The sequence below is a fragment of the Devosia sp. FKR38 genome, from assembly GCF_005222805.1.
In the GTDB taxonomy this organism is placed as follows: domain Bacteria; phylum Pseudomonadota; class Alphaproteobacteria; order Rhizobiales; family Devosiaceae; genus Devosia.
In genome coordinates this window covers 225,670-281,154 of sequence record NZ_STGC01000005.1, presented here as the reverse complement: position 1 = coordinate 281,154, position 55,485 = coordinate 225,670, and the positions used below count along the sequence as shown (strand labels likewise).

General features: G+C 65.5%; 56 protein-coding genes and 1 riboswitch (2 of these 57 cut by a window edge). Of the genes, 22 read left to right on the top strand and 34 right to left on the bottom strand.

The annotated features are described in order from the left end of the window. Positions 1-330, top strand: partial view of a C4-dicarboxylate ABC transporter gene (locus E8M79_RS06450; RefSeq protein ID WP_205747885.1) — the 3' portion only. It extends 687 nt beyond the left edge of the window; 330 of the gene's 1,017 nt are visible here — the last part of the coding sequence; the start codon falls outside the window, past its left edge; the stop codon is at positions 328-330. Between the two features lie 51 nt (positions 331-381). On the opposite strand, the gene E8M79_RS06445 is transcribed toward E8M79_RS06450, so the two are convergent. Then, positions 382-1,059: a GNAT family N-acetyltransferase gene (locus E8M79_RS06445; RefSeq protein WP_137151121.1), complete on the bottom strand. Its 678-nt coding sequence runs from the start codon at positions 1,057-1,059 to the stop codon at positions 382-384. After that, positions 1,043-1,549: a MarR family transcriptional regulator gene (locus E8M79_RS06440; protein ID WP_137151120.1), complete on the bottom strand. Its 507-nt coding sequence runs from the start codon at positions 1,547-1,549 to the stop codon at positions 1,043-1,045. Before E8M79_RS06440 ends, E8M79_RS06445 begins: the two co-directional genes overlap by 17 nt. Positions 1,550-1,657: 108 nt before the next feature. Between E8M79_RS06440 and mutL the strand changes: the two genes are divergently transcribed. The 3 genes from mutL (at position 1,658) to E8M79_RS06425 (ending at position 4,958) form a co-directional block, all read left to right on the top strand. Next, on the top strand, positions 1,658-3,496 hold the full coding sequence (gene mutL / locus E8M79_RS06435; protein ID WP_137151119.1) for a DNA mismatch repair endonuclease MutL: 1,839 nt from the start codon (positions 1,658-1,660) through the stop codon (positions 3,494-3,496). Positions 3,497-3,560: 64 nt separating this feature from the next. Further along, complete coding sequence (locus E8M79_RS06430) at positions 3,561-4,370, top strand: GGDEF domain-containing protein (protein WP_171015759.1); 810 nt, start codon at positions 3,561-3,563, stop codon at positions 4,368-4,370. 180 nt (positions 4,371-4,550) lie between these two features. Further along, a complete protein-coding gene (locus E8M79_RS06425; protein ID WP_137151117.1) occupies positions 4,551-4,958 on the top strand; it encodes a hypothetical protein in 408 nt (135 codons plus the stop codon). Positions 4,959-4,974: 16 nt separating this feature from the next. On the opposite strand, the gene edd is transcribed toward E8M79_RS06425, so the two are convergent. The 4 genes from edd to E8M79_RS06405 all read right to left on the bottom strand — a co-directional run bounded on the left by edd (position 4,975) and on the right by E8M79_RS06405 (position 10,166). After that, positions 4,975-6,789 (bottom strand): phosphogluconate dehydratase, encoded by a 1,815-nt coding sequence (gene edd / locus E8M79_RS06420; RefSeq protein ID WP_137151116.1) that lies wholly within the window; start codon positions 6,787-6,789, stop codon positions 4,975-4,977. 69 nt (positions 6,790-6,858) lie between these two features. Beyond that, on the bottom strand, positions 6,859-7,554 hold the full coding sequence (gene pgl / locus E8M79_RS06415) for a 6-phosphogluconolactonase (RefSeq protein WP_137151115.1): 696 nt from the start codon (positions 7,552-7,554) through the stop codon (positions 6,859-6,861). A gap of 164 nt (positions 7,555-7,718) precedes the next feature. Then, on the bottom strand, positions 7,719-9,200 hold the full coding sequence (gene zwf / locus E8M79_RS06410) for a glucose-6-phosphate dehydrogenase (protein ID WP_137151114.1): 1,482 nt from the start codon (positions 9,198-9,200) through the stop codon (positions 7,719-7,721). Between the two features lie 27 nt (positions 9,201-9,227). Continuing rightward, entirely contained in the window at positions 9,228-10,166 is a 939-nt protein-coding gene (locus tag E8M79_RS06405) for a BadF/BadG/BcrA/BcrD ATPase family protein (RefSeq protein WP_171015758.1), read from the bottom strand. Positions 10,167-10,374: 208 nt separating this feature from the next. Here E8M79_RS06405 and cobU point away from each other — a divergent pair, with 208 nt between their 5' ends. Then, the gene (gene cobU, locus E8M79_RS06400; RefSeq protein ID WP_137151112.1) at positions 10,375-10,911 is read left to right on the top strand and encodes a bifunctional adenosylcobinamide kinase/adenosylcobinamide-phosphate guanylyltransferase; all 537 of its coding nucleotides are present in this window, start codon (positions 10,375-10,377) and stop codon (positions 10,909-10,911) included. Between the two features lie 24 nt (positions 10,912-10,935). Here the strand turns inward: cobU and cbiB are convergent, their stop codons facing one another. Genes cbiB through cobA form a run of 4 tightly spaced genes read right to left on the bottom strand, consistent with a single transcriptional unit; the run spans position 10,936 to position 15,493 of the window. Next, on the bottom strand, positions 10,936-11,904 hold the full coding sequence (gene cbiB / locus E8M79_RS06395) for an adenosylcobinamide-phosphate synthase CbiB (RefSeq protein ID WP_171015757.1): 969 nt from the start codon (positions 11,902-11,904) through the stop codon (positions 10,936-10,938). Further along, positions 11,901-13,367, bottom strand: a complete 1,467-nt coding sequence (locus E8M79_RS06390; RefSeq protein WP_137151111.1) for a cobyric acid synthase — start codon at positions 13,365-13,367, stop codon at positions 11,901-11,903. The genes cbiB and E8M79_RS06390 overlap by 4 nt, the downstream gene beginning before the upstream one ends. Positions 13,368-13,374: 7 nt before the next feature. After that, a complete protein-coding gene (locus E8M79_RS06385; RefSeq protein ID WP_248304921.1) occupies positions 13,375-14,664 on the bottom strand; it encodes a cobyrinate a,c-diamide synthase in 1,290 nt (429 codons plus the stop codon). Next, positions 14,657-15,493 (bottom strand): uroporphyrinogen-III C-methyltransferase, encoded by an 837-nt coding sequence (gene cobA / locus E8M79_RS06380; protein WP_137151109.1) that lies wholly within the window; start codon positions 15,491-15,493, stop codon positions 14,657-14,659. The genes E8M79_RS06385 and cobA overlap by 8 nt, the downstream gene beginning before the upstream one ends. Positions 15,494-15,600: 107 nt before the next feature. Here cobA and E8M79_RS06375 point away from each other — a divergent pair, with 107 nt between their 5' ends. Next, positions 15,601-16,329 (top strand): cobalt-precorrin-6A reductase, encoded by a 729-nt coding sequence (locus E8M79_RS06375; RefSeq protein ID WP_137151108.1) that lies wholly within the window; start codon positions 15,601-15,603, stop codon positions 16,327-16,329. Here E8M79_RS06375 and E8M79_RS06370 read toward each other — a convergent pair. Further along, positions 16,263-16,709, bottom strand: a complete 447-nt coding sequence (locus E8M79_RS06370; protein ID WP_171015756.1) for a cobalamin biosynthesis protein — start codon at positions 16,707-16,709, stop codon at positions 16,263-16,265. The genes E8M79_RS06375 and E8M79_RS06370 overlap by 67 nt on opposite strands. 279 nt (positions 16,710-16,988) lie before the next feature. On the opposite strand from E8M79_RS06370, the gene E8M79_RS06365 reads away from it, so the two are divergent. Then, positions 16,989-17,888, top strand: coding sequence for a cation diffusion facilitator family transporter (locus E8M79_RS06365; protein WP_137151106.1), 900 nt, complete (start codon positions 16,989-16,991; stop codon positions 17,886-17,888). A gap of 42 nt (positions 17,889-17,930) precedes the next feature. After that, the gene (locus tag E8M79_RS06360) at positions 17,931-18,404 is read left to right on the top strand and encodes a hypothetical protein (protein WP_137151105.1); all 474 of its coding nucleotides are present in this window, start codon (positions 17,931-17,933) and stop codon (positions 18,402-18,404) included. On the opposite strand, the gene cobO is transcribed toward E8M79_RS06360, so the two are convergent. The 6 genes from cobO to E8M79_RS06330 all read right to left on the bottom strand — a co-directional run bounded on the left by cobO (position 18,401) and on the right by E8M79_RS06330 (position 26,399). Continuing rightward, positions 18,401-19,009: a cob(I)yrinic acid a,c-diamide adenosyltransferase gene (gene cobO / locus E8M79_RS06355; RefSeq protein WP_137153282.1), complete on the bottom strand. Its 609-nt coding sequence runs from the start codon at positions 19,007-19,009 to the stop codon at positions 18,401-18,403. The genes E8M79_RS06360 and cobO overlap by 4 nt on opposite strands. A 38-nt stretch (positions 19,010-19,047) precedes the next feature. Beyond that, the gene (gene cobN, locus E8M79_RS06350; RefSeq protein WP_137151104.1) at positions 19,048-23,451 is read right to left on the bottom strand and encodes a cobaltochelatase subunit CobN; all 4,404 of its coding nucleotides are present in this window, start codon (positions 23,449-23,451) and stop codon (positions 19,048-19,050) included. A gap of 20 nt (positions 23,452-23,471) precedes the next feature. Continuing rightward, positions 23,472-24,530: a cobalamin biosynthesis protein CobW gene (cobW, locus tag E8M79_RS06345; protein ID WP_137151103.1), complete on the bottom strand. Its 1,059-nt coding sequence runs from the start codon at positions 24,528-24,530 to the stop codon at positions 23,472-23,474. Further along, positions 24,527-25,273: a CbtA family protein gene (locus tag E8M79_RS06340; protein WP_171015755.1), complete on the bottom strand. Its 747-nt coding sequence runs from the start codon at positions 25,271-25,273 to the stop codon at positions 24,527-24,529. The genes cobW and E8M79_RS06340 overlap by 4 nt, the downstream gene beginning before the upstream one ends. A gap of 22 nt (positions 25,274-25,295) precedes the next feature. Next, positions 25,296-25,484, bottom strand: coding sequence for a CbtB domain-containing protein (locus E8M79_RS06335; protein ID WP_137151101.1), 189 nt, complete (start codon positions 25,482-25,484; stop codon positions 25,296-25,298). Positions 25,485-25,521: 37 nt separating this feature from the next. Further along, positions 25,522-25,734, bottom strand: a riboswitch (cobalamin riboswitch). Positions 25,735-25,781: 47 nt separating this feature from the next. Then, entirely contained in the window at positions 25,782-26,399 is a 618-nt protein-coding gene (locus E8M79_RS06330; RefSeq protein WP_137151100.1) for a hypothetical protein, read from the bottom strand. Between the two features lie 188 nt (positions 26,400-26,587). Between E8M79_RS06330 and E8M79_RS06325 the strand changes: the two genes are divergently transcribed. Then, positions 26,588-26,842: a DUF2164 domain-containing protein gene (locus E8M79_RS06325; RefSeq protein ID WP_137151099.1), complete on the top strand. Its 255-nt coding sequence runs from the start codon at positions 26,588-26,590 to the stop codon at positions 26,840-26,842. A gap of 103 nt (positions 26,843-26,945) precedes the next feature. Further along, on the top strand, positions 26,946-27,302 hold the full coding sequence (locus tag E8M79_RS06320) for a DMT family protein (protein WP_282568100.1): 357 nt from the start codon (positions 26,946-26,948) through the stop codon (positions 27,300-27,302). Between the two features lies 1 nt (position 27,303). Here the strand turns inward: E8M79_RS06320 and E8M79_RS06315 are convergent, their stop codons facing one another. Further along, entirely contained in the window at positions 27,304-28,500 is a 1,197-nt protein-coding gene (locus E8M79_RS06315; protein WP_137151098.1) for a GTP-binding protein, read from the bottom strand. Positions 28,501-28,662: 162 nt separating this feature from the next. On the opposite strand from E8M79_RS06315, the gene E8M79_RS18360 reads away from it, so the two are divergent. From E8M79_RS18360 to E8M79_RS06295, 5 genes are read left to right on the top strand one after another with little or no spacing between them, the layout of a single operon-like run. After that, a complete protein-coding gene (locus E8M79_RS18360; protein ID WP_171015754.1) occupies positions 28,663-28,815 on the top strand; it encodes a hypothetical protein in 153 nt (50 codons plus the stop codon). Beyond that, on the top strand, positions 28,812-29,672 hold the full coding sequence (gene aztA, locus E8M79_RS06310) for a zinc ABC transporter ATP-binding protein AztA (RefSeq protein ID WP_137151097.1): 861 nt from the start codon (positions 28,812-28,814) through the stop codon (positions 29,670-29,672). Before E8M79_RS18360 ends, aztA begins: the two co-directional genes overlap by 4 nt. Then, positions 29,672-30,544, top strand: coding sequence for a zinc ABC transporter permease AztB (gene aztB, locus E8M79_RS06305; protein WP_137151096.1), 873 nt, complete (start codon positions 29,672-29,674; stop codon positions 30,542-30,544). The genes aztA and aztB overlap by 1 nt, the downstream gene beginning before the upstream one ends. Before the next feature lie 49 nt (positions 30,545-30,593). After that, positions 30,594-31,586, top strand: coding sequence for a metal ABC transporter substrate-binding protein (locus E8M79_RS06300; RefSeq protein ID WP_137151095.1), 993 nt, complete (start codon positions 30,594-30,596; stop codon positions 31,584-31,586). Between the two features lie 13 nt (positions 31,587-31,599). After that, a complete protein-coding gene (locus tag E8M79_RS06295) occupies positions 31,600-32,034 on the top strand; it encodes a Fur family transcriptional regulator (protein ID WP_137151094.1) in 435 nt (144 codons plus the stop codon). A gap of 201 nt (positions 32,035-32,235) precedes the next feature. On the opposite strand, the gene rsmD is transcribed toward E8M79_RS06295, so the two are convergent. From rsmD to ileS, 5 genes are all read right to left on the bottom strand, one after another. After that, on the bottom strand, positions 32,236-32,802 hold the full coding sequence (rsmD, locus tag E8M79_RS06290; protein ID WP_137151093.1) for a 16S rRNA (guanine(966)-N(2))-methyltransferase RsmD: 567 nt from the start codon (positions 32,800-32,802) through the stop codon (positions 32,236-32,238). Positions 32,803-32,873: 71 nt separating this feature from the next. Further along, positions 32,874-34,880 carry a pseudouridine synthase gene (locus E8M79_RS06285; protein ID WP_137151092.1) on the bottom strand — a complete coding sequence of 669 codons (2,007 nt, stop codon included), beginning with the start codon at positions 34,878-34,880 and terminating at the stop codon, positions 32,874-32,876. Between the two features lie 102 nt (positions 34,881-34,982). Next, entirely contained in the window at positions 34,983-35,690 is a 708-nt protein-coding gene (locus E8M79_RS06280; RefSeq protein WP_137151091.1) for a hypothetical protein, read from the bottom strand. Positions 35,691-35,774: 84 nt separating this feature from the next. Next, positions 35,775-36,344, bottom strand: coding sequence for a signal peptidase II (gene lspA, locus E8M79_RS06275; RefSeq protein ID WP_248304920.1), 570 nt, complete (start codon positions 36,342-36,344; stop codon positions 35,775-35,777). Positions 36,345-36,465: 121 nt separating this feature from the next. Next, the gene (ileS, locus tag E8M79_RS06270) at positions 36,466-39,441 is read right to left on the bottom strand and encodes an isoleucine--tRNA ligase (protein ID WP_137151089.1); all 2,976 of its coding nucleotides are present in this window, start codon (positions 39,439-39,441) and stop codon (positions 36,466-36,468) included. Between the two features lie 204 nt (positions 39,442-39,645). On the opposite strand from ileS, the gene E8M79_RS06265 reads away from it, so the two are divergent. After that, the gene (locus tag E8M79_RS06265; protein ID WP_137151088.1) at positions 39,646-40,728 is read left to right on the top strand and encodes a helix-turn-helix transcriptional regulator; all 1,083 of its coding nucleotides are present in this window, start codon (positions 39,646-39,648) and stop codon (positions 40,726-40,728) included. Positions 40,729-40,800: 72 nt separating this feature from the next. On the opposite strand, the gene E8M79_RS06260 is transcribed toward E8M79_RS06265, so the two are convergent. The 5 genes from E8M79_RS06260 to E8M79_RS06240 form a co-directional block, all read right to left on the bottom strand. Continuing rightward, entirely contained in the window at positions 40,801-41,778 is a 978-nt protein-coding gene (locus E8M79_RS06260; RefSeq protein WP_137151087.1) for a bifunctional riboflavin kinase/FAD synthetase, read from the bottom strand. A 7-nt stretch (positions 41,779-41,785) separates the two neighbouring features. Then, positions 41,786-42,652 carry a TIGR01459 family HAD-type hydrolase gene (locus tag E8M79_RS06255; RefSeq protein ID WP_137151086.1) on the bottom strand — a complete coding sequence of 289 codons (867 nt, stop codon included), beginning with the start codon at positions 42,650-42,652 and terminating at the stop codon, positions 41,786-41,788. 83 nt (positions 42,653-42,735) lie between these two features. After that, the gene (locus E8M79_RS06250) at positions 42,736-43,224 is read right to left on the bottom strand and encodes a shikimate kinase (RefSeq protein WP_137151085.1); all 489 of its coding nucleotides are present in this window, start codon (positions 43,222-43,224) and stop codon (positions 42,736-42,738) included. Between the two features lie 6 nt (positions 43,225-43,230). After that, on the bottom strand, positions 43,231-44,484 hold the full coding sequence (locus E8M79_RS06245) for an EAL domain-containing protein (RefSeq protein WP_171015753.1): 1,254 nt from the start codon (positions 44,482-44,484) through the stop codon (positions 43,231-43,233). 110 nt (positions 44,485-44,594) lie between these two features. Next, complete coding sequence (locus tag E8M79_RS06240) at positions 44,595-45,773, bottom strand: ROK family transcriptional regulator (RefSeq protein ID WP_171015752.1); 1,179 nt, start codon at positions 45,771-45,773, stop codon at positions 44,595-44,597. Between the two features lie 213 nt (positions 45,774-45,986). Here E8M79_RS06240 and E8M79_RS06235 point away from each other — a divergent pair, with 213 nt between their 5' ends. Beyond that, on the top strand, positions 45,987-47,411 hold the full coding sequence (locus E8M79_RS06235; protein WP_248304919.1) for a sigma-54 dependent transcriptional regulator: 1,425 nt from the start codon (positions 45,987-45,989) through the stop codon (positions 47,409-47,411). 63 nt (positions 47,412-47,474) lie between these two features. Continuing rightward, a complete protein-coding gene (locus E8M79_RS06230) occupies positions 47,475-48,011 on the top strand; it encodes a dihydrofolate reductase family protein (RefSeq protein WP_137151082.1) in 537 nt (178 codons plus the stop codon). Here the strand turns inward: E8M79_RS06230 and E8M79_RS06225 are convergent. The 3 genes from E8M79_RS06225 to E8M79_RS06215 all read right to left on the bottom strand — a co-directional run bounded on the left by E8M79_RS06225 (position 48,008) and on the right by E8M79_RS06215 (position 49,726). Then, complete coding sequence (locus tag E8M79_RS06225; protein WP_282568099.1) at positions 48,008-48,973, bottom strand: DMT family transporter; 966 nt, start codon at positions 48,971-48,973, stop codon at positions 48,008-48,010. The two genes, E8M79_RS06230 and E8M79_RS06225, sit on opposite strands and share 4 nt — an antisense overlap. 60 nt (positions 48,974-49,033) lie before the next feature. Beyond that, positions 49,034-49,228, bottom strand: coding sequence for a hypothetical protein (locus E8M79_RS06220; protein WP_137151081.1), 195 nt, complete (start codon positions 49,226-49,228; stop codon positions 49,034-49,036). 135 nt (positions 49,229-49,363) lie between these two features. Then, positions 49,364-49,726 carry a DUF427 domain-containing protein gene (locus E8M79_RS06215; protein ID WP_137151080.1) on the bottom strand — a complete coding sequence of 121 codons (363 nt, stop codon included), beginning with the start codon at positions 49,724-49,726 and terminating at the stop codon, positions 49,364-49,366. A gap of 185 nt (positions 49,727-49,911) precedes the next feature. Here E8M79_RS06215 and E8M79_RS06210 point away from each other — a divergent pair, with 185 nt between their 5' ends. The 4 genes from E8M79_RS06210 (at position 49,912) to E8M79_RS06195 (ending at position 53,281) form a co-directional block, all read left to right on the top strand. Continuing rightward, a complete protein-coding gene (locus E8M79_RS06210; RefSeq protein WP_137151079.1) occupies positions 49,912-50,202 on the top strand; it encodes a co-chaperone GroES in 291 nt (96 codons plus the stop codon). 54 nt (positions 50,203-50,256) lie between these two features. Then, positions 50,257-51,900 (top strand): chaperonin GroEL, encoded by a 1,644-nt coding sequence (gene groL / locus E8M79_RS06205; RefSeq protein WP_137151078.1) that lies wholly within the window; start codon positions 50,257-50,259, stop codon positions 51,898-51,900. Positions 51,901-52,213: 313 nt separating this feature from the next. Next, complete coding sequence (locus tag E8M79_RS06200) at positions 52,214-52,927, top strand: EF-hand domain-containing protein (protein WP_137151077.1); 714 nt, start codon at positions 52,214-52,216, stop codon at positions 52,925-52,927. A 114-nt stretch (positions 52,928-53,041) separates the two neighbouring features. Beyond that, entirely contained in the window at positions 53,042-53,281 is a 240-nt protein-coding gene (locus E8M79_RS06195) for a BrnA antitoxin family protein (RefSeq protein ID WP_137151076.1), read from the top strand. Positions 53,282-53,293: 12 nt separating this feature from the next. Here E8M79_RS06195 and E8M79_RS06190 read toward each other — a convergent pair whose 3' ends face one another. The 3 genes from E8M79_RS06190 to hisG all read right to left on the bottom strand — a co-directional run. Next, positions 53,294-54,043, bottom strand: coding sequence for a TSUP family transporter (locus tag E8M79_RS06190; RefSeq protein WP_137151075.1), 750 nt, complete (start codon positions 54,041-54,043; stop codon positions 53,294-53,296). A gap of 6 nt (positions 54,044-54,049) precedes the next feature. Continuing rightward, the gene (locus E8M79_RS06185; RefSeq protein ID WP_137151074.1) at positions 54,050-55,273 is read right to left on the bottom strand and encodes a glycosyltransferase family 2 protein; all 1,224 of its coding nucleotides are present in this window, start codon (positions 55,271-55,273) and stop codon (positions 54,050-54,052) included. 66 nt (positions 55,274-55,339) lie between these two features. Beyond that, on the bottom strand, positions 55,340-55,485 hold the 3' portion of the coding sequence (gene hisG, locus E8M79_RS06180; protein ID WP_137151073.1) for an ATP phosphoribosyltransferase. The gene runs 568 nt beyond the window's last position; only the last 146 of its 714 coding nucleotides appear in the window; the start codon falls outside the window, past its right edge; its stop codon occupies positions 55,340-55,342.

The following is a 55,485-nucleotide window of genomic DNA, read 5'->3' as shown; positions in this document are numbered from 1 at the left end:
CTGTGGTGGGTGGGGCTGGCGGGCCTGATCAGCGCCCGCTATTTCACCGCGCCCGTGCCGTTCAACCTGGGCTGGTGGGCCTATGTGTTTCCGCTGGGCGTGTTCACCCTGGCCACTTGGGCGCTGGCCGATATCTGGGACAGTGGGCTCCTGTGGGGGCTGGGCGTCGTGCTGGGGATAGTGGTGGTGCTCACCTGGATGATCGTGGCGCTGCGCAGCATCGGCAGCGTCTGGCGCAGCAGCCCGGCAGGTAATGATGCGGATGCGCCCGCGGATCCCGGGTTCGATGATCACAGCAGCGTTCCGGCAAGCGCTGTGCCCTCGCAATAATCGACTGGCGCGCGCCGGTCGCAGTGGCCAGAGCGCAGGCGCCACAGGCGATCAAGTGCGGCGCGCAACCGTCACGTTCATCATGGCCCGTGTTGCAAAGCCAAGCGAGCCGTAGACCCGAATCGCGGCGGTATTGGTCTCAAAGACATGGAGATAGGGGCGCTTCGCCTTGGCGCGAATGCGCTCCGCCACAAAGCCCGACAACAGCCGGCCCAGCCCCTGGCCCCGCGCATCGGGATGGACGCAGACGCCGCTGAGTTCCACCCACTCCCCCTGGCGCAGCCGTTCGCCTGCCATGCCGACCAGTCGGTCTTTCTGCCTTATGCCCCAGAACTCGCCCAGCCGCATGGACCGCAGTGCAAACGGACCGGGGCGCGTCAGCATGGCCAAAGCATACATTTCAGCCTCGTCGGCGGTCCCCAGGCGGATCAGCCGATCCTGCTCCGGCATCGGCCAGGCGTTGGGCGCCACCATTTGCACGGCGCGGGCTGTCGAGACAGCGGTCAGGCCAGGCGGCAGCACAATGGGCTCACTCTGCACCAGGATGATCTGTTCATCGGGCTCGACCAAGCCTTGCAGGGCTGCCAGGCTGGCTGCACTCTGGTCGGCGGGCGCCGCGAAGGGACTGATATCACGCTCGAAGCGCAAGGCTGCCGGTGTGCCCCGCGCCCAGGCAGCCTGCTCGCCGGTCAGGGCCGACCAGATGGGCCGATCAAGCGGGTGCGTCATGGCTCTTGCCCCTGTCCTTGAGTCCAGTCTCCGCCAGCCGATCCTCGATCGCGGTCAACTGCTCCAGGAGCGGCCCGTCCAGATCGGCACAGAGTTCGGCAACGGCGGCAGCCACCTCGGCCCAGACGCCTGCCTTTGAGCGCATCACAAGATCGCACCCGGCCTCCGTCAGGGAGACCACGCGCTGCCGTCCATCGGCCGTGGAGGTCTCGATCGCCACCATGCCGAGCGCGCGCAATTGCAACAGGCTGCGGGTGATGCCGGGCTGGCTTACGCCCAGGGCCTGGGCCATCTCGCCAACCGTCAGGGCCCCCAGCCGGTCGATGGCCGCCAAGATGGGGAATTGCGCCGCCGGGACCTCCGTATCGAGGCGCGCCAGGATCTGCTGGGTCCCGGCCTGCAGCCGCTCGCCAATGCGCTTGAAACGGCTGCCCAGGCACAGATAGCCCAGCGCCCGAACCACATCCTCAATGTCGCGCTGCTTTTCCATAACTTGTTATGTAACATGCCGTGATCGGCTCGTCCAGACTGTGCAGCGCCGGAATGAGCATCGGAAACCGTTCGTGCATCGCCTATATTGGCGTCAGGAGAATCGCCCTTGCCCATCCGCCAACTGCCCGAAGACCTCATCAACCGCATCGCTGCCGGCGAGGTGGTGGAGCGCCCTGCCAGCGTGGTCAAGGAACTGGTGGAAAATGCCATCGATGCCGGCGCCTCGCGCATCGTCGTCACCACGGCGGGCGGCGGCAAGACGCTGCTGCGCATCGAAGATGACGGCCATGGCATGGACGAAGCCGATCTCGTCTTGTCTGTGGAGCGCCATGCCACGTCCAAGCTCGCCACCGACGATCTCGATGATATCCGCAGCCTGGGCTTCCGTGGCGAGGCGCTGGCCTCCATCGGCTCGGTGGCCGAGCTGACCATTTCCTCGCGGACAGAAGACGCTGACTCCGGCCTGCGTATCGTGGTGGACAATGGCCGCCGCATCGGTCCGCTGCCGCAGGCGATGAACCGCGGCACTATTGTCGAGGTCAAGAACCTCTTTGCCCGCATCCCCGCCCGGCTCAAATTCCTCAAGTCGGACCGCTCTGAGGCCGGTGCCATCACCGATGTGCTCAAGCGCCTCGCCATGGCCAATCCGGGCGTGCATTTCGTGCTCAATGGCAGCGACCGCTCGGCGTCGAACTGGCCAGCGGTCAGTGGTGCGGCCGCCCTGCAGTCGCGCCTGGCGCAGGTGATCGGCGATGATTTCGCGCAGAATGCGGTGACGCTGGCCACCGCCCGGCATGGCGTGGTGGTGGCGGGGCTGGCGGGCCTGCCGACCTATACGCGGGCCAATTCGCTATCGCAGTTCTATTTCGTCAACGGCCGCTCGGTGCGCGACAAGGTGCTGGTGGGCGCCGTGCGCGCCGCCTATGCCGACTATACCTTCCGCGACCGCTTTCCGGTGGTGGCGCTCTATATCGCCATCGATCCGGCCGAGGTGGACGTCAATGTGCATCCGGCCAAGGCCGAGCTGCGTTTCCGCGACGCCGGCGCGGTGCGCGGCGCTGTTATCCGCGCCATTGGCGAGGCTCTGACCGCCGCCGGTTTCAAGGCGTCGAGCAGCGTTGCTGACGATGTGCTAGGCGCCTTCAGCGCCCCGGCCTATCCTGCGCCCGCCGATGCGCCGGGCCATGCCCTGCCTTATCGCGTCCCCGCCCCCGGCCCGTTCTCCGGCTATGAGCGCAGCCTGCCCGTCGGCAGCGGCAATCCCTTTGCGCCGAGCTTCCGCCAGGGCGCCCTTGATGGCCTCAGCGAGCCCAGCGCCCGCGTCGAGCCGCATCTCGAGGCCAGTGCCGCCGAGCTGGCCGAATATCCGCTCGGCACCGCCCGGGCGCAGATGTTTGACAATTTCATCATCGCCCAGAATGGCGAGGGTCTGCTGCTGGTCGATCAGCATGCCGCCCATGAGCGGCTGGTCTATGAGCGCTTCAAGGCGCAACTGGCTTCAGGCCCCGTTGCCAGCCAGGCCCAGCTTATTCCGCTGGTCATCGAGCTGCCCGAGGAAGATTGCGCCCGCCTCGAAGACGCCGCGGCGGAGCTCGAACGTTTCGGGCTCTATCTCGAGCGGTTCGGCCCCCGCGCCGTGGCGGTACGCGAGACGCCGGCCCTCCTGGGCAATTCCGATATCGACGGGCTGGTGCGCGATGTCGCCGATGGCCTGGCCGAATGGGACTCCATTGCCGCCGTCAGCGACCGCATGGAAGCCATCATCGCCCGCATGGCCTGCCATGGCTCGGTGCGCTCTGGCCGCCGCTTGCGGGTGGATGAAATGAACGCCCTGCTGCGCGATATGGAAGCCACGCCCCACTCGGGGCAATGCATCCACGGCCGCCCCACCTATGTCGCGCTCAAGCAGAAGGACATCGAGCGGTTGTTCGGGCGCAGCCGGTAACGAAGCGCTAAGGCAAGTTAGCTATCTCACTGGTATGAAAACAGAACTTTCTGAGACGCCGCTGATGTACGTCGATGATGTCTTGCTTGTCGTCGGTATTGGCCTGCTCGCGGCTGCTCTGCTAACCGTTCGGTCCATCCTCGGCCTGCTGACCCAGTCCAGCGCGCTGCGCCGCTATTGGTTCTGGCTGGGCGGCGTGATTGCGACCTTTATGGTCGGCTATGGCGCCCTGATCGTGCTTTGGGGCGAGCAGTCGCTGGTGGCCAATGAACTGGTGGCGTTGATGCTGCTGCTGGGCGGCGTCTTCGCCCTTGCGGTGACCAAGCTGTCCCTGATGACCACGACCGATATTGTCCGCATTGCCAAGCTCGAGCGGGATGCCATCGAAGACCCGCTGACCGGCTCGTACAATCGGCGCTATCTCGAGAGCAAGCTGGACGAGGAAGTCCGACGTGCGACCCGCCTAAAGACGCCGCTTTCGACGGTGATGATCGACCTTGATCACTTCAAGCATGTCAACGACACCTATGGGCACGATGTTGGCGACAAGGTGCTGCGGCATGTCTGTGCCATGATCATGGCCTCGGTCCGGTCCAGCGACACGGTCATCCGCTATGGCGGTGAGGAGTTCGTGGTAATTGCGCCCGGCTGCGACGACGCCGATGCCGCCAGCCTGGCCGAAGCGATGCGTGCAAAAATCGCCGGATCGGCCCTGAACCTGCCAAACGGTGACAATCTGGTGGTGACGGCCAGCCTGGGCGTGTCTTCGCTGCGCGCAGGTTCCGCTGAAGCCATGCTCAGGGCCGCCGATGAGGCCCTCTATGCCGCCAAGCGCGACGGGCGCAACCAGATCTGCGTGGCGGCCGCCGCCTGAGCTCTTCCGCGCGCCAGCAGGACACTCCCGCCGACAACAACTTGGCATCGCACCCGCGTCTGGCCCAGTCGAATGGCGCACGAATCGGTCTCGACTCACAGTATTCGTTCATGCAATGTTCCTCTGAACAAATGAGGAACAAACATGCGCATCTGCCTGCTTGTTATCAGCTGTAGTCTATTGATCATTGATTGTGCAGCCGCGCAGTCGGGCCGTCTAGCTGCCCCGGATACTCTGGGGCCGCTGCCGGCAGGCGGCATCAGGGAGCCGCTCGGTAGCGCTGCGAGCCTCAAGGCGCTGGAGCGCTCGGCTCTGGCGGGAGACCGCCGCGCCTCGGCGCTGCTGGCGGTGCTCTTGCAGGAGATGGGCGAGACCGACGGCAACCTGCTCAAGGCCGCGCTGCATCTGCAGGTGGCCATCGCGGCGGGGTGCTCTGACCTCGATGCGATCGCCGACCATGTGGTCGCCCGGCTGACGCCGGCGGACAGGGCGGTTTATGGCCGGGCCCTGCCGCGCTGGGTAGCTGCCGACAGCGCGCCGGTTGCGCTGGCCGCCAAGGGGCGATGCCTGGCTGGGCCTATGCCCTGACCAGGCCTGTCGTGCCCTACTGAAACACGCTCGCGCCGCGGTCCGCCACGCCCACCAGGCTCCGGAAGCCAGCGAAGAGCTCGCGGCCCATGCCGAAATGCTGGCTGCGCAGGTCCTCGGTGGCCGGGGTGCGGGAGAAGAATTCTTTCTCGTCGCCCAAAAAGGTCAGCGTGCCCAGGTTGGCATCGAGACGGATCATGTCTCCATCGCGGATCTTGCTGATCGGGCCGCCGTCGACGGCCTCGGGGGTCATGTGGATGGCGGCAGGCACCTTGCCCGAGGCGCCCGACATGCGGCCGTCGGTGAGCAGCGCCACCTTGAAGCCGCGATCCTGCAGCACGCCCAGCGCCGGGGTCAGCTTGTGCAGCTCGGGCATGCCCAGGGCGCGCGGGCCCGAGAAGCGCACCACGGCGATCATGTCGCCGGTCAATTCGCCCGCCTTGAAGGCCGCCTGCAGGCCTTCCTGGCCATGGAACACCTTGGCCGGGGCTTCGATGACGCGGTGCTCGGGCTTGACGGCCGAGACCTTGATCACCGAGCGGCCGAGATTGCCGCTCAGCAGCTTGAGGCCGCCGGTTTCCTGGAAGGGCGTTGCCACCTTGGTCAGCACCTTGGGCAGGGCCGATTCCTTGGGCGAGGCCTCATAGGCCAGCTTCTCGTCGATCAGCTTGGCCTCGACGGTGTAGTTGGACAGGCCATCGCCCCAGACGGTCTTGACGTCTTCGTGCAGATGGCCGCTCTCAAGCAGTTCCTGGATGAGGAAGCCCATGCCGCCAGCGGCGTGGAAATGGTTCACATCGGCCACGCCATTGGGATAGACGCGGGCCAGCAGCGGGGTCGCATCGCTGAGATCGCTCATATCGTCCCAGGTCACCTGCAGCCCGGCTGCGGCGGCGATGGCAATCAGGTGCATGGTGTGGTTGGTCGAGCCGCCCGTGGCATGCAGGCCGACGAGGCCATTGACGATCGACTTTTCGTCGATGACATGGCCGACCGGCGTGTAGTTGTTGCCCAGCGCGGTCAGCGACAGCGCGCGCACCGTGGCCTCGCGCGTCAGCGCATCGCGCAGCGGCGTGCCGGGATTGACGAAGCTGGCGCCCGGCAGATGCAGGCCCATGATTTCCATGAGCATCTGGTTGGAATTGGCGGTGCCGTAGAAGGTGCAGGTGCCGGCCGAGTGATAGGATTTGGATTCGGCTTCGAGCAGTTCCGCGCGGCCGACCTTGCCCTCCATATAGAGCTGGCGGACCTTGGACTTTTCGTCATTGGGGATGCCCGAAGGCATGGGCCCTGCGGGCACGAACACGGCCGGCAGATGGCCAAAGGTCAGCGCGCCGATCAGCAGGCCTGGCACGATCTTGTCGCAGATGCCCAGATAGACCGCGGCATCGAACATGTTGTGGCTGAGCGAAATGGCTGTCGCCATGGCGATCACGTCGCGGCTGAACAGGCTGAGATCCATGCCCGGCTGGCCCTGGGTGACGCCGTCGCACATCGCTGGCACGCCGCCGGCGACCTGGGCGGTGGCGCCGATCTCGCGGGCCGCCTGCTTGATGATGTCGGGATAGAATTGATAGGGCTGATGGGCGCTCAGCATGTCGTTGTAGCTGGTGATAATGCCCAGGTTCAGCGTCTTGTTGCCGGCCAGGGCGGCCTTTTCGGCGGGCGAGCAGGCGGCAAAGGCATGGGCGAGATTGCCGCATGACAGCACGGCCCGGTTCACGCCGGCTTCGCGCGCACCGTCCAGACGGTTGAGATAGTCACGACGGCTGTCGCGGCTACGGGCCGCAATGCGGTCGGTGACATCCTGAATGGCCTGACGAACAGACATAGGCGAGCTCCTTGTTCAGCCTGGAGCCCTTCGTGGCCAGGGCGGTCAATTGGGGACCGCCGAGGGGACTTAGGGGCACCAGTAGACGTTCACGGCGTGGCCGGACCGCAGGACGGCACGAATGGGCATGTCCTCGGTGGGACCCTCACCCAGTGCGGTGTCGAGCACGGCGGCCTTTTCCTCCCCTTCGATGTGAAGGTATAGCCCATCCGCCTGGAGGAGGCGCGGAAGGGTAAAAGTGATGCGCGGTTCGCCTGCGCCCGGCGCGCGGATGGCCAGCGTCGGCCCCTCGGCCGTCAGGGCCTGGGCCAGCGTGTCGCCACCGGGAAAGAACGAAGCGGTATGGCCATCGCTGCCCATGCCCAGCACGACGGCGGCAAAGGGGCGCGGCAGCTCGGCAAGCGCGGCATTGGTGCGCGCGACGCCGGCAGCATCGGGCTCATCGCCGCCCGAATAGAGCGGGAAGAAGCGGGCAATGGCCGCCGGACCCTGCAGCATCTTTTCATTGACCAGCATGGCGTTGGAGCGGTCGCTGGTCTCGTCGACCCAGCGCTCGTCCACCAGCGTCACGATGACCTTGGACCAGTCGATATCCTTGGTCTTGCCCAGGGACTGGAAAAAACGCGCCGGCGTCGAGCCACCGCTGACGGCAATGGCGGCTTCGCCCCGGGTCTCGATCGCATGGCGGATGCGGTCGGCAACGGCCTCGGCCAGTTCCTTGGCCAGGGTTGGCTTGTCGGCAAAGCTGCGGCGCTCGATGGTCATGCTTCAGTCCTCTTGCCGCCTGGGCGGTTCTTTCTCTTCCCTCCCCCTTGCGGGGCGGGACCGAGTGAGGGGCGCTCCGTGTGTCACGGGATGCCCCTCCCCAACTTTGCCAGGGCCTTTGGGCCCAGCGTCGCTACCTTCCCCTCAAGGGGGAGGGCAAGGCCCTAGTTGTCGTCCTCATACCAGGTGCGGCCGTCGCGTTCGATCAGGGCGATCGAGCCGCTGGGGCCCCAGGTGCCGGCGGTATAGCCCTGCGGCGGTTCGCTCGAGCGGTCCCAGGCCTGGCGGATGGGGTCGACCCACATCCAGGCTGCTTCCAGCTCGTCGCGGCGCATGAACAGCGTCTGGCTGCCACGGATCACGTCCATCAGCAGGCGCTCATAGGCTTCCGGCGTGCGCTCGGAGAAGGCCTGGGCAAAGCTGAGGTTGAGCGGCACTTCGCGCAGGCGCATGCCGCCCGGACCGGGGTCCTTGATCATCATCAGCAGCTTGACGCCTTCGTCGGGCTGCAGGCGGATCACCAGCTTGTTGGCCTTGGGCGCGCCTTCGGCATGGTCAAAGATCGAGTGCGGAATGGGCTTGAACTGGATGCAGATTTCCGAGACGCGGCTGGCCATGCGCTTGCCGGTGCGGAAGTAGAACGGCACGCCGGCCCAGCGCCAGTTCTCGACCTCGGCCTTGAGGGCCACGAAGGTCTCAGTGCGGCTGCCCTTTTTGTCCTCGGGCAGCTCGTCCTGATAGCTGGCCACCGACGTGGTTTCCGAGCTGACGCCCTTGTACTGGCCGCGCACGGTGTTCTTGGACACATCGCCATTGCTGATCGGCTTGAGGGAGCGCAGCACCTTGAGCTTTTCGTCGCGCAGGGCATTGGCGTCGTCGCTGGCCGGGGGCTCCATGGCCACCAGGCACAGCAGCTGCAGCATGTGGTTCTGGATCATGTCGCGCAGCGCACCGGATTCGTCGTAATAGCCGCGCGTGCCGGCGCCGACGCTCTCGGCCACGGTCAGCTGCACATGGTCGATATGGGCGCTGTTCCAGATTGGCTCGAACAGCGTATTGGCAAAGCGCAGGGCCAAGAGGTTCTGCACCGTCTCTTTGCCCAGGTAATGGTCGATGCGATAGACCTGATCTTCCTTGAAGATCTTGGCCACCCCATCGTTGATTTCCATCGACGACGCCAGGTCATGGCCGAGCGGCTTTTCGATCACCACGCGGGCATCGCGACGGTAGAGCTTCTTTTTGTGCAGATATTCGGCGATGGGCTCGAACAGGTCGGGCGCCACGGCCAGGTAGAAGGCGCGCACGATCTTGGGATCGTCGCGCAGCGCCTTGCCCAGATCGCCCGAGCCTTCGGGGTTGCTGGCATCGACCGGCACATAGCTGAAGATCTTGACAAAGCGCTCGATCACCGCCTCGTCCTGATACTGCTTTTCGACAAAGGCCGTGATGGCGTCGCGCGCCGTCTTCTGGAAGTCGGCCGAGGTCAGCTTGGAGCGCGAGGCGCCGATGATGCGGCTGTTCTCGTCGAACTGGCCGTCCTTGAAGCGGTGATACAGAGCCGGGATCAGCTTGCGCTTGGTCAGGTCGCCAGTGGCGCCGAACACCACATAGTCAAAGGGCTGGACGGGAATGATACGGCTGGACACGGGGCAAGTCCCTGTTTGAAGCGGGGTTCAGGCGGAGAAGTTCTGCTTGGCGAGGATCACCGCGCCATGCAGGGGTTCGAATTTGGGCAAAGCAACAAAGTCACCGTAGTGCTGCTGCAGAATGGGGAACAGGCGTTCGCCAAAGCCGCCGACAACGGCCATGACCTTGGCGCCATGCGCCTTGAACCAGCGGGCATAGGTATCGACATAGCCCAGTTCGATGGCCAGCATCTTGTCGGCGACCGGGTCGCCCTTTTCGAGATATTCGATGAACAGCGGCATCAGCTTGCCGAACTCGGCCGGGGCGCGGCCGATCAGGGCATCATCGCAGCCCTCGCTGCCATCGTCGCTGAGGATGGTCAGGTTGAGGCCCGTGGCAAAGGCCCAGGCCATCACGGCCTGGTTGTTGCCGCCCAGCTTGGCGATCACGGCCTTGGTCAGCGGCGAGGCTTCGACCAGCCCGTCTTCGGCCTCGACCGAATAACGCATCAGTTCACGGCCGAGGATCGCGCCGCTCATCTGGTCGCCGGTGGGAAAGCCCCAGCCGCCGGCCTGGTGGCGCTTGCCATCGACGATGGACATGGCGGCCGAGCCGGTGCCAACGATGATGACGCCGCCCTCTCCGCCGCCCAGCGCGCCGGCATGGGCAATATCGATGTCGTCATAGACCTTGACCCCGGCAAAGGGCCAGTCGCGCGCGGCAAAGGCGTCGCGGGCGGTATCCATGCGGCCGCCGGCCATGCCGAAGCAGGCATAGGTATTGGCGGTTTCAGCGAAATCGAGCCCGGCTTCCTTGAACACATCGCGCGTGCCGTCCGAGATCGCCTTGTAGGCGGGCTCACCGGCATCGATCTGCAGATTGGAGCGGCCGTTGCGAACTTCAGCGAGCGTTTTGAGATTTTCATCGGCCAGACGAACGCGGCAATTGGTGCCACCGCCATCAACGCCAAGGTAGTATCTGGTCACGCTCGGATTCTCCGGATCGGAAACAAGGATTCTAGGAGCTGGTTTTGCGGCGGACCATAGTGCGAAAGCCGATAAGACGAAAGTAGGATAAGCCACAAAATGTCCATGCCAAGGGGCAGGTTTGCATGGCTTGCCTGCTTGCTGCACAACAGGCACATCACAGGGACGGCGGGCCCTGTCCTGCGGCCAATCGAAGAGGGATCAGATCATGGTGCGACACGTGCTGGTGCTGGGCGGTGCCCGGTCGGGAAAGACGGCTTTTGCCGAGAATCTGGCGCTGCGCAGCGGCGAGAGGCCAGCCTATCTGGCCACCGCCGAGGCGCTCGACGCCGAGATGCGCGACCGTGTCGCCAGCCACAAGGCCGGCCGCGCCGGGCGCTTTGCCACCATCGAGGAGCCGCTCGAACTCTCGCGTGCCCTCATCAAGGCCGCCCCACACCATGATGTGATCCTGGTCGATTGCCTGACGCTGTGGATCACCAATCTGCTCATCGGCAATCATGATGTGGCCGACCATGTCGAGGTGTTGGGCGCCACGCTGGGCGAGATCAGGGATTGCCGCATCATCCTGGTCAGCAATGAGGTGGGCCTGGGCATCGTGCCCGACAATGCCATGGCCCGCACCTTCCGGGACCTGGCCGGCAGCGCGCATCAGCGCCTCGCCGAGCTGTGCGACGATGTCTATTTCGTCGTCGCGGGCCTGCCCATGACGCTCAAGGGCGAACGGCGTCTGCACCAGGCCTGATCTGGGTGACCATCACCCCGCCCCTCACGAACCGGCGCGCCACAGCAGGAGCGCCAGCAGCACGCTGACGCCGAGCAGCACATTGAGCGTTGCCCGATACAGCACCAGCGCGCGCAGGATGTCGCTGCCGGCCAGTACCGACTTGCCGTCGCCAAAGCTGGGGAGATCGATCATCTCGCCGGCATAGCTGCGCGGTCCACCCAGACGAAAGCCCAGTGCCCCGGCAAAGCTGGCTTCCGGCCAGCCGGAATTGGGCGAGGCATGCTTGCGCGCGTCGCGGCGCGCCATGGCCCAGGCGCCCGACGGGCTGGCATGGGGCGTGATGAAACAGGCCGCCGTGATCAAAACGGCACTGAGCCGCGCCGGGATCCAGTTGGCGAGGTCATCGAGCTTTGCCGCCGCCCAGCCATAGTCGATATAGCGCTCGTTGCGATGGCCAATCATGGAATCGGCGGTGTTGATGGCCTTGTAGAGCGCGATGCCCGGAAGGCCGAAGATCACCAGCCAGAACCAGGGCGCGACCACGCCGTCGCAGGTGCTCTCGGCCAGCGTCTCGATGGCGGCGCGGGAAACGCCGGCTTCGTCCAGCGCCTGCGTATCGCGCCCCACGATATGGCTCACCGCCTCGCGCCCCGCGTCCAGCGAGGTCCGCAGGGCCAGCGCCACTGCCTGCACGGCCCGGCCCAATTCTTTCTGCGCGAGGAAGGGCGTCGCCAGCAGGATTTCAAAGACAATCCCGCCCGGAAAGGCCCGCACCGCCTGCTGCACGATCACGCTCACCACCAGCACCAGCGCCAGCAGCAGGCCATGGGCGACAATGCCGGCCTGGCGCCGCTGCTGCGGTGTGCGCGTCGGTGTATTGAGACGGGTCTCGAGATAGTCGATCACCTTGCCGAACCACATCACCGGATGACCAATGGCCGCGACCAGCCGCGGCGAATAGCCCAGCAGACGTTCGAGCAGCAGGGCGAAGGGCGCAATCAGCGCAGTCATGGGTGCAGCCTCACCGGTTCGGCGAGCCCCAGCAGGGCATCGATATCAAGATGGGTCTCGAGATGGGCGGCCAGCGCGTCGAGCACCGCCTCGATGCCAGCCTCATAAGCCAGATCGGGGCTGGCGACATTGCCCAAGAGGGCGCGGCGGAAGCCATCGGCGGCGAACAGCCCGTGCAAATACGTGCCCGCTACGCGTCCATCGGCGCTGATCGCGCCCTCGGGCAGCTCTGACACATGGGCAAAGGGCCGCTGGCGATCGGGTCCCTCGGTCACGCCCATATGCATGTGATAGCCGCTGATCGCCGTGCCCGTCGCGGCGTGCGTCGCCGCTTCGACGCGCAATTGCTTGACCGGCGTCAGCACCGTCGCAACATCGAGCAGGCCCAGGCCCTTCGACACGCCGGGCGCGCCTTCGATTCCCTCGGGGTCGGCGATGGACTTGCCCAGCATCTGGTAGCCGCCGCAGATCCCCAGCACCTGGCCACCGGCGCGGTGATGAGCGGCGATATCGATGTCCCAGCCATTGGCGCGCAGCGCGGCTAGGTCACCGCGCGTCGCCTTGGAGCCGGGCAGGATGATGAGATCGGCCTGGCGCGGCAGGGCCTCGCCGGGCTGAACCAGCATCACCGTGACGCCCGGTTCGGCGCGCAGCGGATCGAGATCGTCGAAATTGGCGATGCGCGGCAGTTGCGGCACGGCAATGACATAGCCGCCGTCCCTGGGGCCGATACTGCCCTTGAGCCCCAGCACATCCTCGGCCGGCAGGCGCGCCGCATCGGCAAACCACGGCACCGGCCCCAGGCACGGCACGCCGGTGCGCTGCGCCAGAAAGGCAATACCATCGGCAAACAGGGTCGGATCACCCTGGAATTTGTTGATGAGACTCGCCCGGATCAGCGCGGCATCGGCTGGGTCGATCACAGCGAACGTTCCGGCAATAGACGCAATCACCCCGCCGCGCTCAATATCGCCCACCAGCACCACCGGCACGCCCGCGGCCTGGGCAAAGCCGAAATTGGCAATATCATTGCGGCGCAGATTGACCTCGGAGGCGCTGCCGGCGCCCTCGACCAGCACCACGTCGACCTCTTCTGCCAGCTCGCGGAACGCGGCCAAGACTTCGGGCATGAGCTGGCCACGTTCGGCCCAATAGCTGCGCGCACTCATCGAGGCGCGGCGCTGGCCGCGCACCACCACCTGCGAGCCGGTTTCCAGCTCGGGCTTGAGCAGCACGGGGTTCATCGCCGTCACCGGCGCACGCCGCGCCGCCCGCGCCTGCAGCGCCTGGGCCCGCCCGATCTCGCCGCCATCGGCCGTCACGGCGGCGTTGTTGCTCATGTTCTGCGGCTTAAAGGGCGCCACGCGCAGCCCGCGATTGGCCAGCGCCCGGCACAGCCCCGCCACCAGCAGGGATTTGCCCACGTCCGATCCGGTGCCCATGAACATCAATGCGCGCGTCATGGCCTGCTTATGCCGCATCGATCACATGGGCGTAAGACCCCATGACCCGCCCGATCACCGCGCCCATGTCCGGCAGCGCCTCGCCCCGCGCATCGGTGGCGGCAAACAGCGGTTCGAGCCGGCTCTGCCGCGCCGAGGAATAATGGAACTCATGGCCATTGAGCCGCGCCGGCCAGGGCAGATCGCCCGCCTGCAGCAGCCGGCGGTAGCCGAGTACGCGCTTGGGCCGGTCGATGCGGGTAGTCAGCGGCAACAGCCCGGTCATGGGGTGGCTCTCCCCGGCCTTGTCGACCAGCGCCTCGCCCAGCACCATGAAGCCCCCGCATTCGCCATAGATCAGCGCGCCACGCTCCCGCGCCGCCAGCAGCCCGGTCTTGAACGCATTGGCATTGGCCAGCGTTGCGCCATGCAGTTCCGGATAGCCGCCGGGCAGGAACACGGCATCGGCGCTGGCGTCCGGCGCCTCGTCGCGCAGCGGCGAGAACGGCGTCACCTGCGCGCCCATGGCCCGCCAGCCGTCGAGCAGATGCGGATAGGCAAAGGCAAAAGCGTCGTCGCGGGCGATGGCGATATGCTGGCCCAGCGGCGCCAGTGGCGCTGGGCCAGCGGCGCTGTCGCCCAGCGGCATGGCGAGGGCCAAGAGCGCCTCAAGATCGATGAAATCGCCCATGGCGCCCGCCGCCTGTTCGAGAAAAGCCTCGAAGGCCCCCACTTCGCCGGGCAGCACCAGGCCCAGATGCCGCTCGGGCACCACAAGGCCAGCATTGCGCGGAATGGCGCCCAGGCAGGCAATGCCGGTGGCCGCCAGCGCATCGACCAGCATGCGCTCATGCTTGGCCGAGGCCACGCGATTGAGAATGACGCCGGCCACGCGCACCCCGGCGCGCCAATGGGCAAAGCCGGCCACCAGCGGCGCGATGGATTGGCTCTGCCGATCGGCATCGACCACCAGCACCACCGGCAGGCCCAGCAGTTCAGCGAGATCGGCGGTCGAGCCCTGCCCGTCCGCTGCGCCGTCAAACAGGCCCATCACGCCCTCGATCAGCAGCAGGTCGGCGCCCGTTGCCTGGGTCGCCGCCAGTTGGTGCAGGCGGGCGGGCGCCATCGACCAGGGGTCAAGATTGACCGCCTCGCGCAATGCGGCACGGCCGAGAAACGCCGGGTCGATATAGTCCGGCCCGGTCTTGGCCGGCGCCACAACCACGCCACGACGGCGCAGGGCTGCGAGCAGGCCCAGGGTAATGACCGTCTTGCCCGAGCCCGAGCGTGGTGCACCGATAACCAGACCCTTAGCCAAACACATGCTCCCGGGCCTGCCCGACATACCAGTCGAGGCTCTCGCGATAGGCGCTGACCGGCCCCAGCACCACAATGGCCGGGGTTGGCACATCGGTCAGCGCTTCGGCTTCGCCCAGCGTCGTCTCGATGACGTTCTGCTGCGGGCTGGCGGCATGGGAGACGATCGCGAGGCGTTCATTCGGGTCCCGCCCTGCGGCCAGCAACCGGCCGGCAATGGCGCCCAGATGCTTGACGGCCATGAACATCACCAGCACCGGCGCGGCCTGGGCCACCGCCGGCCAGTCGACGCCCTGCGGCACGGCGCCGGATTCATCATGCCCGGTGAGGAACATCACGGCGTGGTTGGTGTCGCGATGGGTGATGGGAATGCCGGCATAGGCGAGCCCGCCCAGCCCGGAGGAAATGCCCGGCACGATGCGGAATTTTATCCCGGCGCGGTGCAGCGCACCGGCCTCTTCGCCGCCGCGGCCGAACATATAGGGGTCGCCGCCCTTGAGGCGCAGCACGCGCTTGCCAGCCTTGGCCAGGGCGATCAGTTGCAGGGAGATATCGGCCTGCTTGGGCGAGGGCTTGCCGCCGCGCTTGCCGGCAAAGATACGCTCGACATGGGGCGGCGCCATGGCCAGCAAATCGGACGAGACCAGCGCGTCATGCACGATCACATCGGCCTGGCCGATGCCGGAAAAGGCCAGCAGCGAGACAAGGCCCGGGCCCCCCGGCCCAGCCCCCACCAGCCAGACGGTGCCGGGCTCGAGCCGCGGAAAATCGGCATGGTCGAGCGCGGCGAAATGGCCCTTTTGGCGCGGCTTGCGGATCCAGCCAAACATCAGCGCATCCCCGAGAGGCTAGCGGCGCGCCGGAGACCGCGACCATTGCGCGCTTGTGAGCCCCGGCCCGAACGGGCACAGTTCGCGCGGGGAGGCCCGTTGCGACGATGAACATCCTGATCCTGGGCGGCACGGCGGAAGCCCGCGACCTCGCTGAACGTCTGGTGGCCCTCGGCCACGCCGTCACCACATCCCTGGCCGGGCGCACCCAGGCGCCGCTGCTGCCGCCGGGCGCCGTGCGCATCGGTGGCTTCGGCGGCGTGGCCGGGCTCGCCGCAGCCCTGCGGGCCGGTGCGGTCGATTGGCTGGTCGATGCCACCCATCCCTATGCCGGGCAGATTTCGCTCAATGCCGTGGCGGCGTCGCGCGAAACCGGCGTGCCGCTGCTGCGCATCCTGCGGCCCGCCTGGACGCCGGCGGACGGCGCCAATTGGACCCATGTGGAAACAACCAGCGAGGCGGCCGCCTGCCTGCCGCCGGGCGCCCGGGTGCTGCTCACCACCGGCCATGCCGGGCTCGAGCAATTCCTCGAGCGTAGGGATTGCCAGTTCGTGGTGCGGCTGATCGAAACGCCGGCCATGGCCATTCCGGCGCATGCGCGCCTGCTGCAGAGCCGCCCGCCCTATGGGCTGGCCGACGAGATCGCGCTGATGGATGGCGAGAGAATCACTCATCTGGTCACCAAGAATTCCGGTGGCGGGCAGACGGCGGCAAAGCTGGACGCGGCCATGCGGCTGGGGGTCAAGGTCATCATGATTGCGCGCCCTGTCTATGGCCCGGCGATCGAAGTCGATAGCGTCGACGCCGCCGTGACGCGGCTGAGCGAAGCGGGCTGACCGAAACCGCTCACCACAAAGTCCGGCGCGCAGATTGCCAGGGCGCAGGTGGCCAGGGCCGATTTGCGCTTGGGCAGCAGAACGGCACCCGCCTCGGCGGCCACGGCTTCCGCGACGCCAGGCACATTGCCCGACAGATCGTCATCGGTCAGCAGACGCAGCGGCACGTCAAAATGCGTGGCCAGCGCCGCCAGTTGGGACGCGCCCTGCTTGCGGACATGGGTGGCAATGGCAATCAGTTGCTCGGGTGCGATACCGGCTTCGACAAGGCACGCCGTGACCAGCGCCACCAGCTCGTCGCTGCGGACAGCCGAAGCAAAGCCGATTCCGGCCACGATCCTGTCCGTGTGGTGCGGCATTGCCGCGAAAAAAGCCGTCATCATCGCCTCTTCGACAAAGAGGCAGGTTCGCTCAAGACCGTTGCAGCTCCGGAGTTGGTCCCCGATTTGGGTCGACCGCACCGAATTCTGTTTCAGTTCCTTCGTGGGAACTCTGCGCATAACCGGTTCTAGGGGGACAGAAGCCCTTGGTCAATCAATGGGTTGGCCCGCACGCGCTGCAGATAAGAATGCTTCTGAAAATGATTTGCAAATTCAAGGACTTGTCGCACGCCGCCTCGGCGGCTATGGGCTTGGTTTACACCAAGGCAGGACCTGCGCATGACCACCACCGCAAAACGGACGCTGACTGTTGCCGCAGTCAGTCTGGTTGTGGGCCTGGTTGTGCTGGGCCTCAAGGTGCTGGCCTGGCGCATCACCGGCTCGGTGGCGCTCTATTCGGACGCGCTGGAATCGATCGTCAATGTGGTGACGGCCCTGGTGGCGCTGGTGGCGGTCTGGCTGGCGCAGAAGCCGGCCGATGCCGCCCTGCCCTATGGCTATCACAAGGCGGAGTATTTTTCGGCCGTCATCGTGGGCGTCATGATCATCGTGGCGGCCATCCTGATCGTGCGCGAGGCGGTGCTGGGCTTTATAGCGCCCGAGCTGCCCGATGCGCCCATCCAGGGCATGGCTATCAGCGTGGTGGCCACGGCCATCAATGTGGTCTGGGCGCTGGTGCTGATCCGCTATGGCCGGCGCGTGCGCTCGGTGTCGCTGGAGGCCGATGGCAAGCATCTGATGACCGATGTGGTCTCGACCGCTGGCGTGCTGGTCGGCCTGGCGCTGGTCTATCTCACCGGCTGGGCGCCGCTCGATTCGATCCTGGCGGGCCTGGTCGCGCTCAATATCCTGTGGTCGGGCTGGAGCGTCATCCGCGACAGCGTTGGCGGGCTGATGGATGTCGCCGTGCCCAAGGATATTCAGGCGACCATTCGCGAGGTGATCGCGACCAATGCCGAGGGCGCCATCGAGGCGCATGACATCCGCACCCGCCAGGCGGGCCGCATGACCTTCATCGATTTCCATCTGGTGGTGCCCGGCTCGATGACGGTGGATGCCGCCCATGCCATCTGCGACGACATCGAGGCCAAGCTGCGCGAAGCGGTGCGCGAGGTGCAGATCACCATCCATGTCGAGCCCGAGGAAAAGGCCAAACACGCCGGTATCGTGGTGGTCTGAGGCGCCTTGCCTCAGACGGTCGGCGCTGGCAGACTTGCCGGCATGCGCACAATCGTCCTCATCCTCTTTGCCCTGTTCACCGCCCCGGCCTTCGCCCAGGGCTGGCTGCATTATGACAATGCCCGCTTCGGCTTTGGCATCGATATTCCGCCCGGCTTTGCCGGACAGGGCGAGAGCGAAAACGGCGACGGCCAGGCCTTCACCACTGAAGGCAAGCCCATCGACCTGCTGGTCTGGGGCGGCAATCTGATGGAGCCGGACTTTGAAAGCGAAGTCGCCGCGGCCATCGGCTATACCGAAGAGGCCGGCTGGAACCTGACCTATCAGGCCAGCACGCCGCGCTGGGCCAGTTTCTCAGGCACCCAAAGCGGTCGCATCCTCTATCAGCGGCTGATCCTGCTCTGCGACGGCACCAGCTACGCGTCGTTCCGCGTGGAATACTCCCAGCGCGACCGGGCAGAGATGGACCCCGCCGTCGAACAGATGGTCGCCTCGCTCAAGGCCGGCGCCTGCTAAAATTCGATGCCGCTCTGCGCCTTCACGCCGGCGCGGAAGTGGTGCTTGATCTCGGTCATTTCGGTGACCAGATCGGCGATCTCGATCAGCTCGTCCTTGGCATTGCGCCCGGTGACGATGACATGGGTATCGGCGGGCTTGTTCTTGAGGAACTCAACCACCTCATCGATCGGCAGATAGTCATAGCGCAGGCAGATATTGAGCTCGTCGAGCAGCACCATCTTGTAGCTGGGGTCCATGATCAGGCTCTTGGCCTGGTCCCAGGCCCGCCGCGCCGCCGCCAGGTCGCGCTGGCGGTCGGCGACGTCCCAGGTGAAGCCCTCGCCCATGGCATTGATGGTCACCAGCTCGGGAAATTTGAGCAGCACATCGCGCTCGCCGGTGTCCCACACGCCCTTGACGAACTGCACCACGCCCACCTTGAAGCCATGGCCCAGCGCGCGGAACACCATGCCAAAGGCCGCCGTCGACTTGCCCTTGCCCTTGCCGGTGTGGACGATCAGCAGGCCCTTTTCCTGCGTCTTGGTGGCGAGAATCCGGTTCCGCGCCTCGCGCTTCTTCTTCATCTTTTCGGCATGGTAGGCGTCGCGCTCCGCCTCGCTCATCAGATCGGTCTTCTTGAGGGGCTTTTCGGGCAGATCGGTCATGGTGTCTCCTCGAGATAGGCATAGGCGGAATTGGACCTGGGGGTCCACAGCCCGCGCTCGCGCGCGTCGTTGAACTTGGCGATCAGCTCGTCATAGCCATGGGCGTTGCTGGTCTGGATGAAGCCGCGCGTCGCCTCGTCCTCGATGAAGGCCTCGAAGGCCAGGTCGAAGTGATGCGTCTTGACCGCGCCGGTGGTGGCGGCAAAGGCAAACATGAAGTCCACGGTGGCGATGATCTCGAAGGCGCCGCGATAGCCGTGGCGCTTGACGCCATCGAGCCATTTCGGATTGACCACGCGCGACCGCATGACGTGGCTGATCTCCTCCTCCAGCGTCTTGATCAGCGGCCGTTCCGGGCGCGAATGGTCATTGTGATAGGCCGCCGGCTGACGCCCGGTCAGCGTCTCGGCTGCCACCGACAGCCCGCCGGCGAATTGGTAGTAATTGTCACTGTCGAGCAGGTCATGCTCGCGATTGTCCTGGTTGTGGATCACCGCATCGATGTCCGACAGCCGGGCAGCAAAGCGGGCGCGTTCGGGCGTGCCATTGGCCCTGGCGCCATAGGCATATTGGCCCCAATCCAACGTCTGGGTGGCCAGATCGACCTTGGATGACCAGGCGCCGCTGTCGATCAGCGCATTGAGCCCGGTGCCATAGCTGCCCGGCTTGGACCCGAAAATGCGATGCCCAGCCGCCAGCCCCGCTGCGTCCTTGTCCTGCCCCTCGGCCATCAGCCCCAGCGCATCGCTGCGCATGCGGGCGGCGATGGGATTGTCGTCCACCGGCTCGTCCAGCGCGCCGATGGCGCGGATCGCCCGGTCGAACAGCGCCATCTGCGCCGGAAAGGCGTCGCGGAAAAAACCCGAGATGCGCAGCGTCACGTCGACACGCGGCCGGCCCAGTTTTGCCAGCGGGATGATCTCATAGCCCGAGACGCGCAGCGAGCCCGGGTCCCAGGTCGGCCGCGCGCCGATCAGCGCCAGCGCCTGGGCAATGTCATCGCCGCCGGTGCGCATATTGGCCGTGCCCCACACCGAGAGCGCCACCGCGCGCAGATGCTGGCCATGGTCCTGCAGATGGCGCAGCACGAGGCTCTCCGCCGATTTCTGCCCCAACTGCCAGGCGGTGGGCGTGGGCACAGCGCGATTGTCGACCGAATAGAAATTGCGCCCCGTCGGCAGCACGTCGAGCCGCCCGCGCGAGGGGGCGCCCGACGGCCCCGGCGCAATGAACTTGCCGTCCAGCCCATCAAGCAGCGCCGCCACCTCGGCCGGGCCCGAAGCGGCCAGACGCGGGCGGATGATCGTCTCCACCGTTTCCATCACAGCGCGTGTGGCCGTCCAGTCCGGCGGAACCGGCGCGCCATCGACCAGCTCGGCTGCCCTGGCCTCGAGATATTCCACCACATCGCCCAGCGTGCGGGTCACCGCCGCGCCCAGCGCGGGCCCCGTCCAGGGCTCACCGAGCTTGGCCGTCAGCGGGTCGAAACCCAGCTTGAGATCATCAGCCAGCGCGCGGATCAGCGAGGCCTCGCCAGCCCCCTCGCCGCGCGGCACGCGGGCCAGCGCCACGATGAGATCGCGCTGCAGATCGCCCTGCGGCGATTGCCCGAAGATATGCAGCCCGTCGCGGATCTGGGCTTCCTTGAGGTCGCAGAGGAAATTGTCGATCTTGATCAGCGCCTGCGTCTCGTCCTCGGGCAGGCCGATGTCGCGGTCGAGCCGGCTGTCCCGGGTGAAATCGAGGATGCGGCGCTTGAGGTCGGCCAGCCGGCGCCGGTCCATGCCTGAGGCGGCGTAGTATTCGTCGAGCAGCGCTTCGAGGTCTTTCAGCGGCCCATAGGTCTCCGCCCGCGTCAGCGGCGGCACCAGATGATCAATGATCACGGCGCCGCTGCGCCGCTTGGCCTGCGTGCCCTCGCCGGGGTCGTTGACGATGAAGGGATAAAGATGCGGCAGCTGGCCCCAGAGCGCATCCGAATAGCTGGCGACGTCGAGCGCCGTCGCCTTGCCCGGCAGCCATTCCAGCGTGCCATGCTTGCCATTGTGGATCAGCGCATGCGCGCCGAAGTCGTGGCGCAGCCACAGATACGCAGCGAGATAGGCGTGCGGCGGCACCAGCGCCGGATCGTGATAGCTGGCCGTTTCGTCGAGCTGATAGCCGCGCGCCGGCTGCAGCAGCACGGTGACATTGCCAAAGCGCAGCGCCGGCAGATGGAAGCCATCGCCGCGCATAAAGGGGTCGCTGGCGGGGTCACCCCAACGCGCCGTCACCTCGGCTTGGATCTTGTCCGGCAGCGCCGCGAACAGGTCCCGATAGCGCGCCAACGGCAGCAGCGCCGGTGAGACGCCCCGTCCCGGCACGGCATTGGTCGGCCCCGCCTGCAGCCGATCAATCAGTTCCGCCGCCGTCAAACCCAAAGGCTCTTCCTCCCCTCCCCCTTGAGGGGAGGGGTCGGGGGTGGGGGTCGTGCTGTTATCCACTGAAGGACCCCCTCCCTCTATCCCTCCCCACAAGGGGGAAGGAGGCGAGAAAGCCGACGGCGCATCGAGGGCGGCAGCAATGGTATCCCAGATACCATCCTGGTTTGTGGCCACGTCACCATTGGTGAAGCGGAGCACCTGATAGCCGACGCTGTTGAGGAAGGCGGTCCGCTTTGCGTCGTGGCGTTCGGCCTGTTCAGTGCCATGCGTATCGCCGTCCAGCTCTATGACAAGACGCGGCTGATGGCTGGCGAAGTCGGCAATATAGGGCCCGATGGGAACCTGACGCCGAAACTTGACTTGCCTATCTCGGAAACTTCTGAGGAGAGGCCACAACACCCGTTCAGGAACGGTCTGGTCGGCGCGTAGCCTGCGCGCCCGACTTATGCTCTTGGCCTGAACCGTACGAGCGTTCCCAAAAGCCAGTGGCCTTTCCTCCCCTCCCCCTTGAGGGGAGGGGTTGGGGGTGGGGGTCGTGCTGTTGTCCACTGATGGACCCCCTCCCTCTGTCCCTCCCCTCAAGGGGGAGGGATGCGAAAGAACCGGCGGGGCGTCGAAGGTGGAGGCATTGCTCTCCCCTCCCCCTTGAGGGGAGGGGCCGGGGGTGGGGGTCGAGTGGTCAGTCCCCGCACCAAAATCCGCCCCGAGATCATACCCCGCCTGCCCCAGCGCCTGCAGCATGCGCACCGTGGATTCCGGCGCATCATAGCCCACGCCATTGGCGAGGCGCCCGTCGCGAATGGGGTAATTGGCCAGCACCAGCGCAATGCGCCGCTCGGCGCGCGGGGTGGCGCGCAGGCGGGCCCAGTTGGCGGCCAGTGCCGCCGCCCGCGCAATGCCCGAAGCATCGGGCGCATAGGCCGTCAGCGGCACCTGGCAGCGCTCGTGCCAAACGGCGTCGGCGCGGTGGCCAACGATGAGGCCACCGAGGCGGCCGTCCACTTCCGGCATCACCAGGAACATCGCCATGTCCTTGGACGACAGGCCCTGGCTGTCGGCCTGCCACTGCGCCGCGGACCGGCCGGACTGGATCAGCTGGATCACCGGCGCGTCCGTGCCCGCAAAGGGATTGGCCTTGGCGTCGAGCCCGTCGATCCCCAGCGCAAAGCCGGTGAGATTGAGGATGGCTGCCGGCGCCACTGCCGCCAGCACCTGCTGCACGAAGCGCACACAGGCCCCCTCCTTGAGCGAGGAGACGAGGACAGGAACCGGCGCCAGGCCCTGATCCAGCAGACCCGAGATCAGCGCTTCAATTGTCGCGGTCCCCGCGCCTTCCAGTGCCGCGCGGTAGAAGAGAATGGGCACATGCGCGGGCGTCTGCCCATGGGGGAGGCAGAGCGCAGCCCTGATGCTCTCGGCATCGGTCACGCCCAGGCCGGGATACCAGAGCCCGAAGCGTGCGAAGGCCTGCGGCTGCAGGTCCTCTAGCCCCTGCCCATCGGCCAGGCGCGCGAAGGCTTTGAGAATGGTGTCGGCATTGTCCGGCCCGCCGGCGATGAACAGCGCATGCAACCGGCTCCAGTCGGCCGGGCTGACGCTGGAGCGCGCCATCAGGATCGGGTCGGGATTGGCGTCGCCGGGCAGCAGCACCAGCGGAATGCGGCGATTGGCGCAGAGCGCCGTCAGCTCATCGACGCCATATTGGAAATAGGCCGCGCCGCCAATCAGCCGCAGCACCACCAGCTTGGCCTGCGCAACAGTCTTTTCCAGCCAGAGATCGACCGAGAGATTGTTGGACAGGCGCAGCGTATTGGCGAGGCGCAGCTCGGTCTCGCCCGCCCGGTCGGCGGCGCCGGCCAGCATGGACAGTTCGCTATCGGCAGAGCTGGCAAACACCAGCGCCCCGGGGCGCTGGTTGAGATCGATCGCCTCGCCCTCCTGCTGGATGGCGCCGGCCTGGGCGGACAGCAGGTGCATGGCGTTTCCTTTGACCGCCGCTAGGCGGCCTTGGCCTCGGCCTGTTGCAGGCTGGCGGTGATCGCCACGCGGTCGAGCGGGCTTTCCCCGATCACCACCAGCGCGGTTTCACGGACCTCGCCGGCCTGCCATGGCCGGTCGAAATAGGCGGTGACCCGCGGACCCACGGCCTGGATGGCGAGGCGCGCTGCGGCGCCCGGCACCGCGGCAAAACCCTTGAGCCGCAGCACATCGTGCTCGCGGATGGTCCGCTCGATGGTGGCCAGCAGCTCATCCTTGCCTGTGATGGTCGGCAGGCGCAGCGAGAAGCTGTCGAAGTCGTCGTGCTCGTGGGTTTCCCCGCCATGCTCCAGCTCATGGTGGCTGGGGCGGTTGGCGATATCGTCCTCGCTGCCCATGCCCAGGCCGAGCAGCGCGGCGATGTCGACATGGCCATTGGCGGCGCGAACAATGCCGACGCCGGGGCGGAGTTCGGCACGGATGTTCTTCTCGACAATGTCGAGCATGGCGGCATCGACCAGATCGGTCTTGTTGATGATCACCATGTCGGCGGCCGACAGCTGATCCTCGAACAGTTCGCCGAGCGGCGTCTCGTGGTCGAGCATTTCGTCCTTGCGGCGCTGCGCATCGACGGCGGCTTCGTCGCTGGCGAAGCGGCCTTCGGCCAAGGCGGCGGCATCGGCAACCGTCACAACGCCATCAATGGTCACCTGTGCCTTGATCTCGGGCCAGTTGAAGGCGCGGATCAGCGGCTGCGGCAGCGCCAGACCCGACGTCTCGATGACGATGTGGTCAAACTTGTCCGGCCGGGCCAGCAGCGCCTGCATGGTGGGGATGAATTCATCGGCCACCGTGCAGCAGATGCAGCCGTTGGACAGCTCGACCATATCCTCTTCGCGGCAGGTCTCGTCGCCGCAACCGGCCAGAATGTCCTTGTCGACGCCCAGGTCGCCGAACTCGTTGATGATCAGGGCGATGCGCTTGCCCTTGGGGGCATGGGCCAGCATGTGGCGCACCAGCGTGGTCTTGCCGGCACCCAGAAAGCCAGTGATGACGGTCGTGGGGATCTTGGTGGTCATGCGGTGGCTCCGGCGGGCTGGGCGAGACTGCGGTGGGCAAGGACGTCATTGACCTTGCCGAAGATGGTTCCGAGCAGCAGCCAGAACACCATGGAGCTGCCCAGGGTGACGGCGGCGAATTCGGTGGCCAGATGGGCCGGCACGGCGCTGGCCTCCTCGGGCGCCGGCGGCGCGCCCACGATATGGGGCACCAGCACCAGCGCGGCGGCGACAGCGAAGGCCCAGCCGGCGCGGGTCTTGGCCAGCAGCAGGCAGGCGCCGGCGGTCGAGAGCGCGGTCGCCCCCCACCAGAGCTGGCGCGCGGCGAGATCGCCTGCCGGCATGCCGGGCAGTTCGGGCGGCAGGCCAAAGGCCGGCGCCAGGGCGAAGGCGAGATAGCCTGCCAGGCCCCAGACAAAGCCATTGGCAAAGGTGATCGGGATATTGGCAAACATTGAGACGGCGCCGATCACCAGCGCAAAGCCGGCGGCGGCCAGCACGGTCGCCAGCGTGGTGTAGGCCGTGCGCTCCAAGCCGTCGGCGGGGGCCCATTGCGCGGCGTCGCCATGGTCATGGGCAGCCGGGGTTGCCTCGGCATGGGCATGGTCAGCCGTTGCGGCGTCGTCGTGGCTGTGCCCGGCCTCGCCCTCGAAGGTCTCGGCATGCAGGATCAGCGGGACGACGCGGAACTGCTGGATGGTGGCGGCCACCAGGCCAGCACAAAAGGCTGCGACCAGCGCAGCAAAGAACAGATTGCGGATCATTTTTTGTCTCTCGTCACCCGCCTTAGTGGCAGGGGAAGCCCATGGCGTGGCGCGTGTCGTGGGCGCCATTGTGCAGGCGGAAATCGCCGGCAAAGCCGGTGCCCACCAGAAGCGTCAGGCCCAGCATCAGGGCCAGCGATCCAGCGATCAGACGCTGCGAGAGAGAAAGGGAAAGACCGGAATTGGTAACGGTCGTCGTTGCGGTATTCATGCTGCACCCTCCGTGCGCGGAATAGACAATGGGCTCTGCGCCCGGCTCATGCAACGGCAGGTCTCCTGGCTCGCGGTGATGACCACCTCGCCCGCCTTCCCGGCTTTCGCCAGTGGCTCATGGGCAATGTGCACCGCTTACAGTTGCGGGGGCAGCCACGGTCTTGGCCCCTGATGGGTAATCCGCACCGTGTTCCCTTTTGATCCCCTAGCCGCTGTGGGCGCGGGGAACCGTTACAGCTTTGACATCTACGCGCTGGGCGGGTTGGGGTCAATCCATCGGCCGGTGTTGCCCGGCTCAGTCGTCGCCTTCAGGGCCGGGATAGCTGACGCTGACCATGGTGACGCGGGTGTCGAGCTTGGCCAGCAGAGGGTCAGTGGAGGGGATGATCACCTCGCCCGAGACTGGGGCCAGATCAATGTCGCCAAAATCCTTGTCGGCCGGGCTGAAGCGCAGCGAGAGGTAGCAATCGCTGTCGCTGGAGGCCAGAACGCCCGTCTCGAACATGGCATAGCCGCCATAGTCCCACCAGAAGCCGCCGATGGTATAGGGCTTGGTGTTGATGGCGGCGATCTCGTCCACCGTCATGCCGATCTCAACGCCATGCGGGCCGGCCATGCCGGGCGGCAGGTCGACATAGCTCAGGCCCTCGCGCTTGCCCTCGTCCCACCAGCCGAACTGCAGGGTCTTGGCGGGATCGTTGGGAAACACCGTCGTGGCCAGCATGGTGGTGCCTTCGGGTCCGGGCACATCGCCCGTCACCACATTGTTGGCGCCAAAAGTGGTCTTGAGCAGCGCTTCGGAGCTGTCGGGGCCAAAGGGGCCGCTGCAGGCAAAGCCGCCAGTTTCCGCGGCCAGGGCCGGACCGGCCAACAGGGCGGCGCTGAGGGCAATCAGGGATGCACGGGCGAGCATGTTTTGTGTCCTTGAGGGCGGCGGATGGCGCGAAATCTGGCACCAATCGCCCCACCCGGCAAGCGGGCTCGCGCGGCCCCGCAGAGCCTTCCCCGGCACATTGGCGTGAGCCTCGCACTGCTATTGCAGGCGGCAAGGGCGCGCGACTCGGCTAGGGGTAGCGACAGACCAATCAGAGGAGCCCGCCCATGAAACCGATCAAATTCAGCCGCGAGGAAACGAAGGCCATCGTCGGGGAAATCCAGGACTATTTCCGTGACGAGCTCGACCAGCAGATCGGCTCGATTCCGGCCGAAATGCTCATGCTGTTCTTCGCCGACAAGATGGGCGCCTATTACTACAACCGCGGCGTCTATGACGCGCAGGGCGTGATCCGCGAGCGCATCGAGAACCTGACCGACGAATTGTTCGCGCTCGAGCAGCCGACCAAGCATCTGCGCTGACGCGGTTTTGTGAAGCAGACATGCCCGATTGGGGCTTCCAGCGCTGCAATGGCCTGGCTAGAAGGCGCGACCGGCGCCGTGCCGGTTTGTGCAGGAGGGGGCCTTGGGTCTCAATTTCGCCAGTCTGGCCCCCATCGGGCTGCTACTCGCATCCAATATCTTCATGACCTTTGCCTGGTATGGGCACCTCAAATGGCCGACCTCGGCGCTGTGGACTGCCGTGCTGATCAGCTGGGGCATTGCCTTTTTCGAGTATTGGCTGGCGGTGCCCGCCAACCGCATCGGGGAAGCGGTCTACTCGCCGTCCGAACTCAAGACCATTCAGGAGGTCATATCCCTGTCGGTCTTTGCGGTGTTCACGGTGTTCTATTTCGACGAGAAGCTGACGCTGAACCATGGCGTCGGCTTCGGGCTGATCGCGCTGGGCGCCTTTTTCATCTTCAAGGGCCCGATCAAATAGCTCACCAGGCCGGAAACGGGTCCGGCAGGCTGGTCCAGGCCTCGGGCGTGAAGCCCTTGGCGGGCACCAGGCACGCATCAAGCGCGCGATAGATCGCGGTCTCGTCCATGGGGCCGGTGCCGATAAAGACGATCTCCTGCCGCCGGTCGCCCCAGGTGCGGTCGAGATAGGGTTCCATGCTGGCCTGCCACTCATCATTGTCCGGCCAGCGCTGACGCGGCACGGAGGCCCACCAGATGCCGCGCCGCTGCGTGCGCACCAGCGCCCCGGCGAGGCTGAATTCCCCCACATGATGCGGCCGCGTCGCCAGCCAGAAAAAGCCCTTGGCGCGGATGACGCCGGGCAGTGACGTCTCGATGAAGCGCTGCAGCAGCAGCGGGTTGAACGGCCGGCGCGCGCGATAGACAAAGCTGCGCACGCCATATTCGAGCGTCTCGGGCACATGGTCCTTGAAACCATTGAGCTCCTTGAACCACAGCGGATTGGCCTCGGCGGCCTCGAGGTTGAACAGGCCCGTATCGAGCACATCGCCGAGATCGACCTGGCTGAAATCGGTCTCGATGATCTTGGCCACCGGATTGAGCGCCTTGAGAATGGTGCGCGCGGCCCGCAGATCATCCGGGCTAGCGGTCGAGACCTTGTTGAGCACGATGACGTCGGCGAATTCGATCTGGTCGACCAGAAGGTCCACCAGCGCCCGCTCGTCCCCCTCCCCGGCCACCTGGCCGCGGTCGGCCAGGAAATCGGTCGAGGCATAGTCCTTGAGCAGATTGGCGCAGTCGACCACGGTCACCATGGTGTCGAGCCGGGTGATGTCGGACAGCGACACGCCGCGCTCGTCGCGGAAGTCAAAGGTCGTGGCCACCGGCAGCGGCTCGGAAATGCCGCTCGATTCAATCAGCAGATAGTCAAAGCGCCCCTCCCCGGCGAGCCGGGTCACCTCGGCCAGCAGATCGTCGCGCAGCGTGCAGCAGATGCAGCCATTGCTCATTTCCACCAGAGTTTCCTCGGTGCGACTGAGATTGGCGCCACCGTCGCGCACCAGCGCGGCATCGATATTGACCTCGCTCATGTCGTTGACGATCACGGCGACCTTGCGGCCCTCGCGATTGTTCAGAATGTGGTTGAGCAGCGTGGTCTTGCCGGCGCCCAGAAAGCCGGAGAGCACGGTGACGGGGAGCTTGGTGATTTCAGGCATATCAGTTCCGCAACAGGCAGGTGGACATTGCCGAATGTGTTATGTTATTACATTTCACATTGCAAGACGCTGCCCCGCCGCGGCGCGCGTTGACAGCAAAAACGTTATTACGTTACATCCGCCCTCCAACCCCGGCAGACTCCAGCACAACCGCAGATTTTCATGCTTGAACCGCGCACGCCGCATCGCCCGCCCCAAACCTTCCGCGTCAGCCGCAGCGATCTGGCGCAGGCCAGCGCCTGGTCGCGCCTGCTGCTGATTGCGCCGGTGCTGGCGCTGGTGTGGATCGTGCTGAGCCTGTTGGTGACGGCATGAGCGCCATTCGCATCGAGGATCTGACGCTGGGCTATGATGGCCATCCCGCCGTTCACCATCTCGACGGCAGCTTTGCCCGCGGCTCGCTGACCGCCGTCATGGGCCCCAATGGGTCGGGCAAGTCCACGCTGCTCAAGGGCGTCATGGGCGCCCTCAAGCCGCTGGGTGGCCGCGTGGTGCTCGATGGCTTTGGCCGTCGTGACATTGCCTATCTGCCGCAACTGGCCGAGATCGACCGCAGCTTCCCCGCCGTGGTCGCCGATCTCTTGGCCCTGGGCTTCTGGAAGCGCCGCGGCGCCTTTTCGGCCATTCGCGGCGCTGACCACAAGGAGATGGAAGCCGCGCTCGCCCGCGTCGGCCTTTCCGGCTTTGAGCGCCGCACCATCGATACGCTCTCGGGTGGTCAGTTGCAGCGGGCGCTGTTTGCCCGCGTGCTGGTGCAGGATGCGCCGGTGATCCTGCTCGACGAGCCCTTTGCCGCCATTGACGAGCGCACTGTCGCCGATCTCACCGATCTCATCACCCATTGGCATGGCGAAGGCCGCACGGTCATCGCCGTGCTGCATGACGCCGAATTGGTGCATGCCAGTTTTCCGCAGACGCTGCTGCTGGCGCGCGAACCCATCGCCTGGGGCGCCACTGCCACCGCGCTGACCGCCGACAATCTGCGCCGCGCCCGCCAGATGGTCGAGGCCTGGGACGAACAGGCGCCGTGGCATGAGCACGACCATGATCACGATCATGATCACCGTCATGATCACGATCATGACCACCGTCATGATCATGGTCACGGCCCTGCTGGCCAGGACCACGACCACCACCACGACCATCCGGCCAGCTCGCGGGGGACGCATTGATGAGCCTCTATGATCTGCTGCTCGCCCCCTTCATGCAGTTCGGCTTCATGGCCCGGGCCCTGGCCGGTGCGGTGATCCTGTCGCTCAGCGCCGGGCCGGTCGGCGTCTTCCTGATGCTGCGCCGCATGAGCCTGACCGGCGATGCCATGGCGCATGCCATTCTGCCCGGCGCGGCCGCCGGCTTCCTGGTCTCGGGCCTCGCCATCCTCCCCATGACGCTGGGTGGCTTTGCCGCCGGGCTGATCGTGGCCGTGCTCTCGGGCCTCGTCTCCCGCTTCACCATCCAGCGCGAGGACAATTCGCTGGCGGCTTTCTATCTCATCTCCCTGGCGCTGGGCGTCATGCTGGTCAGTCTGAAAGGCTCCAATGTCGATCTCATGCATGTGCTGTTCGGCACCGTGCTCGCGCTCAACAATGACGCGCTGCTGATGATCGGCGCCATTGTCACCGTCTCTCTGGTGGCCCTGGCCCTTTTGTGGCGGCCGCTGGTCGCCGAATGCCTTGATCCCACCTTCCTGCGCAGCGTCAGCGGCGCCGGCCAGCCCGTGCATCTGCTGTTCCTTGCCCTGGTGGTCATCAACCTCGTCGGTGGCTTCCAGGCCCTGGGCACGCTGCTGGCCGTGGGTCTGATGATGCTGCCGGCCGCCGCCGCGCGCTTCTGGGTGCGCAGCCTTGAGGCCATGTGCGCCCTGGCCATCGCCATCTCGGTGGTGTCGAGCTATCTGGGGCTCCTGGTCTCCTATCATCTCAGCGTCGCCTCCGGCCCGGCCATCATCCTGGTCGCTGGCGCGATCTATGTGCTCTCCATGCTGTTCGGCAGCCGCGGGCTGGTCTCCAGCCATCTGCGGCCACGCCGGCACCGCATCGCCTGAAGTTCTGCCCGGGCGTCTCCCCGCCCAACTCTGTTGAAAGGCTTCTGACATGACCCGTACCAAGCTTCTGATTGCGGCCCTGATGGGCACCGTGCTGGCGCTGCCGGCCAGTGCCGCCGAGATCAAGGCGGTCGCCAGCTTCTCCATCCTGGGCGACATCGTCTCCCACGTCGGTGGCGACCGGGTCGAGGTGACCACCATCGTCGGTCCCAATGCCGATACCCATGTCTATGAGCCCAAGCCGGCCGATGCGCAGGCGCTCAGCCAGTCGCAGGTGTTCTTCGTCAATGGCCTGGGCTTTGAAGGCTGGCTTGACCGCCTGGTGGAAGCCACCGGCTTCACCGGCCCCGTCGTGGTGGCCAGCACGGGCGTCGCCACGCACACCATGGCCGACGACGCGCATGGCCATGGCGAAGCTGAGGGAGAGGACCATGCCCATGACGCTACCGCCCCCGCTGAAGCCGGGCATGACGACCACGCCCATGCCGAAGAGAGCGGCGAGATCACCGATCCGCACGCCTGGCAGAGCCTGAAGAACGGTCTGATCTATGTGCAGAACATCACTGACGGCCTCTGCACGGCCGATCCTGATGGCTGCGCAACCTACCAGGCCAATGCCAAGGCCTATTCGGCCGAGATCAGCGCGCTGGACGCCCAGGTCGTGGCCGCCGTCGACAGCGTGCCGCAGGCGCAGCGCAAGGTGATCACCACCCATGATGCTTTCGGCTATTTCGGCGAGGCCTATGGCGTGCAGTTCCTGGCACCCGAGGGTATCTCCACTGACAGCGAGGCCTCGGCCGCCGATGTCGGCAAGCTCATCGAGCAGATCCGCGCCGACGGGGTCAAGGCGCTGTTCATCGAGAACATGAGCGATGGTCGCCTGGTCGAGCAGATCGCGCGCGAGACCGGCGTCACCATCGGTGGCGAGCTTTATGCCGATGCCCTGTCGGAACCCAGCGAAGGGGCCTCGACCTATCTGGACATGTTCCGGCACAATGTGGATCTGCTGGTCCCGGCCATGGCCGGCACCCCGGCGCAATAGGGAGACCGAACAGATGGCGCATTCGCATGACGACCACGCTGGCCATGATCACGTCTGGGCCGCGGATCTGACGCGCAACCAGGCGCTGGTGCTGGGCGTGCTGGCGCATGCGGATACGCCGCTATCGGCCTATCAATTGCTCGACCAGCTGCGCGCCGATGGCCTCCGGGCCCCGCTGCAGGTTTATCGCGCGCTGGAAAAACTGGTCGAGCGCGGCCTCGCCCATCGCCTGGAATCGCTCAATGCCTTCGTCGCCTGCGCCGACGAGCATTGTCACCGCACTGGCCTGATCGCCTTTGCCATCTGCAGCAGCTGCGGCAAGGTCGATGAATTCGCCGACAGCCAGATCGAAGACCGCCTCGGCGTCTGGTCGCAAGCCCAGGGCTTTACCGTCGAACGCACCACCATGGAAATCCGCGGCACCTGCGGCAGCTGCGCCGCCAGCTAGATCGTTCCAAGTTCAGATTGACGCGGTTCTATCGCCCCCTCCCCCTTGAGGGGAGGGTCGGGGTGGGGGTGGTTCTTTGGGCCACCGACGGCCCCCTCCCTCGTTCCCTCCCCTAAAGAGCGTGCACTCGGGCGCGCCGAGACGCGACCCGGGTGGGAAGGGAGGCAAAGGAGCCGCAAATCCAATCGAGGTTGAAACGATCTAGGCCTGCGCCTCGGCCAGGCTCAGGAAATGCAAGGCCGCTGAGCCGTAGACGCGGCGGTCATCAAGGACGAAGCCTTCGGGAATGGCCACTTCGGCGTCGACGCTTTCTTCAAAGACGATGACGACATCGGGCGCCAGCCAGCCGTGGGCCAATAGGCCCATCAGCGCCTTTTCACCCAGACCCTGGCCATAGGGCGGGTCAAGGAACACCAGGTCGAACTTGCCAAAGGTGCCGGGCACGCCCAGATCGGTGGCGTCGCGGCGCAGCAGCTTGGTGATGCCGCCCACGCCAAAGGCCTCGATATGATCGCGGACCAGGCCCCGCGCTTCGGCGCCGATATCGACAAAGGTGGCGTGCGCCGCGCCGCGCGACAGGGCTTCAAAGCCCAGGGCGCCGGTGCCGGCGAAGAGATCGAGCACCCGCAGACCGTCAAACACCGGCCCCAGCCGCGAGGCCAGGATGTTGAACATGGATTCGCGGACGCGGTCGGCTGTCGGGCGGATGGAATCGTCCGACGGGGAGATCAGCTGCTTGCCGCGGAACTTGCCGGCCACGATGCGCATGGGAGGCTCCTGCATTCACGGGAATTCACCCCCGGCGCCTGAGAGCCGGGGGCAGTGTGCGGCTGGGCGCGTCAGGCCTTGGGACGACGCGGACCAGCGCTGGGGCGGCCAGCGCCACCGGAGGGACGACCACCACCCGCGGGGCGACCAGCACCACCGGGACGGCCTGCGCCGCCGCTCGGACGGCCACCGGCGGCCGGGCGGCCACCGGGCTTGCCATAGCCACCCGGCTTGGGGCCGCGCTGCGGTGCGGCGCCATCGCGCTTGGGCATGGGCTTGCCATCGGCGCGGGTGCGCGGCTTGCCATAGGTCTTGGCTTCCGACCCCAGATGGTCACGACCGGGGCGATCGGCGCGGTCCGGACGGGCCGGGCGATCCGAATAGGCCGGGCGGTCGCCGGCCGGACGCGACGTACGCGGCCGTTCGTCGAAATTGCGGCCGGGACGCTTGGCTTCGCCCTTGAAGGCTGCACCGGCGCCGCGTTCGCTCTCAGGACGCGTGCGTGGCTCAAAGCTGCGGGCGGGACGCTCGGCGTCCTCGCGGCGCGGACCGCGTGGCGTGCCAGTGAATTCGCGGTCACGCGGCGGACGGGCGCCGCCCTCGGGACGCGTACGCGGCTCAAAGCTGCGCGCCGGGCGCTCGCTACGCTCGGCAAAGGGACGGGCACCAGCCGGGCGGCCGGCACCGGGACGCTCGGCAAAGCTGCGGGTGGGACGATCACCATCCTCGCGGCGCGGGCCGCGCGGCTTGTCGCCAAAGGCCGGACGATCGCCATAGGGCTTCTTGTCCCCATAGGGCTTCTTGTCGCCGAAGGGCTTCTTGTCGCCGAAGGACTTCTTGTCGCCAAACGGCTTCTTCTCGCCGAATGCCTTCTTTTCTCCGAAGGGCTTCTTTTCTCCGAAGGGCTTTTTGGCCCCGGCGGCGGGGCGCGGTGCCTTCTTGCCATAGGTGCTGGCCGGCTGGTCATCCGGGTCGCGCCAGGCCGAGCCCTTGCCCAGGTTCTTCTTGACGAATTCCTCGGGGGCGCGGCCGTCCTCGTCGAAATGGATGTGGCGCGGCGGCGGTGCATCCTCGTCGTCGCGCGGGTCTTCACGCCGGCTCACCGGCTTGCGGCTATCGAAACGGCCGGGACGATCCTGGCGCGGCCGCTCGGCGCGGCGCTCTTCCTCGCTCTGCTCGGCGCCATCGGTGAAGCGGAAGCGCTGGCGGGCAATCTCGACCGTATTGGTGCCACGGCCGGTCAGGCGGTCGCGGGTCGGCTTGCCTTCGAGCGCATTGGCCTCGGGCATTTCACTGTCGAAATCGACATCGGCGGCGTCGGCCAGCTTCTTGCCGAGCTGGTCGCGCAGCATCTTGGCCTTGATGGTCTCGATGCCGCCCACCGGGATATCGCCGAGCTGGAACGGGCCATAGCTGATGCGGATCAGGCGGTTGACCTCGAGGCCCAAGGCGCCCAGCACGTTCTTGACTTCGCGGTTCTTGCCTTCGCGCAGCGCCAGCACCAGCCAGACATTGGAGCCCTGCTCGCGTTCGAGCGTGGCTTCGATGGAGCCATATTTGATGCCGTCGATCTCGATGCCGTCCTTGAGCTTGTCGAGCGCCGCCTGGGTCACCGTGCCATGGGCGCGCACGCGATAGCGGCGCAGCCAGCCGGTGGCGGGCAGTTCGAGCACGCGCTTGAGGCCGCCGTCATTGGTCAGCAGCAGCAGGCCTTCGGTATTGATGTCGAGCCGGCCCACCGTCACCACGCGCGGCAGGCCATGGGTTTCGAGATGCTCGAAAATGGTCGGGCGCCCCTCGGGGTCCTTCTCGGTGACCACCAGGCCTGCGGGCTTGTGGTAGAGCCAGACGCGGGTGCCCTGGCGGGCGGCCAGCGGCACGCCATCGACCATGATCTTGTCGCGTTCGGTGACGTTGAAGGCCGGGGTCAGCACCTTCTTGCCATTGACCGCGACGCGGCCGGCAGTGATCCAGACCTCGGCGTCGCGCCGGGAGCAGAGCCCGGAGCGGGCGATGACCTTGGCGAGACGGTCGCCGGTATCGGGCTTGGCGGGGGAGGCGTCGTTCAGTTCGCGCATTTGGCGTGCCTTGATGTCATGCGGGACCCATTTGGGCGGCGCAGAAAGGAGAAAGCGGCCGGATCATCCGGCCGCTTGAGGATGTAAAGAGCAGATGGTCGATTATTGACCGATCTTGGTTTCGGACTTGGTCAGGGACATACCATTGTTGATCGCCGCACCGGTCACGGCAGTGCTCTGGCGGGCCAGCGCCTTGCGCACGTCCTCGGGGCACTGGGGGTCGCGGATGGACACCAGATTGCCATTGGGCGCAGCACAGACGAGATCTGCATCGCCGACGCGGGTGAAATATTCGTCCGGCGGCAGATAAAGCGGGCGATCGCCGGTCTTGACCGTCACGTCGGCATTGGCATTGCGCAGGCGCGCCATCAACACCTTGGTCTCGGACTCGGTGAGCGGGCGGCCCGAGATCGAGCGCAGATCCACCACCTTGGCATTGCGCAGGCGGGCAAGGTCGGCTTCGGTCAAATTGCTGGTATCGATCTGGACGTTGTCGCTGTCCTTGGGCAGTTGCGCTGCAGCGACCTCGGTGCTCGGCGCCGGCAGGGCCTGGCCGGCCTTGGGCAGGGCCAGCGGCGCGCGGGCCTGGGTCAGCTCGGGCTTGGGCGCTTCGCCCGGAATCAGGCCCACGCCACGGGCGGTGGTGTTCATCACCTCGCGCTCGAATGTGGCCGGGTCGGTCAGGGCATTGGTGCCCTCAACCGTGGTGCAGGCGGCCAAGGTCAGGGCCAGCAGCAGACCAAGCGAGGCCAAACCGGCCCGGGAGGCCGCCCGTAGAGCAGCATTCTGCCCGGTCAATCGATTACGCATGCAAGGTCCTTCAACATCTCGGAGGCGCTTATAACCCATTGTGCTCGGTAAGACCAGATTCTGGCTGCACCGTGTCAACCGCCCTCAATTGGTCGCTTTTGCGCGCCGGCCCAGCCCGATCATGTCGGCAATCAGCAGGATCACACCGATGGTGATGGCCACATCGGCGATATTGAAGATGTAGAACGACCATGTGCCCCAGTGCAGATGGAAGAAATCGGCCACCGCGCCATAGATCAGCCGGTCCAGCGCATTGGACAGCGCGCCGCCGATGCACAGCGCCAGGCCCATGCGGATCAGCGCCGAGTCAGCGCGCACCCACCAGATGGCCAGCGCCACGATGGCCACCAGCATGATCACGCCCAGGCCCCACACCGGCAGGCCATCGAGCAGGCCATAGGAAATGCCGGTGTTCCACACCAGCACATAGTCAAAAAAATCGGTGACCTTGACCACTTCGCCGCCGCGCCAGCCGGTCATGGCGAAGGGCACATAGCTGGTGAAAACCTCAACGCAGGGCGCGGCGCCGATGGCCACGCACTCGCCGGCGACCTGGAAGCCCTTCTGCGCCCGGTCCAGCCCAAAGGCCAGCACCGCGGCAGTGAGGGAATAATAGACCGATGGGTTGAACAGGGAATTGGTCTTGTCTGTCACCGAAAGCTCCATTGGCGCCCCCTCCCCCTTGAGGGGAGGGTTGGGGAGGGGGTCCCTCAGTTCATCACAAGACGACCCCCTCCCCTCAGAGGGGAGGGTGGGAAAGAGCCGAAGCCCGGTCCTACAGCCCCGCTGCCGCGCGTTCGCGCAGCGCCTGGGCGTCGCGCAGCGTGACATCGGGATAGTCCGGGTCGCTGCCCACTTCGGGCAGCACTTTCCAGGAGCGGGCGCAGCGCTTGCCCTGGGCGAGGCTCGGGCTAACGCTGACGCCGGGGACGTCGTCGAGGCGGAAGGCCTCGGCCGGGCCTTCCCCGCTCAGGATCGTCACCGCCGAGGTGATGGCGATCTCGGCCAGGTCCTGCCCGTCGAGCGCCGCCGCCAGGCGAGCATCGGCAATATGAACCACGGGCGCGGCTTCCAGCGACGAACCGATGGTCTTGTCACGCCGCTCGATTTCCAGCGCCCCGGTCACCACGCGGCGCACCGCGCGGATCAGCTGCCACTTGGCGGCCAGCTCGTCATTGAGCCAGCTCTGCGGCACTTCGGGGAACAGACGCAGATGCACCGAGGAATTGGCCTCCGGATGCCGCTCCAGCCAAACCTCTTCCATGGTGAACACCAGGATGGGGGCCAGCCAGGCCGTCAGGCAATCGAACAGATGGTTGAGCACCGTCAGCGCCGATTTGCGCCGGATGGCGCTGATCGGATCGCAATAGAGCGCATCCTTGCGGATGTCGAAATAGAAGGCGCTCAGTTCGATGTTCATGAAGTTGGTGAGCAGCGTCACCACCTTGCGATAGTCGTAGTCCTTATAGGCGCCGCGCACCTGGGCATCGAGCTGGGCCAGGCGATGCAGGATCACCTGTTCGAGCTCAGGCATGTCCTTGGCGTCCACCGCGTCGGTGGATTTATAGTGCGCCAGATTGCCCAGCAGCCAGCGCAGCGTGTTGCGCAGCTTGCGATAGCTGTCGACCGTGGTCTGGATGATTTCCTTGCCCAGGCGCAGGTCTTCCGAATAGTCGGACGACGCCACCCACAGGCGCAGGATATCGGCGCCGAACTGCTTGATGATGTCCTGCGGGGCAACCGTATTGCCCAGCGACTTGCTCATCTTGCGGCCTTCGCCATCCATGGTGAAGCCATGCGTCAGCACGCCTTCATAGGGCGCATGGCCATTGGTGGCGCAGCTTTCCAGAAGGCTCGAATGGAACCAGCCGCGATGCTGGTCGGAGCCTTCCAGATAGAGCGAGGCGGGGAACTTGAGGTGCGGCCACTTCTGCTTGTTGCGCAGCACGAAGCTGTGCGTCGAGCCGGAGTCGAACCACACGTCGAGCACGTCGGTGACCATCTCATAGTCATCGGCCTTGTAGGCGGCGCCGAGATAGCGCTGCGCAGCGCCGGGCTTGTACCAGGCGTCCGCGCCCTCTTCCTCAAAGCTCTGGGCGATGCGGTGATTGACCGTCTCGTCCTTGAGGATCTCGTTGGTGGCCTTGTTGACGAACACCGTGATCGGCACGCCCCAGGCGCGCTGGCGGCTCAGCACCCAGTCGGGGCGGTCCGCGATCATGGCGCGCAGGCGGTTCTGCCCGGCAGCGGGGTAGAACTTGGTGGCGTCGATGGCCTTGAGCGCGCGGTGGCGTAGCGTGTCGCCGGCAGCGCCCTCGATGTCGCGGTCCATATAGACGAACCACTGCGGCGTGTTGCGGAAGATCACCGGCTTCTTGGAGCGCCAGGAATGGGGATATTGGTGCTTGACGCGGCCGCGGGCGACCATGGCATGGCGCTCGGCCAAAGCCGCGATGACGCGGTTATTGGCATCGCCCTTTTTGCCATTGTCGTCGATGACGCGCGCACCTTCGAGGCCCGGCGCGTCCTTTGTGTAGAAGCCGTCGTCGCCCACCACATAGGGGATCTCCGACGAGATGCCCTTGTCGGCCAACAGGCGCGACGAGTTCATCCAGATTTCAAAGTCATCCAGGCCATGGCCGGGCGCGGTGTGCACGAAGCCGGTGCCGGTGTCGTCGGTGACATGGTCGCCGTCGAGCAGGGGGACGTCGAAGGTGTAGCCATCGGCCAGCCCGCGCAGCGGGTGCGCGGTGATCATGGCCGAGAGCTCGGCGCTGCTGACGTCCGCGCGCTTCTCGAAAGCCTCAACCTTGGCCTTGGCGAACACTTCGCCAGCCAGCTTGTCGGCAATGATGTATTTTTCGCCGACCTTGGCCCAGTTGTCCGCCGGTGCTGCGGTAACCTCGTAGAGGCCATAGCTGATCTTGGACGAGAAGCTGATCGCCCGGTTGGCCGGGATGGTCCAGGGCGTGGTGGTCCAGATGATGACCGACGACGACTGCAACGACTGTGTTGCCGACACAGTGTCGTGCCCTGAACCAAGCCAGCCAGCACTAGCCGCATGCAACACCGGGAACTTCACCCAGATGGTGTCGCTCTCATAATCGGCATATTCGATTTCGGCTTCGGCCAGCGCCGTGCGCTCGACCACGCTCCACATCACGGGCTTACTGCCGCGATAGAGCTGGCCGGTCATCGAGACCTTCATCAGCTCGCGGGCGATCTGCGCCTCGGCATCAAAGCTCATGGTGAGGTACGGGTTGTCCCACTCACCCAGCACGCCCAGGCGCTTGAACTCTTCGCGCTGCACATCGACCCACTGTTCGGCAAAGCTGCGGCATTCCTGGCGGAATTCCACCACCGGAACCTCGTTCTTGTCCTTGCCCTTGGCGCGGTACTGCTCTTCGATCTTCCACTCGATGGGCAGGCCATGGCAGTCCCAGCCCGGCACATAGGCCGAGTTGAAGCCCAGCATCTGCATGGAGCGGCTGACCATGTCCTTGAGCGTCTTGTTCAGCGCATGGCCGATATGGATATTGCCATTGGCATAGGGCGGGCCGTCATGGATGGTGAACAGCGGCCGGTCCGCGGCCTGCTCGCGCTGCAGCTTGTAGATGTCCATGTCTTCCCAGCGCTTGAGCCAGCCCGGCTCGCGGTCGGGGAGCCCCGCGCGCATCGGGAAATTGGTCTCGGGCAGGAACAGGGTTGCCGAATAGTCGGTTTCGGCGGCGCCAGCGGCGGTATCGGTCATGGGATCGGCAATCTTGTGGGAGTTTGGGCCGCCTTTTAGCAAGGCCCAGCCCTGGGGGCAAAGTGTTTTAGCCCGTGGCGGCGTCGCCGCGCCCGATGTGCTGCGACGTGGATCATCTGGAGACGGAAAAGTGCTGGTTAAAGATAGACTTGCATAGCGTCGCATTTGCGTGTGGACTGCTGTTGACCAACCAGTGAGATCATCGTGGACGCGATACTCGGCTTGATCGAAGACATCTATGAAGCGGGCGCACGGCCCGAATATTGGCAGACTGCACTGACCGCTTTGGCCGACCTGACGGGCAGTATTGATGCCACCATGGGCGGGCAGACGGCGGCGCTGGTGCCCATGCTGGTCAGTGCCCGCACCGATCCGGACTATGTCCGCTCCTATGCCGAGCACTACCACAGCGGCAATGCCATGCAGTTGGCGCTGCACCGCACGCCGGTGGGCCGCGCAGTCACCGACGCCATGATGGTGGATTCCAACCGTTTCCGCGCCAGCGAGTTCTACAATGAGTGGTGCCTGCCGCAGGGCTATCTGCATGGCATGGCGTTGAACCTGGCCACCTCACAGGGCTGGCGCGCAACCATCATGGTGTCGGGCAAGAAGGACTATGACGGCGAGGGGCTCAAGCTCTTCTCCGCCATCACGCCGCATCTGGTGCGCGCCTTCCAGCTCAACCAGCTGCTGCACGAGACCCAGTCGCTGGGCATGGGCGCCTTTGCGGCGCTCGAATATCTCGATCGCGGGGCGCTGCTGGTCGGGGCCAATGGCGATATCCGCACTGCCAATGGCCTGGCCGAGCAGATGCTGTCCGATGGCGACGGGTTGACGCTGCGCCAGGGCCAGCTGCGCTGCAACACCGTTGAGGAGACGGCGGCGCTCAACCGCCTGGTGGCCCAGAGCGTACGCGGCTTGGCCGTGCGGGACGAAGGCGCCCTGCAAATCTCCCGCAGTGCCGGGCGCAGCCCCTTGACCGTGCAATGCCTGCCCTTTCCCACCCGCAATTGGTGGCCCGGCTTCACCCAGCAACTGGCCATCATCTTTGTCACCGACCCCGACCTGCGCATGGTGCAGGCCACCGAGCGCATGCGCCTGCGCTATGGGCTGACGCCCGCCGAAGCGCGCCTGGCCTGGGAGATCGTGCGCGGTGGCGGCCGCAAATCTGCGGCCTCCAACCGGGGCATCTCGGTGGCGACCGTGCGCAGCCAGCTCACCAGCATTTTCGACAAGACGGGCGTCCGCCGGCAATCCGAGCTCGTGCGCCTGCTGATGGACGAGTGATCGCCCTGTCCAAACCGCCCGCTCAAAGGTGAGGGACCCGTTTCGTCGCTGCGGAGCCTCGGCGGCGGGGCCCTAACCCGCCACAAACCCCAGCCGCGCGTCGAGCGGGCTCAAGGGACGTGCGGCGGCGAGGGCATCGCGGGCCTTGCGGCTGTCGCGGTCCATGGCGGCGATCAGCTCATCGAGGCCGGAAAACACTTCCTGGCCGCGGATATGGGCGATCAGCGCCACCGTGATGGTCTGGCCATAAATGTCTTCGTCAAAATCAAACAGATGCGTCTCAAAGGGCGGGCGCTGGTTGTTGAACATCGGCTTGCCAAAGGCTGCCACGCCATCAAGTAAGCGGCTGCCCAGGCGGGCGCGCACGGCATAAACGCCCTGGGCCAGCTGGAAATTGGCATGGGTCATGGTGTTGGCCGTCGGATAGCCCAGTTCACGGCCGCGCTGGTCGCCCTTGACCACGCAACCGTCGAAGAACCAGTGATAGCCCAAGAGGCGATTGGCGGCGCTCACCGCGCCTTCTGACAGCGCCGCGCGGATACGGGAGGAGGAAATCACCTCCTCGCCTTCATCCATCAGGTCGAGCGTTTCGACGGCAAAGCCCTGCGCCGCACCGGCCGCCTTGAGGAAGGTCGGGGTGCCGCGACGCTGGCGGCCAAAGTGGAAATCGGCGCCGACGATGACGCCGGTGACGCCGAGCGCGCTCACCAGAAAGCGCGCAACGAAATCCTCGGCCTCGATCTGGGAAAAGTCCCGGTCGAACGGCAGGATGACAATGGCGTCGAGCCCCAGCGCTTCGGCCAGGCGCGCCTTGGCATCGCCATCGGTCAGGCGGAACATGAAGGGGGCCGGGGCGAACACATCGCGCGGATGCGGCTCAAAGGTCAGCAGCACAGCCGGGCGGCCAGCGGCAGCGGCGCGCGCCTTTAGCGTGCTCAGCACCGTCTGGTGGCCGCGATGCAGCCCGTCGAAATTGCCGATGGCGACAAAAGCGCCGCGCAGCGTCTCCGGCACGGCATCGAGATTGTTGAGGCGCAGAAAAGCCGTCATCGGGACCCTACCAGGACAGGCGCGGCAGGAAACCGGCCATGTGGGCGCGGCTGGGCGCCACGAGGTCAGCAATGGCCTGCGGGTCGGGCTTGCCGAAGGCATCGAGTTCGGCCGCATGGATCGAGCCGGTGACGAACAGCAGGTCGAGGCCGAACTGCGCCGCGCCGGTCGCGTCGGTGCGCACGCTGTCGCCGATGGCCAGCACGCGGGATTTGTCCAGCGGCCGTCCGGCGGCCACTTCGGCCAGGCGGAACGCTTCCTCATAAATGGGCTGATAGGGCTTGCCGGCCATCAGCACCATGCCGCCCATGGCGGCATAGAGATCGCCCAGCGCACCGCCGCAATAGATGATCTTGTCACCATGCTCGACCACCCGGTCGGGATTGGCGCAGATCATGGGCAGCTTGCGCGCCAGCCAGAGCCGGGCACGCTCGCGGTACATCTCGGGGGTATCGTCATCGGTATCGAGGTCGGTCACCACCACGGCATCGGCGGTCTCGGCGCTGGTGCGGGTGACGTTGAGGCCCTCATAGAGCGCATCGTCCTCGGTGGGCGGACCGACGTGGTGGATGCCGCGGCCGCTGTATTTGGCGATCATCACCCGTGTGGCATCGCCCGAGGAGACGATGGCGTCATAGGCTTCGCGCGTCACGCCCAGCCGGTCGAGCATCTCGATCAGCGGCGCCGAGGGGCGCGGGGCATTGGTGATGAACACCACCCTGCCCCCGGCCCGGCGATAATTGACCAGGGCTTCCACGGCGCTGGGAAAGGCCGCCACGCCATTGTGCACCACACCCCAGACATCGCTCAGCACGGCATCATAGCGGCCGGCAAGATCGGCAAGGCCGGAGATCGAAGGCAGGGAGCTGGTCATCGCGACTTCCGATGCGAACAGGATGCAGTTCTATGGGTCAGCTTGCCCTTGAGGATCAAGCATAAACGACCGGCGGATGGCTATCATGCACGCAGGGTGAGTTGCAAATCCCGGGCGATGGCGCGCGCCGTCGCCTCGGGCCCGGGCATGTCGGTCACCACAAGCGCGCTGAACGGGCGGCTGGCATAGCCCTCTTGATACATCTCCTGGGCGCGGGCGATCTCGTCGGGCGACAATTGCCGGCCACCGCGATTGGTGAAGGCGATCTCAGACGGCGGGTTGAGCGTCACAACGCGCAGTTCTGCGCCCACGCTCAGCGCGGTATCCCGCAAACGCCGGTAATCCTCCTCGCGCAGGGGCACGGCGACAATAAGTGCGGCGCCTTGTGCGGCGATTATGTGTGTCTCTATGTGCGCCATTGAGGCGCTTATGCGCACCGCAAGCGGCGCATCATCGGGCGCGTCGTGGTCATCGCCATCGACAAAGCTGGCATCGGCCACGAGTCGCGCTAAAGCGCGGCCCGTCGTGGTCTTGCCGGCATTGATCGGGCCGGTCAGGATAATAATCTGCATGGAAAATCAGGACTCTGCGCGGCGCAGCGGGGTCACGGCGGCGCGCGGGCGCTCAACCATCAGGTCGGGCCGCACCGGGCCGGGCGCGGCAATATGGGGCCCCTGCACCAGGGCAATGCCATCCTCGATCAGCTCGACGATCTGGCGCTCATTGGTAATGCCGGTGGCCATTAGCGCCACCTCGAACCTATTGAGATAATTGGCAATATCGGAGGCATGGAAGTCGGTGAAGACCTCGGGTTCCTCGATAAACCGGGCAGCATCAATGCGCAGCGACCGCACATTCTGCGCTGCCATCTCGGCGACATCCACCCGCAGTGATTTGACATTGGTCAGGGAGAATCCGGCCCCCTTTTTGGCGACGGCGTCGACCACGGCCCGCTCACCGGTGCTCAGGCTCTGCCAGTCGGCCTGGCTGATGGCAAAGATCAGTCCAGCGGCAAAGGCGCGGTTGGCTTCCATGGAGGCAATCAGCTGTTCGGCCGACATGGAATCGGCCAGCGTCGCGCGCGACAGCGGCACATAGAGCTTGACCGGCTGGCCATTGGCGCTGGCGCGGCGGACGATGGTGACAGCCTCGACCAGTGCGACGCCATCGATGGTGCGCAGCACGTCCTCGCCGCCGCGGCGCGGCAAAAAGTCAGCGCGATCAGCCATTTCGCCGTCCTGCAGCATCAGGCGGGGCACCAGATCATAGCCCTGCGGCCGACGCTGCGGCAGTGTCACCACGGGCTGGACATGAAAGATCAGGCGGTCTTCGGCCAGGGCCTGGCGCAGGGTCTGCAGCGGAATGACGGGCTCGGGCTCGCGCTGGGCGCTGTCGGTGCGCACAACCGGCGCCGGGGTGGGCGCAGCGATCATGCGGTCGCGCGGCTCCGGCCTGGACTTGGTCACGCGATCTTCCATCTCGGCAACGGCTTCGGCCACCTGGCGAATTACAGTACCCAGCACCGAGATATCGGCCTCAACGCCCTCGAGGCGGCTACCGGCATTGATGTCCGCCATGGCATTGATGCGCTGGCCCAGCACGGCGCCGGCCTGGGCATCGGTGGCCAGGAGGCGGGAGAGGTCCTCAATGGCCTTTTCCAGCCGGTTCTCGGCACGCTGGCGCAGCTTGCGCTCCATCATCACGACGCTGACGCAGCCGAACACAATCGCTACGAGGATGGCCTCGGCGGGGGTGAAGGTCAGCCCGAAATAGGCGGTGGCGCCGGCGCCGGCCGCCGCAAGGGCGATTAACGTGTAGACCAATGCCTGCACGGACAAACCTGAGGCCCCTTGTTGATGCCGGGATTCGGCATCTCCTCTTAGCATTGCAGGGGGCCCGGCAAAAGGCGCGGCAACCGTCTTCCAAGCCTAATTGCGTGGGCTCAGGTGGCCATCAGGTTCCAGGCGCGGGAGAAAAAGCGATCAAACATCAGCAGTTGCGCAGCGCCGACCGCAGCACCCGAGCCACCAGCACGACCACGGACAGCCGGCGGGTGCTGATGGGAGAAGACCGGTATGCGCGTCAGGTGGTGGTTCGTGCGCGCAATGACCCGCTCAAGCAGGTGATCGGGCATGGGACCATCGATGACGGCGGCCTCAATCTCGATTGTCGCGCGAATGCCCTGGATGCCGCGCGCCAGGGCCTCGCCGGCCTTGTCGCTCCAGGGTTCGACCACCGATTCCAGTCCGTCCCAGTCCCAGGTCTGGGGGTCCCCGCTCGGACGCTTGCCGCCAGCAGCCACAACAGCCGTGCTCAGGGAATCCAGCGCCGCAAGGAAGTGGATGAAGGTGGGTGCGGATAGGCCGTCGCAGATCATGATCGATCCCAGCTCTGCCGGCCGGCAGCCGCCCTCGCCGAAACCGCCGTCGATCACCAGGCCGCCGCCGACGGCGGAGCCCAGTTGGAAATAGGCAAAGTTGCGCATGCGCGGATGCGCCTGGGCGATCAGTTCGGCCCAGGTGGCTGCATGGCCATCATTGTGCCATTCGACCTCGAGCCCGGTTGCGGCTGCCAACTTGGCCGCAATATTGGTATCGCGCCAAAGGGTCGCCTGCTCGGGGGGCGCACCGGTCAGTTCCACATGCTTTTCAATGTCGGTGGGCGTTGCCAGTCCGACGCCGACCAGGTGCGCACGCTGCTGATTGGTCAGCGAATCACGCAGGCGAACGACCTCCTCGGCGACCCGCTGCAGCAGCGTGGTGGCGTCGGGCCAGTCGTAATAGTAGCGCACCGGCCGGGCCGATACGCCGGCCATGTCGATCAGCACCACCTCGAAATGGCGCCAGCCGATCTCGACGCCGATGCAGAAAGCGCCGTTGGGATTGATAAAAAGAGGTGTGGCCGGTTGGCCGCGGCGCCCGCGCAGAACTTGTCCGCGCAGAATCAGCCCGCGTTCTTCCAGTTCAGAGATGATGCGTGAGGTGGTCTGCGCGCCCAACCCGGACAGGCGGGCCACATCCGCGTTGGAGCTGCCGGGACCAATGGCGATCAGGCCGAGGACGGTGCGCTCATTGGCCAGGCGAACGCCTGACTGGGCCACGCCACGAACCATGACCTGCATTCTCTCGGTTACAGTTTTTTTTCGCATGGGCAATAACTTAACTGAGCTCGGGCACGGCTAGCAAGACTGAGATCAAAATTTCGTAATGCGAACTGTTGAACGGAAAATTTACCCTGTTGCCCAACAATTGCAATCGTCCAGAATCCCCAGACGGAAGCGCCTGGGGTGACAGGATTTTGTGACTAAGCAGTGCGAGGGCCGAGCCGTATGGCAATGCAGAATTTGAGCAATGGCGCCTCCAGTGGACAGCTGATGCTGATCGACCAGGATCAGGATCATGCGCGCCTGGTGGCCGATGCGCTCTCGCAGAGCCTGGACCAATTGACCCAGATCAGCATCGTTCCGGGCGGTCGCCCCGCCGCCGACCTGCTGCGCGACCATGCCTTTGACATTATCCTGGCCGATCTGGGCAGCCTGCGCGATCTGGCCGACCACAGCGACGATGCCGTCGCGCGGCTGGTGCGGCTGGCCAGCGGCGCCTTGGTGGTGGCCGTGGCCACGGGCAGTTCGGTCTCAGCCGCTGTCGGGGCCATGCGCGCCGGCGCTCATGATTATGTCGCCAAGCCGATCAACGGACCGGCCATGGCCGCCCGGATCAACGAGTTGGCGCTGCGCCATGGAAAGGGCCGGTCGCTGGGCATTGAATGTCGCAATGATGCTGGGATCAGCGATTTCGCCGGCTTTATCGGCGCCTCGAGCGCCATGCAATTCGTCTATGAGCAGATCGGTCGCATTGCCGCCTCGTCGGCGCCGGTGTTCATCACCGGGGAAAGCGGCACCGGCAAGGAAGTCTGTGCCGAAGCGCTGCACAACAAGGGCCATCGCGCCGGCAAGCGACTGGTGGCGATCAATTGCGCCGCCATTCCGCGCGACCTGATGGAGAGCGAATTGTTCGGTGTGGCGCGTGGCGCCTTCACCGGTGCGCATGAGGACCGCAAGGGCGCCGCCGAACTGGCCGATGGCGGCACGCTCTTCCTCGACGAGATCGGCGAGATGGATCTGTCGCTGCAGTCCAAATTGCTGCGATTCCTGCAGACCGGCATGCTCAGCCGCGTCGGCGAGGCCGGCGTGCGCCGCGTCGATGTGCGGGTGATCTGCGCCACCAATCGCAACCCCATGCAGCTGATTGCCGAGAAGAAATTCCGCGAAGACCTGTTCTATCGCCTGCATGTGCTGCCCATCCATTTGCCGCCGCTGCGGCAGCGGCCGACCGATATCATGCCGCTGGCCCGGCATTTCCTGGCGCATTATGCCAGCGAGGAAAACAAGCGTTTCGGCGGCTTTGCGCCCGACGTGGCGGCCCTGCTGGCGGCCGGCGAATGGCCGGGCAATGTGCGCCAGCTGCAGAACCTGGTGCGGCGCCTGGTGGTAATGTTCGATGGCGGAGACATCACTGCCGACATGCTGGCCAAGGCCGATATCGAGGCCAAGGACAGTCTGCGCTCCAGCGAGCCCGAGCCCCGCGGCAATCGCCGACCGGCAATCCTGCCAATGTGGCAGCAGGAACAGCGCATCATCGAGGATGCTATTGCCTGCTTTGGCGGCAATGTGTCGCTCGCCGCGGCGGCGCTCGAAATCAGCCCCTCGACGATCTATCGCAAGCGCCAGGGCTGGACGGACATGGCGGCGGCTGGCTAGCTGCTGCCAGAGGCTGACGCACACAGGCTCTAGTGGTCGCCGCGGGACAAGCGGAGACACAGCATGACCACAGGCCATGTATTCATCGGCACCAGCCTTGACGGCTTCATTGCCCGGCGGAACCACGATATCGCCTGGCTCACTGACTATCCCACACAGGGCGAGGACCATGGCTTTGCCGCCCATATGGCGGGGGTGGACGCCGTGGTCATGGGGCGCGGCACCTATGCGACGATCAAGGACATGCGGCCCTGGCCCTATGACAAGCCGGTGGTGGTGCTGAGCCGCTCACTTGCGCAGACAGATGTGCCCGCCGAGTTGGCCGACAAGGTTGAGATCATGCAGGCGAGTCCAGCGGTGGCGATGGACCGTTTTGCGGGTCGGGGCTGGACCCGCGTCTATGTCGATGGCGGCAATGTCATCCAGTCCTTCCTGCGCGCCGGGCTGATCGAGGATCTGGTGATCAGCCGCATTCCGGTGCTGATCGGGGAAGGCATATCCCTGTTCGGTGCACTGGATGCGGACGTGGCGCTCGAACACCTGCACAGCAAGGCTTTTGATTCAGGGCTCGTGCAATCGACCTATCGGGTGAAGCGCTAAGGCGTATTGGCCTCGCGGGCCTTGACGCGGTCGAGGCCAAGGTAATGCTCGCGCAGGATCACGGCGATGCCGGAGGCGACGATGATGCTGGCGCCGGCGATCATGGCCAGAGTGGGCACTTCGGCAAACACCACCATGCCGATGACGATGGTGAGCAGCAGGGACACATATTCGAATGGCGCGATGACCGACATGTCAGCATATCGGTAGCATGAGGTGAGCAGCAATTGGCCGACGCCACCGGCAAAGCCAGCGCCGATCAGCAGCGCCGCCTGCTGCGGCGTGGGCATCACCCAGCCGAAGGGGATGGTGAACAGCGACAGCACCGTGGCGCAGATGAAGAAGTAGATGACGATCGCCTCGGTGCGCTCGGTCTGCACCAGCTTGCGCACCTGCATCATGGCAAAGGCCGAAAACACGGCAGCCCCCAGCGAGGCCGCTGCGCCGGTGGCCTCATCGGCCCCCAAGGCAGCGCCGCTCGAGAACAGCGTCAGCCGCGGCCAGAGGATAATCAGAACGCCCAATAGGCCGATCAGCACCGCCGTCCAGCGGAAGACATGCACCCGTTCCTTGAGCAGGACAGCGCTGAACACAACGATCAGCAGCGGCGAGGCATAGCCGATGGCGGTGGTTTCGGGCAGCGGCAGGCGGGTCAGCGCGAAAAAACCCATGCCCATGGAAGTGACGCCGACAAAGGCGCGCAGCACATGGCCCATGGGCCGGCTGGTGTGCAGCGCACTGCGCAATTGCCGGGTCCAGGCCAGATAGGCCACCACGGGCAGGATGGCGAAGAAACAGCGGAAGAACACCAGTTCGCCGGCTGGGATGGTCTGGGTCGCCTTGAGCAGGGTGGCCATGACCACGAAGGCACAGACCGAGAGCACCTTGAGCACGATGCCGCGCAGGGGACCACCAGCCGGAGCGGCTGAACGGTCTGGGGCGGCTGGCGCGGGGCGGGTCACGGTCTACTCGTCGCTGGGATCGAGGCGGGAGCAGGCGCGCCTGATCGGCGCGCCGGCGGGTTAGCGGCTGGCAGACTGTTCCAGCTTTTCCTTGGCAATGCGCGCGGTGGCGAACGCCTTGTGCTCGGGGCCAACGGCGCTGCCGGTCTTGACCACCTTGCCGGTGGAATCATGGATTTCCCAGTGCCAGTTGGCATTGGGACCACTGCCGCCCTTGAGGCGGAGCTTGATCTGAAGTGTGTTTTCCTGGGTCATGGGTGCCTTATGACCCAGCTTTGTCCGGGACGAAAGAGGCCGCGCGAAAAAAGCCGTGCCGAGAGCCGCCCTTCTGGCAGCGCCGAAGGGGCGCTGGCCGCAGCAAGCGCCCCGGGTTTCAAGCCCCCTGCCCGGCTAGACCGCCGAGTAGCGGATCTCAATGCGATCGCCCCAGAAGGCCAGCATATCGCGGATAGGCTCCACCAAGGGACAGGGATCGGGGTAATACCAGACCTGGTCCACGCCGGTGGCCGTCAGCGTCTTGATGGTGCAATAGGACGCCTCGCCCTTATAGGGACAGGTGGTGCGCGTCTCGCTCTCTTCGAGGATGCCGGGCTGGATGTCAGCGCGCGGGAAATAGACCCGGCGCGGGCAGCCTGGCTCGTCCAGGTGCATCGCGTTGATGGAACTGGCGATTTCGGCATCATCAAAGATGACGTGTACGCGGCCTTCCACCGGGGTGATCTTGATATCCTTGTCCAGACATTGGCGTGTCATGTCATCCTGCCATCGGTTGGAGAAAGGGACAGGCTAGCCCCCTGCTGTGCACAAACTGAGGCCGGCCGATCTTGACTTGCTCGGGGGCCGGTCCTATATCCCGGCAGCCTGTTAGCACTCTCTATCGTCGAGTGCTAACAGGCACCGAAATTGCATCATACCCTGCTGCCACTAAGGAGCAAATCATGGGCTTCCGTCCTCTGCACGACCGCGTGGTCGTCCGTCGCCTCGACAGCGAAGAAAAGACCAAGGGTGGGATCATCATCCCCGATACCGCCAAGGAAAAGCCGTCCGAGGGCATCATTGTCTCCGTCGGTCCTGGCGCCCGTGACGAAAATGGCAAGATCAATGCCCTGGACGTCAAGGCCGGCGACCGCGTGCTGTTCGGCAAGTGGAGCGGCACCGAGGTCAAGCTGAACGGCGAAGACCTGCTGATCATGAAGGAAAGCGACATCATGGGCATCGTCGAAGGCTAATCGCCTTCCGCCGATCTCCATATTCGTTTCAACCCGACCCAAGGAGCGCCTACAATGGCTGCTAAAGAAGTTAAGTTCTCCACCGATGCCCGCGACAAGATGCTGCGCGGCGTCAACATCCTGGCCAATGCGGTCAAGGTGACGCTCGGTCCCAAGGGCCGCAACGTCGTGATCGAAAAGTCGTTCGGTGCCCCGCGCATCACCAAGGACGGCGTGTCGGTTGCCAAGGAAATCGAACTGGAAGACAAGTTCGAAAACCTGGGCGCCCAGCTGCTGCGCTCGGTTGCCTCCAAGACCAATGATGTTGCCGGCGACGGCACCACCACGGCCACCGTTCTGGGCCAGGCCATTGTTGTTGAAGGCGTCAAGGCTGTTGCCGCCGGCTTCAACCCGATGGATCTCAAGCGCGGCATCGACATGGCTGTCGAAGAAGTCGTGGCTTCGCTGAAGGCTTCGTCCAAGAAGATCACCTCGTCGTCCGAAGTTGCCCAGGTCGGCACCATCTCGGCCAATGGCGAGAAGGAAATCGGCGACATGATCGCCGAGGCCATGCAGAAGGTCGGCAACGAGGGTGTCATCACCGTCGAAGAAGCCAAGACCGCCGAGACCGAGCTCGATGTCGTTGAAGGCATGCAGTTCGACCGTGGCTACCTGAGCCCCTATTTCGTGACCAATGCCGAGAAGATGACCGCCGTCCTCGAGGACCCGGTGATCCTGCTGCACGAAAAGAAGCTCAGCAATCTGCAGGCCATCCTGCCGATCCTGGAATCGGTTGTGCAGTCGCAGCGCCCCCTGCTGATCATTGCCGAAGACATTGAAGGTGAGGCTCTCGCGACCCTCGTCGTCAACCGTCTGCGTGGCGGCCTCAAGGTTGCTGCCGTCAAGGCTCCTGGCTTCGGCGACCGCCGCAAGGCCATGCTGGAAGACATCGCCATCCTGACCGGTGGCCAGGTGATCTCCGAAGATCTCGGCATCAAGCTGGAAAACGTGACCCTGGACATGCTGGGCACGGCCAAGCGCGTCGAGATCACCAAGGAAAACACCACCATCGTTGATGGTGCCGGTGCTGCCGACGACATCCAGGGCCGCGTTGGCCAGATCAAGGCGCAGATCGAGGAAACCACCTCGGACTACGACAAGGAAAAGCTGCAGGAACGTCTGGCCAAGCTGGCTGGCGGCGTTGCCGTGATCCGCGTTGGCGGCTCGACCGAAGTGGAAGTCAAGGAGCGCAAGGATCGCGTCGACGACGCTCTGAACGCCACCCGCGCTGCCGTTGAAGAAGGCATCGTCCCCGGCGGCGGCGTGGCTCTGCTGCGCGCTTCCAATGCCCTCAAGGTCAAGGGTGCCAATGCCGATCAGGAAGCTGGCATTGCCATCGTCCGTCGTGCCCTGCAGGAGCCGGTGCGTTGCATCGCCAACAACGCCGGTGCCGAAGGCTCCGTCGTGGTCGGCAAGATCCTGGAAAACACCTCGCCCACGTTCGGCTACAATGCCGCAACCGGCGAATATGGTGACCTGGTTGCCCTGGGCGTGATCGACCCCGTCAAGGTGGTCCGTCATGCGCTGCAGGACGCCGCTTCGGTTGCTTCGCTGCTCATCACCACCGAAGCCCTGATCGTTGAAGCCCCCAAGAAGGACGCTGGTCCTGCCATGCAGGGCGGCGGCGGCATGGGCGGCATGGGCGGTATGGACTTCTAAGAAGTCCAAACGCCCAAAGCGTAAAGTGCTCGGACCGGTCAAGCCGGTCCGAGTGGCGGTATGGACTTCTAAGAAGTCCAACCAACCAACACAGTTCTGGAGTTCGTTTCTTCCCAGTCACGGACTTCACAAGAAAGGCGCGGTGGCAACACCGCGCCTTTTTGCTGTCTGTCGGGGAAGCTAACCAATCTTGCCGGAAGATTAACTCTTCTCCACCTCGTGGCAGCAGAGGGCTCTGTTAAGCTTGGGTTAACCACGATCACGGCTGAGTGAACGGGACCGGAAGCGCCGGTCGCGACCGACAAGGAGTGCCATGTCGACAACCAGCAGTGTTGGTGCGCAGTCGGCTTCACAGCTGATCCGCACGCCGTTTCGTCCCCCCAGCTTTGCCAGCCTCGACAGCAATAGCGACAATGGCCTGACGCTGGACGAGTTGATGCAGAGTGCGCCCAAGGGCGCTTCTGATGCCAAATCTGCCAGCCGGACCCAGGCCCTGTTCTCGGCGATGGACCAGGACGGCAGCGGCAGCGTCACCAGCGCCGAGAAGGACGCCTTCGACAAGCAGATGGCCGACCGCATGCAGGGCATGGCCTTCATGACCCAGCAGATGGCGGCCCCCAGCAATGCTGACATCTTCAAGGACACCGACAGCAATGGCGATGGCTCGGTCTCGCTGGCCGAACTGGGCGACGACGAAGGCGCCGATGCCATCGGCAGCGAGGGCCTCAAGAAGCTGTTCGACCTGATCGACAGCGACGGCGATGGCGCCATCACCGAGACGGAAAGCAGCAGCTTCCTGGATGCCGTCAAATCAGCGCTGAACGATGCCGCCGGGGACGACGAAGCCCATGCCGGCGGTCCACCGCCGGGTGGGCCACCGCCAGGTGTCGGCGGCGATGACTCCGACGCCGACGAGGGCAGCACCGGCGTCGCAAGCCTGTTGGCAACGGCCCAGTCCGCCTATGGCAGCAGCCAGCAGAAAACGCTGCTGGAACAGTTGGCGTCAATCTTCGAGACAGCCGTCTGATCTGGTTTGGGGGTGCAGGCATCCCCAAACCGTCTTTCGGGATGGGCCATTTTCCGCCTGCCGCGGGCGCGCAAGGGCGGCTAACTTCGCGATCATCCCATTGGAGGCGATTCGATGAAGCCCACCCGACGCAGCGGCAGTGCCCTTGACCAGGCCGAGGCCGCCTTCAAGGCTGTGACCACCAAGCCCGTCATGGCCGCGCCGGCCGCCCCGCGCACGCCGCCCGAGGGCAAGGAGATGGTGACGCTGCGGCTCGATCGCGCCGTGCTGGAGCATTTCCAGGATGATGGTCCGGGTTGGCAGGATCGCATCAATGCAGCGCTGCGCGCAGCGGCTGGGCTCGATCCGGCCTGACCCTGGCTGGGCTCAGTGCGCCAGAAGGATGCGCAAGGCCAGGGCGATCGACACCACCACCACCAGCGGCCGGATGATCCTGGCGCCAAAGCGGATGCCGATGCGTGCGCCCAGATAGCCGCCGACCAGCTGCCCTGCGGCCATGGCCAGCGCAGCGGGCCAGATCACATCCCCAGCAGAGACAAAAATCGTCAGTGCCGCCAGATTGGACGTCACGTTGAGGACCTTGGTGTTGCCTGAGGCGCGGGTCAGGCCAAGGCCAAAGAGCATGACAAAGCCAATGGTCAGGAACGAACCGGTTCCAGGGCCAAAAATGCCGTCATAGAAACCAATGCCAAAGCCAAGCAGCGGCACGAAACGCGCGAACGGCAGCCGCGCTGCGCGGTCTGCGTCAGACAGATTTGGGGCAAACAGAAAATACAGCGCGATGCAGATCAGCGCGACGGGAACCGCAACATTGAGCAGGCTGGTATCAATCTGCTTGACGATCAGCGCCCCAGCGAAGCTGCCCGCATAGGTCGCGGCAATAGCCGGCACAAGGGCGCGGAGGTTGATGAAGCCCCGCCGCCAATAGGTGACGGCGGCCATGCCGGTGCCGATCACCGACTGCAGCTTGTTGGTGGCCAGCGCCGCCACCGGCGGCAGGCCGGCTGACAGCAGCGCGGGCAGCGCAATCATGCCGCCGCCACCGGCAATGGCATCGACAAAGCCGGCCAGCATGCCGACGCCGGCCAGCGCCAACAGCACCATGGGTTCAAGCATGAGGGGTCAGGTCCTGTCGGTGCTGCGGCGGCGCTGCAGATGATCGTCCGGCTCCGGCGCGTCAGCCAGCCGGCGCTCATAGATGGGAATATTGATCATGGACGACATGAAGCCGCTCATCATCAGTTGAAAGCCGCAGACCAGGGCGGTCATGGCCAGGATAACCGGACGCATAGTGCTGCTGGGGTTGAGCGGGCCATAGTCGCGCGCGGCCCATTCGGCCAGGCCCCAGACCAGCGCGGTCATGCCGACGACCATGAGCAGCACGGCGACCAGTAGGATGCGCTCCAATGTCAGGCCTTCGAGCAGGCGGTCATATTGGTCGGAACGCGGGATGAAGCCATAGCGGGAGGCAAAGCGCCGGCCGATGATGGCAAAGGCGATCGACTGCACCCCGACGATGACGCAAAGCGCGGCCACGAGGAAAGTGTGGATGTCGAAGGTGACCCCGCCCAGGCGCACCGGGCCGTGCAGCAGCGTGCCGCCAACCAAAAGGCCCATCAACAGCAGCGCCACGCCGGGATAGAGAAACAGCCAGCGCGGCGAAAACAGCAGAAGGAAGCGCAGATGGCGCCAGCCATCGCGGAAGGAGCGCAGATGCGGCGGGCGCGAACGCCCATCCTTGGCCAGCGCCGTGGGCACTTCGCGGATGTCGAGTTGAGCCAGCGTCGCCTTGACCACCATTTCGGAGGCGAATTCCATGCCCATGGTGCGCAGGGTCAGGCCTTGTACCGCGGCACGGGAGAAGCCCCGCAGGCCACAATGGAAGTCGCGCACCGGCGTGCGGAACAGCAGGCGTCCGACAAAGCTCAGCACGGGATTGCCGATATAGCGGTGGTGCCAGGGCATGGCGCCGGGGGCAATGCCGCCGGCAAAGCGATTGCCCATCACCAGGTCAGCGCCGTCGCGCAGGGCGGCGACAAAGGCGTCCAGACGCGAAAAATCATAGCTGTCATCGGCATCGCCCATGATGACATAGCGCCCCTGGGCTGCGGCAATGCCAGCCCCCAACGCGGCGCCATAGCCGCGCTCAGGGACGTCAACCACACGTGCGCCATGAGCCTCAGCGATCGCCTGCGAACCGTCGGTGGACCCATTGTCAGCGATCAGCACCTCGCCGACGATGCCGGTACGGGCCAGAAAGCCCTGTGCCTTGCCGATGCAAATGGCCAGGGTTTCGGCCTCGTTCAGGCACGGCATCAGAATAGTCAGCTCGACAGCGTCGGCCATATGGTCCCCCGGCCTGTTCCCCGAGTTGTGGCGTGAATCGGGGACGGCTGACAATGCGGTTATGCCCTATGCGGTTGGCGCCAGCCCGAGCCGGCCGAGGAAGCCGGCCAGCAGTGCCCGCTTCTCGGCGGAACTGTCCGATCTGCGCGCTGCAAACAGGCACGCCTGGCTCTCCAGCATCACGCCATCTTCCAGCACGCGCAGGCCATTGG

Excerpts from the sequence above, each read along its gene's own strand:
- ileS (WP_137151089.1), bottom strand. The coding sequence starts at position 39,441 with ATGACCGATACCGCCGCTGGCGCCGCCGAAACCGACTATTCGGCAACC.
- pgl (WP_137151115.1), bottom strand. The coding sequence starts at position 7,554 with ATGACCATCGAGCGCCGCAGCTTTGCCGACAAGCCAACCCTGGCCAAG.
- E8M79_RS06370 (WP_171015756.1), bottom strand. The coding sequence starts at position 16,709 with ATGACGGCTTTTTTCGCGGCAATGCCGCACCACACGGACAGGATCGTG.
- E8M79_RS06195 (WP_137151076.1), top strand. The coding sequence starts at position 53,042 with ATGAAGCCCACCCGACGCAGCGGCAGTGCCCTTGACCAGGCCGAGGCC.
- E8M79_RS06375 (WP_137151108.1), top strand. The coding sequence starts at position 15,601 with ATGAACATCCTGATCCTGGGCGGCACGGCGGAAGCCCGCGACCTCGCT.
- E8M79_RS06325 (WP_137151099.1), top strand. The coding sequence starts at position 26,588 with ATGAAACCGATCAAATTCAGCCGCGAGGAAACGAAGGCCATCGTCGGG.
- E8M79_RS06220 (WP_137151081.1), bottom strand. The coding sequence starts at position 49,228 with ATGACCCAGGAAAACACACTTCAGATCAAGCTCCGCCTCAAGGGCGGC.
- E8M79_RS06340 (WP_171015755.1), bottom strand. The coding sequence starts at position 25,273 with ATGATCCGCAATCTGTTCTTTGCTGCGCTGGTCGCAGCCTTTTGTGCT.
- E8M79_RS06200 (WP_137151077.1), top strand. The coding sequence starts at position 52,214 with ATGTCGACAACCAGCAGTGTTGGTGCGCAGTCGGCTTCACAGCTGATC.
- cobW (WP_137151103.1), bottom strand. The coding sequence starts at position 24,530 with ATGACCACCAAGATCCCCACGACCGTCATCACTGGCTTTCTGGGTGCC.
- aztA (WP_137151097.1), top strand. The coding sequence starts at position 28,812 with ATGAGCGCCATTCGCATCGAGGATCTGACGCTGGGCTATGATGGCCAT.
- E8M79_RS06240 (WP_171015752.1), bottom strand. The coding sequence starts at position 45,773 with ATGCAGGTCATGGTTCGTGGCGTGGCCCAGTCAGGCGTTCGCCTGGCC.
- E8M79_RS06365 (WP_137151106.1), top strand. The coding sequence starts at position 16,989 with ATGACCACCACCGCAAAACGGACGCTGACTGTTGCCGCAGTCAGTCTG.
- E8M79_RS06260 (WP_137151087.1), bottom strand. The coding sequence starts at position 41,778 with ATGACGGCTTTTCTGCGCCTCAACAATCTCGATGCCGTGCCGGAGACG.
- E8M79_RS06430 (WP_171015759.1), top strand. The coding sequence starts at position 3,561 with ATGTACGTCGATGATGTCTTGCTTGTCGTCGGTATTGGCCTGCTCGCG.
- E8M79_RS06315 (WP_137151098.1), bottom strand. The coding sequence starts at position 28,500 with ATGCCTGAAATCACCAAGCTCCCCGTCACCGTGCTCTCCGGCTTTCTG.
- cobN (WP_137151104.1), bottom strand. The coding sequence starts at position 23,451 with ATGCACCTGCTGTCCGCCCAGGCCGGCGCCATCCAGCAGGAGGGCGAG.
- cobU (WP_137151112.1), top strand. The coding sequence starts at position 10,375 with ATGGTGCGACACGTGCTGGTGCTGGGCGGTGCCCGGTCGGGAAAGACG.
- E8M79_RS06330 (WP_137151100.1), bottom strand. The coding sequence starts at position 26,399 with ATGCTCGCCCGTGCATCCCTGATTGCCCTCAGCGCCGCCCTGTTGGCC.
- E8M79_RS06285 (WP_137151092.1), bottom strand. The coding sequence starts at position 34,880 with ATGCGCGAACTGAACGACGCCTCCCCCGCCAAGCCCGATACCGGCGAC.
- E8M79_RS06280 (WP_137151091.1), bottom strand. The coding sequence starts at position 35,690 with ATGCGTAATCGATTGACCGGGCAGAATGCTGCTCTACGGGCGGCCTCC.
- edd (WP_137151116.1), bottom strand. The coding sequence starts at position 6,789 with ATGTCTGTTCGTCAGGCCATTCAGGATGTCACCGACCGCATTGCGGCC.
- E8M79_RS06360 (WP_137151105.1), top strand. The coding sequence starts at position 17,931 with ATGCGCACAATCGTCCTCATCCTCTTTGCCCTGTTCACCGCCCCGGCC.
- E8M79_RS06440 (WP_137151120.1), bottom strand. The coding sequence starts at position 1,549 with ATGGAAAAGCAGCGCGACATTGAGGATGTGGTTCGGGCGCTGGGCTAT.
- E8M79_RS06250 (WP_137151085.1), bottom strand. The coding sequence starts at position 43,224 with ATGCAGATTATTATCCTGACCGGCCCGATCAATGCCGGCAAGACCACG.
- cobO (WP_137153282.1), bottom strand. The coding sequence starts at position 19,009 with ATGAGCGAGGCGGAGCGCGACGCCTACCATGCCGAAAAGATGAAGAAG.
- E8M79_RS06215 (WP_137151080.1), bottom strand. The coding sequence starts at position 49,726 with ATGACACGCCAATGTCTGGACAAGGATATCAAGATCACCCCGGTGGAA.
- rsmD (WP_137151093.1), bottom strand. The coding sequence starts at position 32,802 with ATGCGCATCGTGGCCGGCAAGTTCCGCGGCAAGCAGCTGATCTCCCCG.
- E8M79_RS06335 (WP_137151101.1), bottom strand. The coding sequence starts at position 25,484 with ATGAATACCGCAACGACGACCGTTACCAATTCCGGTCTTTCCCTTTCT.
- E8M79_RS06230 (WP_137151082.1), top strand. The coding sequence starts at position 47,475 with ATGACCACAGGCCATGTATTCATCGGCACCAGCCTTGACGGCTTCATT.
- E8M79_RS06235 (WP_248304919.1), top strand. The coding sequence starts at position 45,987 with ATGCAGAATTTGAGCAATGGCGCCTCCAGTGGACAGCTGATGCTGATC.
- E8M79_RS06295 (WP_137151094.1), top strand. The coding sequence starts at position 31,600 with ATGGCGCATTCGCATGACGACCACGCTGGCCATGATCACGTCTGGGCC.
- E8M79_RS06445 (WP_137151121.1), bottom strand. The coding sequence starts at position 1,059 with ATGACGCACCCGCTTGATCGGCCCATCTGGTCGGCCCTGACCGGCGAG.
- cbiB (WP_171015757.1), bottom strand. The coding sequence starts at position 11,904 with ATGACTGCGCTGATTGCGCCCTTCGCCCTGCTGCTCGAACGTCTGCTG.
- E8M79_RS06210 (WP_137151079.1), top strand. The coding sequence starts at position 49,912 with ATGGGCTTCCGTCCTCTGCACGACCGCGTGGTCGTCCGTCGCCTCGAC.
- cobA (WP_137151109.1), bottom strand. The coding sequence starts at position 15,493 with ATGTTTGGCTGGATCCGCAAGCCGCGCCAAAAGGGCCATTTCGCCGCG.
- E8M79_RS06185 (WP_137151074.1), bottom strand. The coding sequence starts at position 55,273 with ATGGCCGACGCTGTCGAGCTGACTATTCTGATGCCGTGCCTGAACGAG.
- E8M79_RS06390 (WP_137151111.1), bottom strand. The coding sequence starts at position 13,367 with ATGACGCGCGCATTGATGTTCATGGGCACCGGATCGGACGTGGGCAAA.
- aztB (WP_137151096.1), top strand. The coding sequence starts at position 29,672 with ATGAGCCTCTATGATCTGCTGCTCGCCCCCTTCATGCAGTTCGGCTTC.
- E8M79_RS06255 (WP_137151086.1), bottom strand. The coding sequence starts at position 42,652 with ATGACCAGCTCCCTGCCTTCGATCTCCGGCCTTGCCGATCTTGCCGGC.
- E8M79_RS06300 (WP_137151095.1), top strand. The coding sequence starts at position 30,594 with ATGACCCGTACCAAGCTTCTGATTGCGGCCCTGATGGGCACCGTGCTG.
- groL (WP_137151078.1), top strand. The coding sequence starts at position 50,257 with ATGGCTGCTAAAGAAGTTAAGTTCTCCACCGATGCCCGCGACAAGATG.
- E8M79_RS18360 (WP_171015754.1), top strand. The coding sequence starts at position 28,663 with ATGCTTGAACCGCGCACGCCGCATCGCCCGCCCCAAACCTTCCGCGTC.
- E8M79_RS06190 (WP_137151075.1), bottom strand. The coding sequence starts at position 54,043 with ATGCTTGAACCCATGGTGCTGTTGGCGCTGGCCGGCGTCGGCATGCTG.